The sequence below is a fragment of the Pseudomonas sp. FW306-02-D09B genome, from assembly GCF_058782685.1.
The window spans coordinates 168,264-209,456 of the sequence record NZ_JBYSXY010000012.1 but is presented as its reverse complement, the minus strand read 5'-3'; the positions used below and the strand labels follow the sequence as shown (position 1 = coordinate 209,456).

Below are 41,193 nucleotides of genomic sequence, written 5' to 3'. Positions count from 1 at the left end.
CGCAGTCCAGCGGGAGCAAGCTCCCTCGCCACAGATACTTCTCAGGCCTCCAGACTTCCTTAAGTGAACAGCATTGCGCCAGTGTGCGGGCTTTATCGTTTCTGGCAAAAGCAGGCCTTGCACAGGCCAAGTCACTCACTGAGCACCGCGTTTGAGCTGTGCAATCACCACCGCAGGGCACTCACCACTGCAGGGTGATCTCGCTTTCAAAACTTCGTTCCAGCCCGGTCACCGGATCGATAAAGCGCAACCCTTTGGCCAGCAACTTCAACGGATTGGCGTAATCATCCTCAACGTCTTTCAATGCGTCGGGATAAAACGGGTCATTGCAGATACTCGCCCCCAACGCCGTCATGTGGACCCTTAACTGGTGCTTTTTGCCAGTCACCGGATACAACGCATAACGCCAGAGATCGGCATTTTTTTCTACGACTTCAATCGCTGTCTCGGTATTGCTCGCCCCCGGACCTTCTTGCATGCGAAAGAAGGGTTCGCCATCAACCAAACGGCTTTTGTGCACCCGTGGAAACGACAACTCAGGCAAGGCGCGGGCAATTGCCTCGTAGCGCTTTTCGATCTGTCGAGTCGGAAACAATGACTGATAAGTCGAGCGACTCTGGGGGTTGGCCGAAAACAGCACCAGCCCAGCCGTGTGTCGGTCTATGCGGTGCAATGGCACCAGGTGCGGGTTATCCAGGCGACGGATCAAACGCCGCAGCAACGTCTGCTCGACGTACTCGCCTGCCGGGGTAACCGGCAGAAAGTGTGGTTTGTCCGCGACCACCAGATGCTCGTCGGCATACAGAATCGTCTCGAGCACCGGGATTGTCTTTTCGTCGGGGACTTCCCGAAAATAGTGAATCCGCAGCCCTTCCTTGTAAGGCAGATCGACGGCAATCGCATGTCCGTGGCCATCCAGGACACGGCCACGGGCAATCCTGTCCAGCCATTGTTCACGACCTATGGCGCTGAAGTGCTCGCACAGACAATCGAGAACGGTCAACCAGGCGCCAGGCGGCAGGTACAGCGTGCTGGCCTGGTTCTGTGCGGCGGAAAAAGATGAGGTGGACATACGAAAGCTCTGGCCCTAATGCAGGTGGGCATTATCCAACAAGGACCCGAGCGATCCTAGGACAGATTCCGTGCGGGTCTCCCTCATGACTATCACGCGGTCAGCGACACTCGCTGCGCCGCCGCTTCGGTAAACTCCTTCAGCCAGCGCAATACATCGACAGCCTCCCAACGGCCGGGATCATAAAGCGCATACAACAACCCCTGATAACCCACGACATCCAGTTGACGGTGGTAACCCGCACGCTGAAACAAGGCTTCGATTTCAGCGAAGCACGTATTGAAGTGCAATTTGTTGAATGGCGTTTTCCCTTCCGTAACCAGGCCATCCAGGCGCAACTCCAGCACTGCCTCTTGGACCACATCAGCCGACATGCGATTCACGCTGGCTTTCAATTGTTCGACATTGACCATGCACTTCCCTCTGACGCAAATAACTGTATGCACATACAGTAAACGAATACTCGGGGTTACGCCAACGTATTACCTGAGGAGCGCGACAGGCGGAACGGCCGTCGCTGAAAACAAGAAGGGGTTTAGCGCAGGAATGCCACGACCTGTTCGGCGTCGAAGGGCCAGCCAAGCTCAGCCCCTGTATCAACACGGCGCAGCACCGGAATGCGTAAACCGTAGGCTTCAAACAACGCTTCACTGTCGGCAATGTCGACCAGTTCCACTAGCAGCCCATGCTCGACCAGCGGCATCAGCTCTGCTTCTGCGAGTTCACAGAGATGGCAACCAAGGGTGCTGAACAACTGGCATTCAGGAGTCATGACAAACAGACCAACGAGGATTGGGTGACTATTCTAGGCCCGGGATGAAAAGTCGTCGAGCAACGCCCTCCGTGACGACAGCCAATTTTAGCTATCTGGTATAACCCTGATGCAAATCATTCGACGTCGGCTCCAACTGCGCAATGCTCGCGGCTTTTTTTGCCTCTACGCTGGGTACGTCCCGGCACCGAAACGGAGAGTGTTGTGTTTGCCAATTTGTTGATCATCCTCGCCTCGTCATTGGTGGTGATTGCGCTGTTTCGGCGTCTTCAGCTGCCTCCCGTGCTGGGCTACCTGTGCGTGGGACTGCTGGTTGGGCCCGGCGCATTCGGCTGGGTGAATGACAACCAGGATCTACCAGACCTTGCCGAGTTGGGCGTGGTGTTTCTGCTGTTCTCCCTGGGACTGGAGTTTTCCCTGTCGAAAATGCTTGCGCTGCGGCGCGTGGTATTTGGTCTCGGCAGCCTGCAAGTGCTGTGCTCGGGGGTGCTGCTGGGCGGCTTGCTGATGTTACTCGGCATGCCCGCCCCTCCGGCCATGTTGCTTGGCGCCGGTCTGGGGCTTTCGTCCACGGCAATTGTCAGCAAAGAGCTGAGCAGCCTCGGCGAGATCTTCAGTCGTCACGGCCAGAATGCGATAGGCGTGCTGTTGTTTCAGGATGTAGTTGCGGTGTTGTTACTGACGCTGGTCCCGGTGTTCGCCGGTAGCAGTGATCAAAGCTGGTACTGGGCGCTGCCGATAACACTGGGCAAAACCGTGCTGTTGTTTGTCGGCCTGTTGCTGACCAGTCGCTGGTTACTGCCACGACTGTTCCACGAAGTCGCCACCTCGCGCTCCGCCGAGCTGTTCGTCCTGCTGGCCCTGGTCATCGTCTTGCTGACTGCCTGGCTGACACATCTGCTCGGACTCTCCCCCGCCCTCGGTGCCTTCCTTGCCGGCATGTTGCTGGGCGAAAGCCATTACCGGCATCAGATCGAAGCCGATATTCGCCCATTCCGCGACATTCTGCTCGGGCTGTTTTTCGTCAGTATCGGCATGCTGATCGATCTGCAGCTGTTCGCCAGCCATGGCCTGTTGATTCTCGGCCTGACATTGGGGTTGCTGCTGATCAAGGGCGCCGTGGTCGCGGCACTGGTCAAATGGCGCGGCAGCGACGGCGAAACCGCCTGGCGCAGCGGCCTGGCATTGGCGCAAGGCGGTGAATTCTGCTTTGCGCTGATGGCACAGATGCAACAGAACAAACTGATACCGGCCGAACTCAGCGGTCTGTTACTGGCCGCGACGTTTTGCTCGATGCTGCTGACACCACTGTTGCTGCGCGCAGCACCGGGCATTGCCGCACGCTTGCATCGCAAACCCGATAAGGAAGCGCAACTCGATCAGGTCGCGGCATTGAACGCCGAGCTGCACGGGCATGTAGTGATTTGCGGCTACGGTCGGGTGGGTCAGTCGATAGGGCGTTTTCTGCGTCGCGAAGGTCAGCCTTTCGTTGCGCTGGACGATGACCCGGTTCGCGTTCATCAAGCCGCAGCGGGTGAAAGCTGCGTGCACTATGGCGATTCCCGTCGCGTGGAACTACTGGGTGCCGTAGGTCTTGAACGCGCACGACTGTTGGTGATCGCAGTGGACAAAACCGATATAGCCATGACCGTACTCAAGGCAGCACGGCAGCTAAACGCTCAGGTCCCGATACTGGTTCGAACCCGTGACGACAGTCAGTTGGCCGAACTGAAGGCGGCCGGAGCCAATGAGGTTGTCCCGGAACTGCTGGAATCGAGTCTGATGCTCGCTTCCCACGCGTTGCTCATGCTGGGTTTGCCCCATCCGCAGGTCCAGGAGCGCGTCGACGAAGTGCGACATGGGCGCTATCGCCTGCTGCACGGTTTCTATCACGGAGCGCAAAGCAACCTGTTGGACAGTCGTGGGCAGCCGAAAGTATTGATGTATGCCGTCAACCTGACAATGGATGCCCATGCATGCGGCCGGCCCTTGAATGAGCTGGCACTTGAAGCATTGGGGGTGGACGTTCAAGCCATTCAGCGCAATGGCGCTGATTTGGCAGTTGAGGGCGTCACCCGATTGCTGGCAGGCGATCGGGTGTTGATGTCAGGCACCTTGTCTGCCATCGAGGCCTGTGAAGCACGGCTGTTGGCGGGGTAATGAGGCGTGGCCGCGTTGCTCGCGCAGAACTGGAAAATATCCTGCGCGAGCCCGGCCAATTAGCTGAAGACAATCAATCCTGGCTGACTGCACCGATCTTGTGGATCGACAGATCCGCCCCGTAATACTCCTCTTCCTGGCTCAGGCGCAGCCCGTGCAACAGCTTGATCGTGCCATACACCGCAAAGCCTCCGATCAGTGCCACGGTCACCCCGAGTGCAGTGCCTATCAACTGGCTGATCAGGCTGACGCCACCGAGCCCGCCCAAGGCACTCTGACCAAAAATCCCGCAGGCAATCCCGCCCCAAACACCACAAAGACCATGCAACGGCCAAACGCCGAGCACATCGTCGATCTTCCATTGGCTTTGCGCCGCAATGAAACACCAGACAAACAAGGCGCCGGCAATGGCTCCGGTCACCAGTGCGCCAACCGGATGCATCAGGTCGGAGCCGGCGCAAATTGCCACCAGCCCGGCCAATGGACCGTTGTGCAGGAACCCTGGATCGTTACGACCGACAATCAACGCGGCTACCGTGCCGCCGACCATCGCCATCAACGAGTTGACGGCCACCAGACCGCTGACGCCTTGCAGGGTTTGCGCGCTCATCACGTTAAAGCCAAACCAGCCGACGATGAGAATCCACGAACCCAATGCCAGAAACGGAATACTCGACGGCGCAAACGCCACCAGGCGCCCGTCGCGATACCGACCATTGCGCGGACCGAGCAGCAATACCGCCGCCAACGCCAGCCAACCCCCCATGGCATGCACTACCACGGAACCGGCAAAATCATGGAAGCTGGCACCAAAGCGAGCTAACAGCCAGGCTTGCAGGCCGAAGTTTCCGTTCCAGACCACACCTTCAAAAAACGGATAAATGAACGCCACGATCAACGCCGTCGCACACAACTGCGGAACAAATCGGGCGCGCTCGGCAATCCCCCCGGAAATGATGGCCGGAATGGCCGCAGCAAAGGTCAGCAGGAAGAAAAACTTCACCAGCCCATAGCCGTGATCAGCACTGATTACCGCGGCCGGTTGCATGAAAGTGACACCGTAGGAAATCCAGTAGCCTATAAAGAAGTAAGCCAGCGTTGAAATGGCAAAGTCACTGAGGATCTTCGATAACGCGTTGACCTGGTTTTTTTGCCGAACCGTGCCGACTTCCAGAAAAGCGAAACCGGCGTGCATGGCCAGAACCATGACAGCACCGATCAGAATGAACAGCGTATTGGAGCTATGGACCAGGCTGTCCACAGCACTTTGCAAATTTTCCATGGAGTTGGCAGACCTTAAAGTCGCAAAAGCACCAAAGCGGTTCACTGAGACAATTTGCGCACCAAGTTGACACCAGGCTTGGTATCCACCCTTATTCCGGCGAACCGTTTTGGCGCAAAAAACTCATTGAGGTCGATCGTTGCTCGGGTGTTTGCGCGAGTTTCTATTATTTAGGTTAAGGTTTTCGCGAAGCACGCCCAGTTTCAGTACAACAGCACTGGCTGACGCACCACGACATAGCAAAAGCTGTACCAGGCATTAGGGGGGTCTCAACGCGGTGGGGGAATCTATTTGAGAACAGCCCCTGGCACTGAACCTTCGAACAAGGCTCATACTCGAACATTTCACACACCAATAATGGAGATCATCATGGCCAGAAAAACGGAAAAGACTGCTCAAGAAATCCTCAGGGAAGATTTTCAAACATTGGTCAGCGACACCGAACGGTTGCTGGAACACACTGCGACACTGGCCGGTGATCAAGCCGATGAGTTGCGTAGCCAGATTCACGAAAGCCTGCAGCGGGCTCGCGAAACCCTGAAACTGACCGAAGATTCCTTGCGCCAACGCGGCCAGGAAGCTGTCACCGCCACCGAAGACTATGTTCAGGCCAACCCTTGGCAAGCGGTTGGCATCGCGGCCGGCGTAGGCTTTTTGATTGGCCTGCTGACGACGCGGCGCTGATATGGCTATCGATGAATCCGGCTCGTCCGAAACAGGTACGGGGTCTTCATCGCGACGCTTGGGTGCCGCTTTTCTCGGGTTGCTGCACAGCCATGTAGAGTTGTTCGGCATCGAATTGCAGGAGCAAAAAGCCCGCACCGTAAGCCTGTTGCTGTTCGCAGGGCTGGCACTGGTTTTCGCCTTATTGCTGTTGATCGGGCTTTCGGCGCTGGTGTTGATTCTGCTGTGGGACACTTATCGCCTGGCAGGGATCATCGGCCTGTGCGTTTTCTATGCGCTCGCGGCACTCTTTTGTGGCATGCGCTTGAAAGCGGCGATCTTCGATGAAACATCACCTTTCAATGCCACCCTTCAAGAGCTGGCGAACGACAGGGAGCGCTTGCTGCCATGAACCTGCCTGAAATCCCCAAAAACAGTTCCCGACAAGAGATGCGCAAGGCATTGATACGCTTGCGCATGGAAATGCATCGCCAGGAAATGCGCCACGAGTCCCGGCAGATGCTGGAGCCCTTGCAACGCGTACGGGGAATGACGCACAGTTTTCAGGAGGGTCTGGGCATCAAGCACGCGCCACTCTGGGGCATCGCCGCCGTAACCTTGCTGGGCTTTCTCACCGCCAAGGGTGCCAAGGGCGGTGCCATCAGCAGCGTCACTCGGTTAGTCCAGCTCGGCACCAGCCTGTTGCCGCTGATCAAGCTGGTGCTGCAAGGCTCCTCGCGCAAAGACCCGTAGACCCACAGCCCCCAATCAGTCACCTGACGGAGAACCTGCCTTGGATTGGCATACCCTGCTTAATCGTGAACGCCTCGGAAAACCGCTACACAGCCCGGAAGAGCTCGGTCGCAGCCCTTTCCATAAAGACCACGACCGGGTCATTTTCTCCGGTGCCTTCCGCCGTCTTGGGCGCAAGACCCAGGTTCACCCGGTGTCCAGCAATGACCATATCCACACGCGCCTGACCCATTCACTGGAAGTCAGTTGCGTGGGGCGCTCATTGGGCATGCGCGTCGGTGAAACCATCCGCAGCGCCCTGCCCGACTGGTGCGAGCCTAGCGATCTGGGCATGGTGGTGCAGTCAGCGTGCCTGGCCCACGACATTGGCAACCCACCTTTTGGCCACTCGGGTGAAGACGCCATCCGCTACTGGTTCCAGCAAGCCGCGGGCAAAGGCTGGCTGGACGCCATGAGCGAAGTCGAACGCAACGATTTCCTCAACTTCGAAGGCAATGCCCAAGGCTTCCGGGTTCTGACCCAACTGGAATACCACCAGTTTGACGGCGGTACACGGCTGACTTACGCAACGCTGGGCACTTATCTGAAATACCCGTGGACCGCGCGCCATGCCGATTCGCTGGGTTACAAAAAACACAAGTTCGGTTGCTATCAGAGCGAACTGTACTTAGGCCTTGCAGCCAAAAATGACATTTTTTGAAAAGCAACAGCCAGAAAGTTATAAGTGCAACTATTTGGCAATATTAAGAAGACTTAGATTTCAAAAAAAGAATAAAGAGGCTTTTGCTAGACCGTCACTTTACCACCGACCCAGCGAGGCAAGCCACCTAGATTCGCTCCCCGCCCATACCACTAAACTGTCAAGCCAAGTGCATGGCATAGCTATCTGTCATACCGCTCACGTAATCCAGAACCAGCATGATGGTCCCGTACTCCTTGGAAACACTAACATCTACGTGATTAGACGTCAGGCCTAGGTAGGTAGCTGACTAGCATGAGGGGATCTATCGTTTTCTTGAATGAACGATGGATAGATTATTGGATGCTGGATAATTATCAATCTTACGATCTTTTGATGTAGAGCTTCATCCAATGCTTTCTGGAAATTGGCCGATGAATATAACGGCGTTTCATCCACTAGCAAAGAACGCCAGTGAATACTATCTTGAGCTGACGGGCCTCGAAATTTCAGCAAAGAAGCTAGCGATTTGTGTGCGTAATAACCCATCCCGGAACGCACCAAGAAAGTTTGCTTGATAGATTCATCATCTACTATGCAAGAGTCCTCTAGCTCGCAGCAACCGATGATTGCTAAGGTTGAGGAAGTCATGTGGTAAATCTTCTCACCCAAGTAATTCTGAAAGTAGATTTCCTTAATGCGGGTATTCCATGTTTGGGTATCCCCGTCTTCACGATGAAGCTTTTCCTTACTCAAGGTCAGATGTAAGCCCACACCATCACCAAGCTGAAACCCTACGTCACCGGCTAGAATACTCATCAAACTATTGGAAAGAGCCTCAAACCAGAAAACGCGGTAATTCTTATTTAAGAGCTTAAACAGTGAAATATCAAAAAGCATCCACACCTCATGATATTTCCAAGCAAATAATACAGGCATCCCAAGCAGCTCACCATACTTTATAAGTTTATCCCTATCCTTAGCACGTATAGTGAGATATCTTTCATTTTTAGTTTTGACTTCTATCAAGACCTTGTACTGATTATGTCCCGTATCGAAAACCGCAAGTAAATCAGGGACTTGATAATTTTCACGTGACGACTTTGGAGTTTGTTGCTGGTCAAGCTTGTGAATCAGCGAGCACTTTCCAAGCCAGCTACAAATAACAGCAAATTCATCTTCCGCTGGCAACCCAATATCAAGACGTTGTACACGCTGAACCACCGCATCAGCATCGGACCAACCAATTTGTTCGAGAGCCTCATGAAGAACTCTACTCCTGTCCATAAGACTTTGGACGCTCACAATGCAACTCCTTAACAAACCAACGTTCGAAGTGGCTAAATTATCGACTCTAATTGCTCCTGCCAGCCTTTTCAGCGGGCTCGACGTAATCACCAATATCGACGCCTGACCTAACAAAGTCAGCCAGCTTACTAGCATAGAGTTGGCTATGAGGGTTACTGATGATTACCTTGTTAGCAAGGAGAATCTGATCAACATCGTAAACGTCACGAACTGTCAAAACATTTGTGTTCCCTTTCACTTTTGGAAAATGGATATGAGCCATAACCCTAGGCGAGAGAGGAATAGCACCGTAGGCCAATAAATCAAGTTCTGGCGGAGGGTTCATATGCATGAGAGAAGGGGAATCAGATGTCAGATAACCCAAGTCCGTATGGTTTCTTGTGATTGTCAATGTGCAACCGGATTTCTCAAGCGAAGCTGAAAATTCTAGTGCATGGAAGAAAGCCATAACCTTCAACACAGAGTCTTTTTGCTCTTCGGTTAAAGTTTTCTTGAGGCCATTGCGATCAATATGAATTTTCGGGATAAGGCTCCGAAGCTCATTCATCTTCTCTTTTGTTCTAAATAACTGCGTCCCAAATAGCACAAAGATAAACGTGGCGGTTTTGCGAGTCGGTTTATACCAAGACTCATCAAAATCTGAATTAGCAAATTTTTGAATTTCGGCCGCTATTGCAGTCTCAATTCTTTCATAATTATCTTCAAGATGATGAAGAGTCATATGCTTGAAGGCAGATTTTACGTTTTCAAGTAAAGCCTCATCGCGATTAACGATGCCAATTTCTTTATTTATCACATCATCCATTAGCTTCAGCAGAGTCAAATTCTGTAAGTGCTTCTCAAGAACCTCACTACTTAGAGACTGCTCACCGAACATATATTTAAGCGTGTCAAGGACATCATCATCAATCTCAATGCCATAGAAGTATCTTTCTGTACCCACCTCCTTCGCCGTTTGTTTGTCAAAGACTTTAAAGCTATCGAACTCCGATCTTTTCACAAAAAAACGTTTATTGACTAGCCACTGTTCCAAATAAAATCTAGACACGTAATGTTGATTCTTTTTGTAGTTCAACTTTGTGAGGTCAATCATTTCACAGTTTTCAGCGTTGTTTTCCATAACCCCATTCCTTAGCATACCGGTTGCGTCACAACCATTATGTCGTTCTGCATAATCTCGATGAAGCGAATCGCCTCTCAGCTCTATCGCTCTATACCCATTCCATTGAATTGACGTGCCAAATGCATCGCATAGTTGTCGGTCATGCCACTAACATAATCGAGCACCTGCATAATTGCCCCATACTCTCTGGAAACCCCGTTAGATCCCTTCAAGGCGGTTAAATCTAAACTCAAAAGGTCAACCACCCGCCTTGTCTTAGAGTCGGCTACTCCGCCGCTTCTGACGTAATTCAAGGCGGCAGTACAGCTTACATTCAACAAGGTAGAAATGGTGCTGTAGGCTCCAATCTCTAGCTCAACCTTACGGGGATGCTGAAAGATTTCATCCCGAGCAAGAGCTTTAGCAGCAGCAACACATTCCCTGACGTTCCTGTCGCAACGGTCTAGGATACCTAATGCCTTCCCACTCATGATTTCGTCATGGTTAGCCATAAACGCAGCAGCACCAGCATCTACAAAAGCTGAAATGACCTTCCCGCGTACCAAAGAGAGCCGACGACCTACCTTCATGCCTTGCATGTCTTTCATGAGCTGTTTTTTCTGCTTATCATCAAGGACAAGACACAGGATCTCAAAAACCTTATCCCACTCCAAAATGCCCATTTCTACACCATCCTCAAGATCCAGAATGGCATAACAAAAGTCATCAGAGATTTCCATCAGGTTCGCAAGGGGATGACGGCAACGCCAGCCATCACCAAGTTCAAGTAGGCCGGTAGCATCTGCCACCTCGTTAAAGAGGTCTAGCTCAGAACAGTAGACCCCATATTTGTTCTTTACAGGCCGCAGGTCATTCATCGCGTCTGCGGCCAACCACGGATATTTGATGAATGCACCCAATGAAGCGTATGTCAGACGCATCCCCCCTTCATAGGGATGATACTCTGAGGTAGTTAAAACCCTAAACCCTTGGGCATTACCTTCAAACCTACGCAAGTCAGCAGCTTCATTGAATGGAAGCTGCTCAATTATCTTTGCCCCGACATCATTGGAGAACCAGTGTCGTATAGCCTCTTCACCTGTGTGTCCAAAGGGAGGGTTGCCAATGTCATGAGCAAGACAAGCAGTTTGGACAATATCACCAATATCAGAAGCCGAATGTTGTACAGGGATAAGCCTTTCATTCAGAAGCTCTTGACCTACTCTCACACCTAGTGTGCGTCCAACACAAGCAACTTCTAAGCTATGCGTGAGACGATTATGAACATGGTCATTAGTGGCGAGCGGATGTACCTGAGTCTTTCTTGCAAGGCGTCTGAAAGCACCAGAAAAAATCACCTTGTCATGGTCTGAGTGAAAAGGCGAACGGCCTAACTCAGATTTAGGAGGCCGACCTCCAAGACGAGTGTTATTCAGCAGTTTGTCCCAACTCATGCTTTCCATGCATGCCTCCCAAATAATCTAGTTAATATACAAGATAGCTGATCTACACAATAACTTCAAAACAGATCCGAAAATACATGACTTCAAGCCAGAAACTAATATCATTTCTTTACCCTTCCAACCTATTTACGACTATATTCATAAGGTACTTTACGGACACGCAAAGAAACACTTAAAGCCTGAGCCACATCGACAAACTTTAGATTCCGAAGTGGTTAGTAAAACTTCGATAAGACCTTCTTAACTCATCCATATCGTTAGGTGTAGGTGAAAAAGTCGCGAAAAGAGCTGAATAGATTTTTTTATCTTTCCTCAGGTCACCAGTCCAGATTCCTTTCGGAATCGAACGCGTAACAATACAATCAAATATCTGATCATTGAATTCGAGAACTAAATTCTGGCAGATATTAAATACGTTATTTACTGAATCGAGCGTTGGCGATATGGGCTTCTCTAAATAAATAGAAAACTTATCAAGCCCTAACTCGATGGCGTTTTTTGAACCTAAAAGTCCTGAGCGATGAGCTATGCAGTGCCTGAGATGACAAACTTTTTCAAACTCATCAAGAGCAGTATCCAGAGCAGGAACCTGCTGAGGATTAATTGGTAGTCCTAGAAAGTTTTTTACATTTTTTAATATTGTTTCTTTACTCACGAATGTGCTGTCTTCAAGTAACGCCTCTGGCAACAAATGAGAGAGATGGAAAAGAACAGCCCCGTAAGAGACCTTATTTCTGTAGCTGTGTGCTCTAGAGTCCTCATCAGATATGAGAACTCGTCTAATTATCGCTCGGAAATATGATTCAACGCCTGATACAATTCCAATAATCGCAAGGTTTGCTTTGATTCTCCATTCTTCAGAGTCATCTTCTTTGCCAAGAATTTTTGTTAAAATTTCACGTTGACTAATAAAGCGTTCAATCGGCGATGAGTCTATTAGCTCGACGTCTCTAAAATAAATCGTTGAGTCAAATTTGGATGAGGTCCTTGGACCAGACACGAGGCTCTTGTATGGCGTTTGCTTGGCTTTCATACTAGAAACTCATTAACCCATTGATTAATTCTTCTATATATATCTTCCGCCCTAGCAGCTTTGACCCTGTGTGCTTTTTGAAGCTCATTAGCGGGATCTTGACTCCGAATAACATCCTCGACGGTTTTGAAGCTAGTAAATGTGTCAATCGCTTTAATTTGAAATTTCGTCAACGGAAGTTCATTAAGTGGTTTTGCCATGCATTCTTTAAATGTCGAGTGATCGATTAAAGGCTTACCGCACTCATGGCAGAACTTCTGCTTTTCAGTCATGCGTTCCGCTTGACAGTTATGACAAGGTGGGAGATTGAGGTTTAGCATAGATAATTTGTCTTTAGCTATGATTGCCTCAAACGACGGCCTCGACGGATGCTTTGCGGATTTCCTTTTCAGTATCTCTAGCAGCTCAGACGATTTAAACCCTCTGCTTTTAGTGAGCACTCTGCCTTCAAGTAAAAGAACAATATGTGGGATGAAACGCCTTAATTTTCTTCCTGGACCATGTGAAATATCGTCAGTTTCGTAGAGCAAACCGGCTTCAATTAGAAACCTAATCATCCTCTCCGCTTTCGGTGGGATACCGGTTACGCCGACGGCGATAACCTTTTCGAAAGTGTTTTCATCCCTATCGATTCGCTCATGATTGAATTTCTTTAAGTTGGCAACCGTGTTATTTAAAAACTCACTCCCCAACCCGATCATGCCCTGATATTGTTTGAGCTTATCGCCAATAGACAAATACTCTGCCAACATGTATTTTTTTCTGTCAGAAATTACTTTATTAAACTTCGACTGCGTACTAGTTGTTTTTAATTGTTGATACTCCCTCACCATCATAATATAGGCTCTTGGAATGCCAAATGCCGCATACTTAAATAGCGTAAGGATTTCTTGAGGAATAGTTATATCGGATTCAAATCTGTTTTCAGTTAACGAACTCATGAACTCAATATATTTGGGATTCTCAACATTGAGCCAAACGTGTATAGGCTCAGCGTCATGACCTAGGTGAAAGCGTGGGCCGTACTGAGTCGTTCCCGGATAAACAGAAGCCTTCGGCGAAATATGGGCTGTTTTTAAACTTCTGAAAATTTCAAAAAACTCAACCATGTATTCCGGCGTCAGCGTAAGTGCCGCATCATCTAGCAATAAAACTGCACGCTTTCTTCCGGCTACTTGAATGGCATCTTCTATATAGCCTTGAGTTTTTTCTACTGAGATGATTTGTACAATAGCGTCATGAGTTGAGTTATATTGCTGTTTTTCAACCGCCTCGATAAAATCCTGAAGGTTTTTAGGTTCTAGCTCGGTCTGCTCTGGAGTTATGTTATAGGTTTTTAGACAATCCAGAAGTATTTTGCTAAGCACCCAAGCGTGAAATACACCAATCGCGTTGGATGTTTCATTAAGATAAGTTTCTAAGCGAAGATAATGATTGAAAGAGACATATATGGGCAAAGGCTTAGCTTTGTCTTCTTTGCAACTAATGTAGGCAAGTCTCATGTGGTGAGTTTTACCTGTGCCCCGTGGGCCAATAAGCAGCTTCGCACCTACTTGGAATAATTTTTTTTGTATTTCATCAAAATACTGCCCCTTGGCTGTCTTGTCCTTAATATAGCTATCAGGGAGATAGTCTGCTCTTTCTTCGAACTCATGAGACTCAAGCTCTTTAAAGTCCAACTCTTCTTGCGTACTTTTCATTACCTGTTTCCTTTACAGGGCCGCTATTTTTTGGTATTTTGTAGCGTCAATTTATGAGGTTTTTTTGGTGTCATTGGAGCAATATTACACTGAAGAGGGGATTGGGGAAAGATTGGCCTCAATGTTACCTCCTATGACGCCACGGCAATGTATAGAGCTTAGTGCAGGCGAAGGGGCTCTTTTGCTTCCTATAATCCGGAAGTGGCCAAAAATAAAAATAACCACATGCGAACTTGATCCGCTAAACGTGTCAAAATTGAAATCAAGCTTTAAAGGAAAGCATTATAATATTGATGTCCTTTCCGAGTCCTTCGAAAGTATATTTCTGGGCAAGTTTTCTAGTTTCGATTTTGCTGTTAGCAATCCTCCTTTTTCATGGAGGAAAGTTTCTGATTATGATATTTCCATCCTAGAAGCGTTTGGGCTGCGTGATGTGTTCAGCGGTTTACGCATCAGAAGCGAAGTACTCTTCGTTTTGCAGTATTTGAGATTGATGGCTGACTCAGCCTGTGTGGCTTTCATTCTTCCAGAGTTGATTGTTTGTTCGGCTGCTTTTACAAAATTTCGTTCTAGATTATTAAAGTTTTGTAGTGTGGTTGCTGTAGCCGAAATTGGCAGCGGTGCATTCAAAGGAACCGAGGCTAAAACTTACATAGTTATACTGAAAAAGGGTGAGTCAGATAAAAGCTTCACTTTTATAGATACTTCTGGAGCATCGGTAGCAAAACAGCAGTCCGACTTTAACCTTGGTTTGAAACAGTTAAATTCTGGATGCCAACCCTATTCGGACTCAGATGGCTTCTCGATAAAAAGAGGACAACTTTCGGGCAAGGAATGTAGATCACTAGGTTTGCCTTTCTATCATACAAGCGGCTTTTCTAACAGTGCGATTGGCGTTGCCCCTATTCCTTTAAAGTCGACTATGATTATAGGCAAGAAACTTTTGATAGCTACCAAGGGTGATATTTTAATTAGCCGCGTAGGTAGTAGGGTTGTTGGGCGAGCCGTTACTGTCGAAGAGGGTGAGTACTTAGTATCTGATTGTGTTTTTAGAGTGCGTCTACCGCCGTCTATAAGCTCCAACATTTTTTTGAAATATTGGATTGAGAGCTGTTTGCCTAGGGTTGTGTCGCAGGCCAGAGGAACTTGTGCTAAGTATATTACTGTTCAAGACTTAACCGTATATCTGAGAGAGTTTTTGCGAATTTCCGAAGAAAATTTTGCATCAGCTATCCGATAATTTTTTATTATTTTTTCCCCAATACTGTTAACTCTCTTCATTGGAGTTTCAGTCGCCTAACATTTGATAACTACGGTTGCGAGCGTTTGCTCCCTAATCGGGAGCATGCTATCAACACATAGATAATAATATTCAATCACACTGTAACGCCAAGAGACTCCATTGCACACCAATTGGTATTCTCAATTCTTTGCAATATAGCCATACGGTCAGGCTCTGAAGCGTATATTTTTTTTGCCGAATTCAGTTCGTAAAGAATTATGTCTGTGAGTCTATCCGCGTAGTCATGGTCATTTAACTTCGCCATCTCGTCGTGACTTGAAAACAACTCTACTAACGCTATATAGCTTTCTTCTAGCAGCCTCTCCGTTACGACGAAATGAATTTGACTATCCTCATATAATTGATGAAGAAACGGAAGAGCTTCAATCGTATACCTAATTTCAATACCACCTTTTGCTCTATGGTAGTTGGTAATTGTGTCATACAGGGCATCACGTATAAGTGAGCTTTGTCCTTTGTGATGGATTTGTGGTAGTGCTTCATTTCCAGTGTAGAAAAGTATTGAATTAAGTACGTTTTCTATACGAATAAGTGTTTTCTCAATCGTGTAAATATTTAAACCTGCGTTCACACCAACGAAATAGATATCGCCTTCCCGATGTTGTCCAGAATAGCTTATACCGAGACACCCTTGTATATGCACAATTTTTTGAATCAAGGTTAAGTGCTTTTCCTTGTCGCTATAATTCTCCAACAGTAATCCGATTGATCGGTAAATTGCTACGCAGTCGGTCAGATCGTAAGCTTTTGCATCTTTGGGATCGAGGAGATCAACCCGGTACTCACAATGGCTTGGGCTATTTTTGGGGAACACTGCATTATAGACACGCTCAGGATTAGGGAATCCAATCTCCCCTCGAAAATATGTTGCTTGCTCGTTTAGCCGTTCTATAAATAGTTTTCGGTGATTCAAATATTGCTCAAAAGCCAACGCTTTCAGTTGTTTTTCTACGACCTCATCGTGTTTTTTTTCTTTAAGCAGGTTTTGCAAGTCGGTTTTTTCCTGTTTTTCGTCGTTCTTCACTTGTTGAAGATAAAGGAAAAGTAAAGTCCCGATAGTCGCGAACGAACTGAGTAACGTGAATGCCCCCGCCATCACGGATCCGAAGCTTCCCCAGTCTGTTGCTTGTCTTGATACTGGTCCAAGGTAATACCCATAAGCCCAGAGGACACCAATGGCAACCAGAACGCCGGTCCCTACCGCAATACCGATTCCCGCCAAAATCCAATTTGCTTTCATGACGACTCCTTTGGTGTTCCTCATTGTCGTTTAACGCAATGGGAACGCCAAGGGCGTGACTGATGGGGACGCATGCCCGCAAAGCCTCTCCACCACCAAGAAGCTCGCTACCTGACGGCAATTTTCTACGATTCCTTAAAAACGTTCCCTACCGCTAACGTTGGCATCACGATCTCTGGGCTTTTCAGAACAAGGCTTAAAACTACGCTTTATTCATATAAATCAACTAGATAGCAACTTTACAGTTTGGTTGCTGAATTGCCCGTAGTGGGCTGCCCCTGCTGGAGCAGATCGCCCAGAAACTCGGCCTGCCTCAACTCGAGGAGCAGCGCTGGGCTCGACATCCTCTGGTCTACCTGATGGAAGCCGCCGACGACATCTGCTACGCCTTGATCGACCTTGAAGATGGCCTGGAGATGGAGCTTCTGGAGTACGCCGAGGTGGAGTCCCTGTTGCTCGGCCTGGTTGGTGATGATCTGCCGGAAACCTACCGCCTACTCGGCCCCGATGACTCGCGTCGCCGCAAACTGGCGATTCTTCGCGGTAAAGCCATCGAGCACCTGACCAACGCTGCGGCACGGGCATTCGTCGAGCAACAGGACGCGCTATTGGCCGGCACCCTTCACGGCGATCTGGTGGAACACATGCACGGGCCCGCCAAGCGTTGCGTACTGAATGCCAAAGACATGGCGCGTAAAAAAATCTTCCAGGACAAGCGCAAAACCCTGCATGAAATCGGCGCTTACACCACGCTGGAAATTCTGTTGAATGGCTTTTGTGGGGCGGCACTGGAACAGCACGGCGGTCGTACGGCTTCATTCAAGAATCGTCGCATACTCGATCTGCTGGGTAATAATGCACCCGACCCGCACGGTCCTTTGCATAACTCGTTTTTACGCATGATCGACTTCATCGCCGGAATGACCGACAGCTATGCCAGCGAAATGGCACTGGAAATGACCGGACGCTCCAGTCACCACTAAAAATCCATTGATCGGTCGCCCCGAAATATTCCGTGACGGCTAATCTCCCCACACTTTGTAGTACCGGGAGAATCTCCCTACATCGTATACAGAGCAAACTGATCGTTTGCTCTGTATACACACGAAATAATCACTCTATCCTGAACAATAGAATTGGCGGCCTTACAGCCGATAGAGCTCCAGCAACGGCAAACAAGACAGTACTGATTAAACCGACAACGCTGTTTCCGACACCCACCGCAGTTCGACCCTCCACATGGAAAGCTATATGTTCAACTACGATCTGCGCATCATGCTGGTGGAGGACCATCCTTTTCAGCTGAAAGCAACCCAATACCTGCTTGAAAGTTACGGTTTTACTCAAGTCACCGCTGTAGATAATGCCGAAAATGCATTACAAACGTTGAGACATGTGCAGCCCCCCTTCGAAATACTGCTGTGCGATCAATGCCTGCCAGACCTCTGCGGCCTCGACTTGATCGGTATTGCCAGCCACCAGGGCCTGATACGACAGGCAATCATCCTGAGCAGCCTTGACTCAACCGAACTGGACACCTTGAAAAAAAATGCACATGAACAACGACTGCCATTACTTGGTTATTTGGCAAAGCCACTGAAACAATCTGAATTTATAAACTTGTTGACCCTTTCGGACCTTTATAAATAAACACAATTAACCCCCTCGGATACCTCACGACAAATAAAAAAACCTCAGCGCCATTACGCATCAGAAAACAGCGATGCGGCATATATTGTAAAAACACATATCGACCCTGAATAAATGCGCCTACATGCCCGGTTAATATACTTATTCCTCCTCACAAACCTAGTTCACTCGTAGTCCTCTGCCTCTTTTAATGTAGGACATGTCCTATATTGCACCTATAGCCTCGTCAGTTCATGCGTCAACGCACTTATCTGAGCTAAGGTGCTCGCTTTATTTGCGCACGTATGGGACATGATTATGAACTCGGTTTTTATTGTTGACGATCACCCCGTCATTCGCCTTGCGGTTCGTATGTTGCTGGAACATGAAGGTTACAAAGTAGTCGGTGAAGCCGACAACGGCGTCGATGCGATGCAGATGGTTCGCGAATGCATGCCCGACCTGATCATTCTTGACATCAGCATTCCCAAACTCGACGGACTGGAAGTTCTCTCCCGCTTCAATGCAATGAGCACCCCGCTGAAAACACTGGTGTTGACGGCCCAGAGCCCAACGCTGTTCGCCATCCGCTGCATGCAGTCCGGGGCCTCCGGTTATGTCTGCAAGCAGGAAGATCTCAGCGAGCTGCTCAGTGCCATCAAAGCCGTGCTGTCCGGTTACAACTACTTCCCCAGCCAGGCCTTGAACCCGGTTCGCGGGGATGAAGCGCTCTGCGCTGAACTGGACTTGTTCAAGTCCGTCAACGATCGCGAACTGATGGTCCTGCAACTGTTCGCCCAGGGTCGTACCAACAAGGAAATCGCCAAGGGCATGTTCCTCAGCAACAAGACCGTCAGCACCTACAAAAAAAGACTCATGCAAAAACTCAAGGCCAAATCCCTGGTAGAACTTATCGAGATGGCAAAACGTAACGCGCTAGTGTGAGAGACAGGATGCCCAGGTGTTTAAAGGACTATTTATTGTATTTGAGTGCAGGTTTATGTCTGAGCACCTCTGTGTCAGGAGCAGGCAGCGGAGTCGGAAATTACGCGCTGCTCAGCCGCTCAACGGCAGGTTACATGGACGTCCAACTGGATAAATCACAACGGTTGTGGCTGCAAAACAAGCGCGAACTGATCCTGGGGACCTCCGCACCCGACTACCCTCCTTTCGATTTAACGATCAGCGGCCACGACTACGAGGGTTTCACGGCTGATTACGCAGGCGTTCTTGCACAATCCCTGGGCCTGCCGATCAAGGTCCGTCGTTACCTCTCCCGAGAGGCCGCCATCGAAGCACTCGAAAACGGCGATGTCGACCTGCTCGGAACGGCCAATAGCTTTGAAGAACGACGTTCCAGCATCGTACTGTCTACCCCCTACGCCATAGATCAACCGGTTCTGGTCACCCGGAACGCCGAAAACCGATCATTGACCGAAGGTCTCGCCGACATGCGATTGAGCATGGTCTATCACTATCTGCCGCTGGAGGAGGTAAAGGCGCAATATCCCAAGGCCATCATCACCTCTTACCCGTCCTACCAGAACGCGATCAATGCCGTCGCCTTCGACCAGGCAGACGTATTCCTTGGCGATACCATTTCCACTCATTTCATGATCAACAAGGGCTATCTGAAAAATGTACGGATGGCCAACTTCGGCAAACATGAGGCCTATGGCTTCAGCTTCGCAGTCAGCAAGGACAATCCAGACCTGCTGGCAATCATCAACGCGGTACTCAAGGAAGTGCCTGCGAGCGAGCGGGAAAACATTGCCAAACGCTGGAGCGCGGGCAGCGACATCCTTCTGACCGACCACAAACTGCAACTGACCAACCGCGAGGAACGCTGGCTTGCGCAGCACCCCGTTGTTCGCGTAGTCGTCAACGATGCCTTCGCCCCGCTGACATTCTTTGACGCCGACGAGAGCTTTCGGGGAATCACCGCCGACTTGCTCGAACTGATCAGGCTTCGAACCGGTTTACGCTTCGAGATTCACCGCAGCCAAAGTGACAGCGAGATGATCAGCCAGGTCAAAGGGAACCAGGCCGACCTGATCGCCGCGATGATTCCCAGCGCCGAGCGCGAGGCGCAACTGAGTTTCACCCGTCCCTACCTGGAAAATTCATTTGTACTACTGACCCGAAAGAGCACCTCCAGCCCAATCAGTCTTGAGCAATTGAATGGAAAGAGCCTTGCCATCACTCAAGGCAATCCGCTCCTCGACTATCTGCACCGTGCCTACCCGACGATCCAGCTGGTTGAAACACCTGACAGTTTCAGCGCGGTGGAGTTACTCGCCAAAGGTCAGGTCGAGGGTGCAGTCAACTCATTGGTGATTGCCAACTACTTCATTTCATCGCAAGTGTTCGAGGACGCATTGCAAATCAGCGCGACTGTCGGGACGCAGCAAGCCGCGTTTTCACTGGCCACCGCGCGCGACGCTACGGAACTGCACTCCATCCTCGACAAAGCCCTGCTCAGCATCGCGCCGGACGAACTGGGAATAATCAACAGCCGCTGGCGCGGCTACACGGGCACCGCCAATAGCGCCTGGCGCAACTACCATCGCCTGTTTTATCAACTGGTCATTGGCAGCGGTCTTTTGTTGCTGATTTCGCTGACCTGGAATGCCCACATGCGCAGGCAGATCAAGCAACGCCAGAAAGCGGAGCGCGCACTCAACGACCAGTTCGAATTCATGCGCACGCTGGTCAATGGTACGCCCCACCCCATCTACGTACGGGACCGCGAAGGACTGCTGCAAAGTTGTAACGACAGCTATCTGGAAGCCTTTTGTGCCAAACGCGAGGACGTGATTGGCAAAAGCCTCATGCAGGGTGCCATGAGCAACGAGTTCGAGGCCCGGGAATACCTGGCCGACTACCAGCGAGTGGTGGCTGAAGGTGTCCCGTTGATTCTCGACCGCCCCCTGCACATTGGCCAAAAAAGGCTGACGATCTATCACTGGATTCTTCCCTATCGAGACTCGACGGGTGAGGTCCAGGGGATCATCGGAGGCTGGATCGACATCAGCGAACGACGGCAGCTTTTTGATGAGCTCAGGTCAGCCAAGGAACAGGCGGACAAGGCCAATCGTGCCAAGAGCACCTTCCTGGCCACCATGAGTCATGAAATTCGCACACCGATGAATGCAGTGATCGGCATGCTCGAACTGACATTGAAACGGGCCGATCAGGGCCAGCTGGATCGACCGGCCATCGAAGTGGCCCATAGCTCGGCCAATGACATGCTGGCGTTGATTGGCGACATACTCGATATCGCCCGAATCGAGTCTGGCCATTTAAGCCTGGCCCCTGAGCGGGTGAACCTTGGCGAGACGATTGAATCGGTCGTGCGGGTCTTCGATGGACTGGCCCGGCAAAAAAATCTCGGCCTGGTGCTGGAGTTCCCCACCAGCGCTGAACAGCCAGATGTATTGATCGACCCCCTGCGCTTCAAACAGATACTGTCCAACCTGATCAGCAATGCCATCAAGTTTACCGAGCACGGCCAGGTGAGGATCAAGGTCAATCTGCAACCGGCGTCGGAGCCCGACCGGCTCCAGATGGAGTTGTGGGTCAATGACAGCGGAATTGGCATCAGCGAAGACGATCAGCGACGCTTGTTCGAGCCTTTCACCCAGGCCGATAACACCGGGCATTTGGCCAGAAGCGGCGCTGGATTGGGATTGGTGATCAGCCGCAACCTGTGCGAAATGATGGGCGGTTGCGTGCAACTGACCAGTTCGCCCGGGGTCGGCACTCAGGTAAGGATTTCATTGCCGATGACCGCGCTGCCGGACGCCGTGGTGCTGGACACCCCGCAACCGGTCATCGCGAACGCCTCGGCCACCCTGAACGTGCTGGTGGTCGACGACCACCCCGCGAATCGATTGCTCATGTGCCAGCAACTCGGCTTTCTGGGGCATCGATCCGTCACGGCCAACAACGGTGAGACAGGTTTCCAGGCATGGAAAGAGGGGCATTTCGATCTGGTGATTGCAGACTGCAATATGCCACTGATGAATGGCTACGAACTCACTCGTGCCATCCGCCAGACCGAGCACGATGAGCAGCGCCCGCCCTGCACGGTGCTTGGCTTCACCGCCAATGCTCAGCCGGAGGAAAAACACCGATGCCGCCAGGCTGGCATGAACGATTGCCTGTTCAAACCCATCAGCCTGACGACGCTGGGCCAACGACTGGAAGCACTCAAGCCGATTATCGAAGATCAAGCCTTTCACCTGGATGGCTTGCGGTTACTCACCGGCGGCGATCCACAACTGGTTCAGCGCTTGCTCGCCGAACTGTTCAACAGCAATCGCCTCGACCGCCAGGAACTCCTCGCACTGCCGCCTGCAAGCGGGCCGCAAGCCTTCATCGATATGGCGCACAAAATCAAAGGGGCGGCCCGTATTGTTCAGGCCTCAAGGCTTATCGACGGTTGCGAAGCGCTTGAGCGCGTATGTCATGAGAACTTCTGTCTGGACCTGCTCGAGGCCCGCTGCAAAGGCATAGAGCACGCCATGCTTGAGTTGGAGCAGGCGCTACAACGACAGATCCATCATCACGCCAACGTGTAAAAGCGCCCCTGAAGCAACCCGTAACAGCCGCCTTCGGTAGCGGCTGCGGGTTTGATCAGCACTCGGTCAAACGCAGGAAAATCGCCGCCAACTGCTCAATGCCGACCTGATCATCAACGGTGAAACGCGCCAGCAAAGGACTGTCCAGATCCAGCACGCCAATCAATCGACCGTCCTTGACCAGCGGCACCACCAGTTCACTGTTCGAGGCACTGTCGCAGGCAATATGCCCGGCGAACGCATGCACATCTTCAACCCGTTGAGTGCGAAGGGTTGCAGCCGCTGCGCCGCAAACGCCACGACCGAACGGAATGCGCACACAGGCGATCTGCCCCTGGAACGGTCCGAGCACCAGTTCCTCGTTGCGATTGAGGTAAAACCCGGCCCAATTCAGATCATCGAGCTGATTGAACAAGAACGCCGAAAACTGCGCGGCGTTGGCGATAAAGTCGCGCTCATCCGCCAGCAGCGACTCCAACTGCGCGCAGAGCAGGCCGTAGCCCTCAAGTCCAGCGCCGCTCTTTTGCAAATCGATCATGCCTTGTGCTCCAACAACTTCAGGCCGACCCAATACCGGGCAAATTGATACGCGCAACGGCCGTTGCGATTACCGCGTCCGGTAGCCCAGCGAACCGCAAGAATCTCGAGTTCTTCATCACGCTTCCACTCAAGGCCGGCTTTGCCCGCCAACGCTCCCACCCAATGCTCGACCACATTGAGGAAGTGCTCCTGGGTAAAAGGATAAAACGACAGCCACAGGCCAAATCGGTCCGACAGCGCGATCTTGTCTTCGACCGCCTCGTTGGGATGAAGCTCGCCGTCGACCCTTTTCCAGTTTTCGTTATCGCTTTCTTTTTCCGGAACCAGGTGGCGACGGTTGGAGGTGGCATACAGCAGTACGTTATCCGGTGCCTGTTCCAGCGAGCCATCGAGCACGCTTTTGAGCACCCGGTAATCGCCCTCGCCGGCCTCGAACGACAGATCATCGCAAAACAGCACAAAGCGCTGTGGCAGCTTGGCGATTTGCTCGACGACGCGTGGCAGGTCCGCCAGGTGATCGCGCTCGATCTCGATCAGACGCAAACCGCCCTTGGCGTGCTCGGCCAGCAAGGCCCGCACCAGCGACGATTTACCGGTACCGCGCGAACCCCAGAGCAGCGCGTGGTTGGCAGGCATGCCGTCGAGAAACTGCCGGGTGTTTCGCCCCAACTGTTCCAACTGCTTGTCGACCCCGATCAAGTCGGACAGACGCATGTCCAGGCTGACCTCAAGCGGCAACAGAAATCCGCTGCGACCCTCGCGCTGCCAGCGTGCCGCCAGGCACTGCGTCCAGTCGATGGCCGTGCGTTGCGCGGGCAGTAGCGGCTCAATACGAGCCAGAACCGCATCGGCGCGTTCAAGAAATGCATTCAATCGGGAATCCACGACTTCTCCTCAGGCACGTTCACAGTAATGATGGGCGACAGAAAACCAAGCGCAGCACGTAATGCCGGGATTATCGCGATAATGGCTTACCCGCCAGTCATGCCGAAATACACTGATGATCGGCTATGCTTCGCCCAGAAGGGAAACGAAAGTGGTTCAGCACACCATGGATATCAAGTTCACCAACCGCCTGTCTTACAAGCAAGCCAGGCTTACGGTGCTGGTCGGTTTCATTCTGGGAACCTTGCTCAGTCTGGTGCAAATAGGCATCGATTATGCCAGCGAAGACGCCTCCATCAACCGGGAAATACACTCGCTGCTGGAAATCAGCCATAACCCGGCTTCGCGGATCGCCTACAACATCGATGCCGAACTGGCCCAGGAACTGACCCTCGGCCTGCTGCGCTCGCCTGCGGTCATCAGTGCGCAACTGAGCGATAACAACAATACGATCCTCGCCAGCGTAAAACGCCCGGACCCGCAAAACGGCGGCTATCGGGTGATCAGCGACTTTCTGTTCGGCGCCAATCGACAGTTCAAGGACCGCCTGTTCCTCGACCATCTGCCCGACGAGTCCCTCGGTACCTTGCAACTGGACATTGACACCTACACGTTTGGCAGCCGCTTTCTGCGTCGGGCCGAAGTCACTCTGATCAACGGTTTTGTCCGCAGCCTGATACTGACCGGGATTTTGCTGGCGCTGTTCTACGTGATGCTCACCAAACCGCTGGTGCGGGTGATCCGCGAACTGAGTGCACGTGACCCGAGCAGTTCGGAACAACCACCGCTGGAGTGTCCGGTAGCGCACGAAAACGATGAGATCGGCGTTCTGGTCACCGTGGCCAACCAGCAATTCGAAAGCATGACCACTGAAATCCAGCAACGCCGCAATGCCGAAAACCGCCTGACCGACTACCTGGGGCAACTGGAAAATATTGTCTCAGCGCGTACCGGTGAACTGAAAGCGATCAATAGCCGATTGACGGTATCGAACGAAGAACTGGAAATCGCGCGCCAGACCGCCCTGGACATGGCCCAGGCGCGCTCTGTGTTTCTGGCCAACATGAGCCATGAAATCCGTACGCCACTCAATGGTTTGCTGGGGATGATCGCCCTCTCGCTGGACAGCCCGCTGAATGCCGAACAACGCCAGCAACTGTCGATTGCCCACGACTCCGGCAAAGTACTGGTGGAGCTGCTCAACGATATTCTCGACCTGTCGAAGTTCGACGCTGGCCAGCTTGAGCTGGAGCGCATTCCGTTCGACCTCGGCTCACTGATCGAAGACACCGCCAACCTGCTGTCACAGAACGCCGCGCCCAGCGTCGAACTGACGTGCCTGATTGATCCGCAGTTCCCGTCGCAGGTACTCGGCGACCCGATGCGGGTTCGGCAGATTGTCAGCAACCTGCTCTCCAACGCCCTTAAATTTACCCGTTTTGGACGGGTGGACGTGCGCCTGAGCACCCACGAAGACGGTGTCAGAATCGAAGTCTGCGACACCGGTATCGGCATCGCGCAGGATGATCAGGTCAAAATCTTCCAGCCGTTTACCCAAGCAGGTGCCGGCATCTCTCGTCAATTCGGCGGTACCGGGCTGGGGCTGGCCCTGACCTTCAACCTGTGCGAAGCCATGCAGGGTCGACTCGGTATCAGCTCGGAGCCTGGTTTCGGCAGCCAGTTCTGCGCTGATCTGCCGTTGCCCACCCACACGCCGGCAATCGTTCCCGCGTCCCTGCAAGGCAAGGTATTGGCGATTACCGCCGCCAGCAGCGGTCTGGCCGAACTGTTAGGCAATCTGTTACCCGGTTGGGGGCTGGAGTACCAGCAGCGCACCATCGACGACTCAATGATCGGCTTATCGCCCGATGTGCTGATCACCGACTGCCCGGAATGTCTGTTCGGATTACGTCCGGGCATGACCGCACCGATTTTGCTGGTGACCGCCTATGGCAGTTTCATGCCCAGCGAAGAAGCGGCTGCCCTCGCCCCTCTGCAACAACAAGCCCGCCCACTGGCCCGCAACGCACTCTACCAGACACTACGACGCACTTTGCAGGCCGACGAAGTCGCTCTCGTGTCCGATACTCAAGAGCCAAGCCTCATGCCCCAGCGGCGGGCGAGAATCCTGCTGGTGGAAGACAACCCGGTCAATCAGCTCGTAGCCAAAGGCATGCTCAGCAAGTTGGGTTGCAAGGTGGTTGTCGCCTCCCACGGCGCCGAAGCGCTCGACCAGCTGGAACTCAAGCAGTTTGATATGGTGCTGATGGACTGCAACATGCCGGTGATGGACGGCTACGAGGCCAGCCGGCAGATCCGTCAGAGTGGGCGCTGGCCGGATCTACCGATCGTTGCCCTGACCGCCAACGCCATGCCCGAGGAGCGCGAACGCTGCCGCGCGGCAGGCATGAGCGATTATCTGGCGAAACCGTTCCGTCGCGAGGAACTGGCCGCCCTGCTTGAACAGTGGGTGCCGGCTACGGTAGCGCCCTGATTTGCCCCAGCAGTTGATCAAGGCCGTCACGCAATTTGCCCAAGCGCTCAAGGTCGACACCGCTGTCGCACAACAGGCGTGCCTTGAGCGGCCCGACCTGTTCGCGCAAGGCACCCCCTGCCGGCGACAGGCTCAAGTGCACTTCTCGCTCATCGCGCGCCGAGCGTTGACGCTGGACCAGGTGTAACTGCTCAAGACGCTTGAGCAGCGGCGTGAGCGTCCCGGAATCCAGCGACAATCGCTCGCCAAGGGCTTTGACGGTTGGTTGCTCGGGCGCACTGTGCTGCCACTCCCAAAGCACCAGCATCACCAGATATTGCGGATACGTCAGGCCCAGTTGATCGAGCATCGGCTTATAACCGCGGATCACCGCTCGGGACGCGGCGTACAGCTTGAAGCAGAGCTGACTGTCGAGCAGCAGCGAATCGGCTGACACATCGTTCATTTGAGCAGGGCTTCAATCTCGCGGGTCAGGTCCTGCGGCTTGGTCGCCGGTGCAAAACGCTTGACCAACTTGCCATCCTGGCCAATCAGGAACTTGGTGAAATTCCACTTGATGCCCTGGGAGCCCAGTACACCCGGCGCACGTTTTTTCAACTGAACAAACAGCGGGTGGGCGTCGCTACCATTGACGTCGATTTTCTTGAACAGTGGAAAACTCACACCGAAGTTCAATTCACAGAACTCGGAAATCGCCCCTTCATTGCCCGGCTCCTGTTTTCCGAACTGGTTGCACGGAAAACCAAGCACCACCAGGCCTCGATCCTTGTAGGTCCGCCACAGTTCTTCCAGTCCTTTGTACTGCGGGGTAAAGCCACACTTACTGGCGGTGTTGACCACCAATACCGCTTTGCCGGCGTAATCGGCCAGGGTCTTTTGCTCACCGTTGATGGTGGTGCAGGGAATACTCAGCAGGGTGTCAGTCATCGCGCATGCTCCGGTGGAAGATGGGGAAGGACTAAAAATAGCGAGCAATTAGATTGTATGCAATTTAATAAATCAATAACCTGCCGACAAGCAGCTGCCGCAGGTCAGGACTCACATTATTCGCGCGGCACCAGGTCCAGGCACACCGAATTGATGCAATAACGCAAGCCAGTCGGTGGCGGGCCATCCGGGAATACATGCCCCAGGTGCGCGTCGCACTTGGCGCAGACCACTTCGGTACGAATCATGCCGTGGCTGATATCGCGAATCTCGACCATGGCGCTCTCGCCGATCGGCTCATAGAAGCTCGGCCAGCCACAGCCTGAATCAAACTTGGCTTTTGAGTCGAACAGCGGTTCGTTGCAGCAGATACAGTGGTAGACACCATCGGTTTTGGTGCCGTTGTACTTGCCCGAGAACGGCCGTTCGGTGCCCTTCAGACGACAAACGTTGTACTGCTCCGGGTCGAGCATCGCGCGCCATTCTTCCAGGGTTTTTTCCAACTTTTCCATTGTCATACCTCTGCATCTGAAAAAGCCTGATCTGTATCTTTTCCACGGATCAGGCGGCACGTATGATTGCGCCTCGTTAATCGCCAGTCTGGCAGCCGCGTTACCCGCATTCAAACGGATTTTGGTGCGGTGACCCCAGGCACCAGGCGCGTGTGAAAACGCAGGATTCCCAGTACGGTAGTTCATACAGCGTCTGGATCGTTCATTTTCGGGAACACATCGCCATGCAGGTCAGCAAATCGAACAAGCTCGCCAACGTCTGCTACGACATTCGCGGCCCAGTGCTCAAGCACGCCAAACGCCTGGAAGAGGAAGGCCATCGCATCCTCAAGCTGAACATTGGCAACCCGGCGCCTTTTGGTTTCGAAGCGCCCGATGAAATCCTCCAGGACGTGATCCGTAATCTGCCGACCGCCCAGGGCTACAGCGACTCCAAAGGCCTGTTCAGTGCGCGCAAGGCTGTCATGCAGTATTACCAGCAGAAACAGGTAGAAGGTGTCGGCATCGAAGATATCTACCTGGGCAACGGCGTTTCCGAGTTGATCGTGATGTCGATGCAGGCCCTGCTCAATAACGGCGACGAAGTGCTGGTCCCAGCCCCCGACTACCCGCTGTGGACTGCAGCAGTCAGCCTGGCTGGCGGCAATCCGGTGCATTACCTGTGCGATGAACAAGCCAACTGGTGGCCGGACCTGGCCGACATCAAGGCCAAGATCACCCCGAACACCAAGGCATTGGTCATCATCAACCCGAACAACCCGACCGGTGCGGTGTACTCCAAGGAAGTTCTGCTGGGCATGCTGGAACTGGCTCGCCAGCACAATCTGGTGGTGTTCTCCGACGAGATCTACGACAAGATTCTGTACGACGATGCCGTGCACATCTGCACCGCGTCCCTGGCGCCGGACCTGCTGTGCCTGACCTTCAACGGTCTGTCCAAGTCCTATCGGGTTGCCGGTTTCCGCTCCGGCTGGATCGCCATTTCCGGTCCCAAGCATCACGCCCAAAGCTACATCGAAGGTATCGACATGCTGGCCAACATGCGCCTGTGCGCCAACGTGCCAAGCCAGCATGCAATCCAGACCGCATTGGGTGGTTATCAGAGCATCAATGATCTGGTGCTGCCGCAAGGTCGCCTGCTGGAACAGCGCAACCGCACCTGGGAACTGCTCAACGACATCCCGGGCGTCAGTTGCGTCAAACCGATGGGCGCGCTCTACGCGTTCCCGCGGATCGACCCAAAAGTCTGCCCGATCCACAACGATGAAAAATTCGTTCTCGACTTGCTGCTTTCGGAAAAACTGCTGGTGGTCCAGGGCACAGCCTTCAACTGGCCATGGCCGGACCACTTCCGCGTCGTGACCCTGCCACGGGTGGACGACCTGGACATGGCTATCGGTCGGATCGGCAACTTCCTCAAGTCCTATCGCCAGTAAGCGCGATAACGCCGAGGGCCTCAAAAAGGCCCTCAGCGATTAATTCAGCAACATATCTCCATTCTTCGACTGCGACAGCGCCTTGAGTGCAGGCGGATTTACGCGGCTGCCGGTTACGCCCAACAGAGGCGGGACTTGTGAAAGCAAAATCCAGCCAAATATCTATTCAGGTGACGTCAGAAATGCCCTGCAAGCATCTAGAATCCAGCTGTAGGACACAGTTTGAAATAGTCACCCGGTTGAATAGCCTGGTGCGGCACCTTATATACCCCGCAGTACGCTACATATTTAGCACGAGGAGATTTCTACAACCATGATGCGCATCCTGCTGTTTTTGGCCACTAACCTGGCGGTCGTGCTGATTGCCAGCATCACCCTGAGCCTTTTCGGCTTCAACGGGTTCATGGCGGCCAACGGGGTTGATCTCAACCTCAATCAGCTGCTGATTTTCTGTGCGGTCTTTGGTTTCGCCGGCTCGTTGTTCTCGCTGTTCATCTCCAAGTGGATGGCGAAGATGAGCACCAGCACCCAAATCATCAGCCAGCCGCGCACTCGCCATGAACAATGGCTGCTGCAAACCGTCGAGCAGCTGTCTCGTGAAGCCGGAATCAAAATGCCTGAAGTCGGGATTTTCCCGGCCTACGAGGCCAACGCCTTCGCCACCGGCTGGAACAAGAACGACGCGCTGGTCGCGGTCAGCCAGGGCTTGCTCGAGCGTTTCTCGCCCGATGAAGTGAAAGCCGTTCTGGCCCATGAAATTGGTCACGTGGCCAATGGCGACATGGTAACGCTGGCGCTGATTCAGGGCGTGGTGAACACCTTCGTGATGTTCTTCGCACGGATCATCGGTAATTTCGTCGACAAGGTGATCTTCAAAAACGAAGAAGGCCAAGGCATCGCCTACTATGTCGCGACCATCTTCGCCGAACTGGTACTGGGTATCCTGGCCAGCGCAATCGTCATGTGGTTCTCGCGCAAACGCGAATTCCGTGCAGACGCAGCCGGCGCCCAATTGGCCGGCACCAGCGCCATGATCGGCGCCCTGCAGCGCCTGCGCTCGGAACAAGGCCTGCCGGTGCACATGCCGGACACCTTGAATGCCTTCGGCATCAACGGTGGCATCAAGCAAGGGTTCGCTCGCATGTTCATGAGCCACCCGCCACTGGAAGAGCGGATCGACGCCTTGCGTCGTCGGGGCTGAGAGGTTCTGCGGTGATACGAAAGGGGCGATTTGATCGCCCCTTTTTTTATGCCGATCTTTTGCTGTTTAGCGAGCCATCAATTTATATACCCGCTCTTCAAGGCGCGTAACGCCCGCCTGGAGGAACTTCCAGCTCTCTCCCAGAATGTCCCGCACCTCACAGAAATCAAGCTGCCAGCGACCACCCAGCAATGTCTGCGCGTTTTCATCCGTCACGGCAAAGGGCGGCCCGTCCATCTGCGCCTGATCGTAGTCCATCGTAATCAACAAGCCTTCACAAGCTGACGGTAAAATCCGGCTCAGGTGCGCGGCGTATTGCTCGCGCATGAGCGGTGGCAAGGCAATCAGCGCCGCCCGATCATAGACAGCCGCACAATCGGCCACATCGTCTGCGGTCAGGCCGAAAAAATCCCCGCACCACAATGCCAGGGGACCCGCCTGGTAGACCTTGAACGCACCTTGCTCGGTGATCTGCGGTGTCAGTTGCTGCTCACGAAAAAACTCCTCAACGGCTTTTTCCGATAACTCGACACCCAGCACCCGATGTCCTTGCCCTGCCAGCCACACGAGATCGAGACTTTTCCCACAGAGCGGCACCAACACCTGCGAGCCCTTTGCCAGATTCAATTGCGGCCAGTATTGCTGCAAATAAGGATTAACCTCTGACTGATGGAAACCGATCTGATTGAGCTCCCAACGCTTTTGCCAAAACTCCGGCTGCATAAATCCCCCTGATATTTCGATCTATATGCCCTAAAACTTATATTAGATTTAGATCAATGATCTGACTGAAGATGCTCCCATCTTAACGCTCAGGACCTTATTCATGTTCCCCAGCCTGTTTATCTCTCACGGTTCACCCATGCTTGCACTGGAGCCCGGCGCCAGTGGTCCGGCACTGGCCCGTCTGGCCAGCGAACTGCCAAAACCCAAAGCAATCGTGATCGTTTCCGCACACTGGGAAAGCCAGGACCTGCGCGTCGGCAGCGCTGTGCAACCGGAAACCTGGCACGACTTCGGCGGATTTCCTGCTGCGCTGTTCGCGGTGCAATACCCCGCACCCGGCCAGCCGGAACTCGCGGCGCAGGTCGCCGAATTACTCAAGGCTGATGGCTTGCCGGCACAGCTCGATAACCAGCGTCCGTTCGATCATGGTGTTTGGGTGCCACTGTCTCTGATGTATCCGCGAGCCGACATTCCGGTGGTACAGGTGTCGCTGCCGAGTCGTCTTGGCCCAGCCCTGCAAACTCGCGTCGGTCGCGCATTGTCCAGTCTGCGCGAGCAAGGCGTGCTGTTGATTGGTTCCGGCAGCATCACCCACAACCTGCGCGAACTGGACTGGCATGCCGGCCCGGAAAGCATCGAGCCCTGGGCCAAGGCCTTTCGCGACTGGATGATTGAAAAGCTCGCCGCAAACGATGAAGCCGCCCTGCACGACTATCGTCGGCAAGCCCCGAATGCCGTGCGCAGCCATCCCAGCGACGAACACTTGCTGCCGCTGTACTTCGCCCGCGGCGCCGGTGGCGATTTCAGCATCGCCCACCAGGGGTTCACCATGGGTGCGCTGGGGATGGACATCTATCGTTTCGGCTGAATCCTGCCGCTCGTTCCCGCGCAGCGTGGGAACGATCAACAAAGGCCAGACACAAAACTGCAGGCAAAAAAAATCCCCGAACCAGTCGGGGATTTTTTATCTGCGATCAATCAGCCCGAAAGCGGATCAATCTTCGCGATAGCGACGCAGTTTCAGCTGCTTACCGGCAACGCGAGTGTCCTTCAGTTTGGTCAGCAGACGCTCCAGACCATCTTCCGGCAACTCGACCAGGCTGAAGCTGTCACGCACCTGGATACGACCGATTGCTTCACGAGCCAGACCACCTTCGTTGAGGATGGCGCCCAGCAGGTTCTTGGCAGCGATACCATCACGCGCACCCAGCGCGGTACGGCAACGAGCACGGCCTTCGGCCAATGGGATCGGAGCACGACGCTCGCGGTCACCACGGTCCGGACGATCACCGGTACGCTCTGGACGATCGCCACGCGGTGCATTGTTCGGCACCAGTGGACGTTCTTTCTCGATGGCAGCCAGGGTCAGCGCCTGAGCGTTGGTAGCCTTGCGCAGCAGCGCAGCAGCCAGTGCACGCGGGGTGCAACCGATATCGGCAGTCAGGCGATCCAGCAGATCACCGTGAGTCGATTCGGCATCGGCCACCAGCGGCGACAGGCTGTTGGTCAGTTTCTTGATGCGTGCATCGAGAACGGCTTGAGCGTCTGGCAGGCGAACTTCAGCTACCTTTTGACCGGTTACACGCTCGATCACTTGCAGCATGCGGCGCTCACGCGGAGTCACCAGCAGCAATGCACGACCTTCGCGACCGGCACGGCCAGTACGGCCGATACGGTGAACGTAGGACTCTGGATCGTACGGCATATCAACGTTGAAAACGTGAGTGATACGTGGAACGTCCAGACCACGAGCAGCAACGTCGGTCGCCACAACGATGTCCAGACGGCCATCCTTGAGGGACTCGATCACGCGCTCACGCTGGTTCTGAGCAATGTCACCGTTCAGCGCAGCGGCTTTGTAGCCTTTGGCTTCCAGGGCACTGGCCAGGTCCAGGGTCGCTTGCTTGGTACGCACGAACATGATCAGCGCGTCGAAGTCTTCCACTTCCAGCAGGCTCAATACAGCCGAGGTCTTCTGGTCAGCGTGAACCAACAGGTGAGCCTGTTCGATCGCGGTAACGGTCTGAGTCTTGGTCTGGATCTTCACGTGCTGCGGATCACGCAGATGACGCTCGGCGATGGCACGGATCGACTGCGGCAGGGTAGCCGAGAACAATACGGTCTGACGGGTTGCCGGCAAGGCCTTGAAGATAACTTCCAGGTCGTCCATGAAGCCCAGCTTGAGCATTTCGTCAGCTTCGTCGAGAACCAGGTGGTTCACGGTCGCCAATACTTTTTCGTCACGACGCAGGTGGTCGCACAGACGGCCCGGAGTGGCGACAACGATCTGTGCGCCATTACGGATTGCTTTCAGTTGCGGGCCCATAGGCGCGCCGCCGTAAACGGCCACAACGGTAACGCCCGGCATTTGCTTGGCGTAGGTTTCGAAAGCGGTTGCTACTTGCAGCGCCAACTCACGGGTTGGCGCCAGGATCAGGGCTTGCGGTTCGCGCTTAGCAGGATCGATGCGGTGCAGGATCGGCAGGGCGAACGCAGCGGTTTTACCCGTACCGGTTTGCGCCTGACCAATCATGTCGTGACCGGCCATGATGATCGGGATCGATTGCTGCTGAATAGCCGAAGGCTCTTCGTAGCCAGTCGCGATGACGGCTGCAAGAATATTCGGATTAAGGTTAAAAGCGGCGAAGCCGCCGGTTTCCTGGGTCATGGGTCTGCCTCTAAGTGCATCCGCAAAGACCCATGCTCCAAAGCTGCGCATGCCGTGTAAGACTCAAGAGTCGCCCTGGCTGCTTTGTCGGCGGGGATTTGCGAAAACGAATGAATGAAAAAGATTCGTCAAGGAAGAGTCCGCTGTGCGGACGTGCAGCCGAAGCTGACTTCGGGGAATTGCGCTACCTAAACGCGGCCTGGCTAAAGACCGGCGCGCACTATACCGGAATTCGCCAAAAAAGGGAGCTTTATTTGTCGGAAAAACCCGGCATACACCGTTGTGTCACAGGCTTTGCGGATAATCGTGCAACGGTCTATTTTTCAAAGGCCCGGCCCTGTTGGTCGTGACACTTAAACGGTTCATCTTTCAGGCTATGACCTTTGGTCCGCGCCCCCCCTTCCCCGCCCGAGGATAGACCCCATGAATCAAGCAGATTGCAGTCGTGTCAGCCGTGAACGACGCGGTCATGTCCTGTTGATCGGGCTGGACCGGGTGGCCAAGCGCAATGCATTTGACCTCGATCTGCTCAACGCACTGAGCCTGGCCTATGGCGAGTTCGAAGCCGACAGCGAGGCCCGCGTTGCGGTGGTGTTCGGTCATGGCGAGCACTTTACCGCCGGGCTGGACCTGGCGAGTGTCAGCGCGGCACTGGCCGAAGGCTGGCAAGTCCCGGCCGGCGGTTGCGATCCGTGGGGGGTGTTCGTTGGCCCCAGGGTCAGCAAACCGGTGATTGTTGCGGCCCAGGGTTATTGCCTGACCATTGGCATCGAACTGATGCTGGCCGCCGATATCAACCTCTGCGCCAGCAACACCCGTTTTGCACAAATGGAAGTGCAACGCGGCATCTTCCCCTTTGGCGGGGCAACCTTGCGCCTGCATCAGGTAGCCGGCTGGGGCAACGCCATGCGCTGGCTGCTGACCGGCGATGAGTTCGATGCCCACGAAGCGCTGCGTCTGGGACTGGTGCAGGAGGTGATGGCCAGCGAAGACCTGTTACCGCGTGCGATCGAGCTGGCAGAACGCATTGCCAGGCAGGCGCCGCTGGGGGTTCAGGCGACCTTGCAGTCCGCGCGCCAGGCCCATCTGGAGGGAGAAACAGCGGCGGCATTGGCTTTGCCAGCGCTGGTCAAGAAGTTGCTCAACAGTGAAGACGCCAAGGAAGGCGTGCGATCGTTGATCGAGAAACGCCCAGGCGTATTCAAAGGCTGCTGACATTGCCTTTGTGGCGAGGGAGCTTGCTCCCGTTCGGCTGCGCAGCAGTCGTGAAGCAGCAATCGCGGTGCATCAGAAAGACGGCGCTTGCCGGTTCTGGGGTCGCTTCGCGCCCCAACGGGAGCAAGCTCCCTCGCCACAGTGGCTCGCCAGAATTCAGGTCGCCGGGCGAATCGCCTTGATCAGCGATTGCAGCGAATACCCCAACCGCGGCGCCAGCGCTTCGGCGCGGGCGGTCAATCCTTGCATGTCCAGTTCCTGGTCAAGGTCGGCTGGCACGATAAGGATCACGTTGCCCTCCTTCACCGGCAACTCCCAATAATGCCGGTGATAGAGCCCACGCAGTAATGCTGCACCCAACGGTTTTCCGTCATCGGTTGCCCATTGATTGATCACCAGCCAGCCGCCCGGATTCAGGCGTTTCTGACAGTTTTCCAGAAAGCCCCAAGCCAAATGGCCGACACCCGGCCCGACATCGGTATAAAGGTCGACGAAAATCAGATCCGCCGACTCAGCGGTCTCAAGCAACTCGAGGGCATCGCCGATGCGGATATACAGACGAGGATCGTCGTCCAGCCCCAGGTACTCGATGGCCAGGCGCGGCACATCCGGGCGCAACTCGATCGCTTCGACGTCTTCCAGCGGCAGGAACTTCAGGCACGCCTGAGTCAGGGTGCCCGCCCCCAGGCCGAGAAACAGCGCGCTTTCCGGCTGCTCATGGCACAGCGCACCAATCAGCATCGCGCGGGTGTAGTCGTACTCGAGCCAGCTCGGATCGGCAGTGAAAACGCAGCTCTGCTCGATGGCATCGCCAAATTCGAGAAAACGGTAATCCGCCACTTCCAGCACCCGGATCATGCCGAATTCATCGTGCACCTCGGCGAGCAGATGCTCGACGCGCTCCTCAGTCATTTCGTCTCCTGGTCGTTGTCGGGTTGATCCCCGGCAACGCAATCATTCGTTCCGCTTGGTGCGGCAAAGGCGCGATTGTCCGCCAAGCTTCGGGAACAGGTCACGCACTAATTGCTGATAACATAAACGTCCGATCGTAAAACATTAGAGTCCACGATGAGCCAACCCTGGAGTCCTGACAGCTGGCGCGCCCTGCCGATCCAGCAACAACCCCACTACCCTGACGCTGCGCATTTGCAACAGGTCGAGCAAAGCCTGGCCAGTTATCCGCCATTGGTGTTTGCCGGTGAGGCCCGGGAGTTGCGCCGTCAGTTTGCCGAGGTGACCCAGGGCCGGGCGTTTCTGCTGCAAGGTGGCGATTGCGCGGAAAGCTTCGCCGAGTTTTCGGCGGCGAAAATCCGCGACACCTTCAAAGTCCTGCTGCAAATGGCGATCGTCATGACCTTCGCTGCCGGTTGTCCGGTGGTAAAAGTCGGGCGTATGGCCGGGCAGTTCGCCAAACCGCGCTCGTCCAATGACGAAACCATCAACGGCGTGACCCTGCCGGCCTACCGCGGCGACATCGTCAACGGTATCGGTTTCGATGAAAAAAGCCGCGTCCCCGACCCGGATCGCCTGTTGCAGTCCTATCACCAGTCCACCGCGACCCTGAACCTGCTGCGGGCCTTTGCCCAGGGCGGTTTTGCCGACTTGCATCAAGTGCATAAATGGAACCTGGACTTCATCGCCAACTCGGCGCTGGCCGAAAAGTACAGCCACCTGGCCGACCGTATCGATGAAACCCTGGCGTTCATGCGCGCCTGCGGCATGGACAGCTCGCCGCAATTGCGCGAAACCAGTTTCTTCACCGCCCACGAAGCGCTGCTGTTGAACTACGAAGAAGCCTTCGTACGCCGCGACAGCCTGACCAACGATTACTACGATTGCTCGGCGCACATGCTGTGGATCGGCGATCGCACGCGTCAGCTCGACGGCGCTCATGTCGAGTTCCTGCGCGGGGTGAACAACCCGATCGGGGTCAAAGTCGGCCCGTCCATGAACACCGAAGAACTGATTCGCCTGATCGATGTGCTCAACCCCGACAACGATCCAGGCCGCCTGAACCTGATCGCGCGGATGGGCGCAAACAAGGTCGGCGACCATCTGCCGCAGCTGATTCGTGCGGTCGAACGCGAAGGCAAGAAAGTGCTCTGGAGCAGCGACCCGATGCACGGCAACACCATCAAGGCCAGCAGCGGCTACAAGACCCGGGATTTCGCGCAGATCCTCGGCGAGGTGAAGCAGTTCTTCCAGGTTCACGAAGCGGAAGGCACCTATGCCGGCGGCATTCATATCGAGATGACCGGGCAGAATGTCACCGAATGCATCGGCGGTGCACGGCCGATCACCGAAGATGGTTTGTCGGACCGTTACCACACCCATTGCGACCCGCGGATGAATGCCGATCAGTCGCTGGAGCTGGCGTTCTTGATTGCCGAGACCCTGAAGCAGGTTCGGCGCTGAATCTGTAAGCCTTGTGTTGCCTGACACACCGCCATCGCGAGCAAGCTTGGCTCCTACAGAGAATGAGGTTGGCCGTAACAACCCTAACCCGTAGGAGCCAGGCTTGCTCGCGAAGGCGTCAGCTCAGGCACCGCCAATCTGCGTCAACGCCACCCGCAACCGCGCCGCACTGGCCCGCGGGCAATTGAGCTGAATCTGCTCCAACCCCAACCAACCGGCCATCTGCCGAAGATTCGCCGCCAATGCCTGCATCCCCTGCTCATCCAGGCCTTGCTCTTCTTCGTGCACCGCATGCACCGCCAACCGCCCCAGCGCCCGTTCCGCTCGAAGGTCAACCCGCGCGGCAATCCGCTCGTTGTGCAAAAACGGCAGCACGTAATAGCCGTAAACCCGCTTGTCTGGCGGCGTGTAGATTTCCAGTCGATAACGAAAATCGAACAACCGCTCGGTTCGACTGCGTTCCCAGATCAACGAATCAAACGGTGAAAGCAACGCACTGGCTTCAACCTTGCGCGGCACTTTTGGCTCCGGCAGGCAGTATGCCGGTTGCTTCCAGCCCTGCACCCCGCACACCAGCAACTGACCATTTTCAACCAGCTCGGCCAGGCCGTTGCGGCACTCGGTCAGACTCAAACGAAAATAGTCGCGCAGATCCTTTTCCGTGCCGACACCCAGCGCATTGGCTGCATGCAACAGCAATCCGCGTTGTGCCTCGGTTTCGCCGAGCAGCGGTTGCTTGAGAAGCGATTCGGGAATCACCCGCTCCGGCAAGTCGTAAAGACGCTCAAAGCCGCGACGCCCCGCCACCGTCACTTCGCCGGCAGCGAACAACCATTCCAGTGCATGCTTTTCAGCGCTCCAATCCCACCACGGACCGGCCCGCTCCTGGCGCGTCGACAAACTGCCAGCGCCGAGTGCACCCAGCTCCTGGACTGAAGCCAGGACGCGGCGAATGGTCTCTTGCTGTTCGCGACCGAATCGCGCCAGTTGCTGATAGATCCCCTCACCTTGCGCCGCGCGCTGCATGCGCCAACGCATCAAGGGATACATCGACAGCGGCAACAACGACGCTTCATGCCCCCAATACTCGAACAACGTACGCCGTCGGCCCTGGCTCCAGGCGGCCTGGTCGAGCAAGTCGGCGGAGTAGTTGCCAAGACGCGAGAACAGCGGAAGATAGTGCGAGCGCACCAGTGCGTTGACCGAATCGATTTGCAGAATACCCAAGCGTTCGATCAGGCGGTTGAGCTGAGCGGGCTTGACCGCCGCTGGCGGCTGGCGCCCGGTGAAACCCTGGGCGGCCAGTGCCAGACGCCGAGCCTGTTTGAGGGATAAGGACAGTTCTGCGGGCATGTGCATCTCCTTGTCTGCTCGCAAACTACCTCAGTGTGAAGCTGCTTGTGTAGCGGTTCGGTACTCATTTGTGCATCGGGTCATCCCAGAATGGCCGGACGACTTCATGCTCGACATCGGCGCGGCTGATACCGATATCCTTGAGCGCCTCATCACTCATGCTCGCCAGCAAAGCGCGCTCACGATGAAGTTCATGCCAGCGGACGATTTTTTCCAGCCAATGGCCCAGGGAAAATCCGTGAAACTTTCCAACCAGCACATAACCTTTTTGACCTTTCATCATCTTGCCCTCCGTTGTAGATGACTGAAGTCTCGCGCCGGAGCTAAGATCAATCCAACGAATGTTTCTTATGCAATACATCTCGGAGATTGATGAATTGAGCCACTACCCGAGTATCGATACGGAAGTCCTGCGCACCTTCGTTGCCATTGCCGACCAGGGTGGTTTCACCCGCGCTGGCGAGCTGGTCAATCGCACGCAATCGGCGGTGAGCATGCAGATGAAACGGCTGGAAGAGGATGTGCTGCAACGCCAGTTGTTTCAGCGCGACGGCCGTCAGGTGAAGCTGACCGCCGAGGGTCAGGTGTTGCTCGGTTATGCCCGGCGGATCCTGAAACTCCACAGCGAAGTGTTCAACACCCTGCGTGAGCCACACATGGTCGGCACGGTGCGCATCGGCACCCCGGATGACTATGTCATGCGTTTCTTGCCGGGCATCCTCTCGCGCTTTGCCCAGGCCTATCCGCTGATCCAGATCGAGGTCCATTGCGAGTCATCCAAGCAGTTACTGCTGCGTCAGGACCTGGACCTGTCGATCGTCACCCGTGAACCCGGCAGCGAGATCGGCCAACTGCTGCGCAAGGAACGATTTGTCTGGGCGCAGGCGCAGTGCTTCAGCCCCAACGAGCAGACGCCGCTGCCTCTGGCGATGTTCAACAGTGATTGTTTTTGCAGGCTTTGGGCCTGCAATGCGCTGGACGCTTCCGGGCGCGAGTACCGGATCGCCTACAACAGTTCGAGCCTGTCGGCGATCATGGCGGTGGTCAGCGCCGGGCTGGCGGTCACCGCGCAACTGGAAAGCCTGATCACCCAGGACATGCGCATCCTCGGCGAGGCTGAAGGCCTGCCCTTGTTGCCCGAAGCCAGCATCATGCTGGTGCGCAACCTGAACACCCCTTCACCCATCACCGAATGCCTGGCGGAGCACATTGTCGAAGGCTTCAAACTTTAAAGGCGAGCATCACCGCGCAGAGCACCAGAAAGGCGCAGAACAACCCGCGCAGCAAACGCTCCGGCATGGCGTGGGCGATCTTCACGCCCCAACTGATGCTGAGCAAACCGCCGACGGCCATCGGCAGTGCGATGCTCCAGTTCACTTGATGATGGACCGCGTAAGTCACCAGTGTGACACCGGTGCTGGGCAAGGCCAGCGCCAATGACAACCCTTGAGCCACCACTTGCGTGGTGCCGAACAGGCTGGTGAGCACCGGCGTCGCCACCACCGCACCGCCCACGCCGAACAACCCGCCCATGGTCCCCGACGCTGCGCCCAACACACCCAGCCAAGGCCACGAGTAACGCATCTGCGAGGCAGCCGGCGCAGTGGCCATGAACATGCGCAACAAGTTGTAGGCCGACAAGGCGATCAGGAACGCTACAAAACCGATGCGCATCAGCTGTGCATCAATGCCCACCGCCCGGATCGAGCCGATCCAGGCAAAGCAGAAGCCCATCGAGGCCAGCGGCAATGCGTGGCGCAGTTCGATGCGATTGCGCTGATGATAGCGCCACAGCGCCAGCATCACGTTAGGCACCACCATGACCAGCGCCGTGCCCTGGGCAATTTGCTGATCCAGACCGAACAACACGCCCAACGCGGGAATCGCGATCAAACCACCGCCAATCCCGAACACACCGCCGACAGTGCCCAGCGCAGCGCCGAGCACCAGATACATCACTAACTCAATCACTGACGACTCCCCCTCACATCAGGCCTTGCATCCTACGCAGTCGGCCCACGCAGGGAAACGCGCAGTCACGTCGAAACCCTGCCGCGTGCGTCCTCGCCGGCAATAACC

The 41,193-nt window shown here is 54.3% G+C and carries 37 protein-coding genes and 2 pseudogenes; 17 read left to right on the top strand and 22 right to left on the bottom strand.

Annotation, left to right across the window (positions count from 1 at the left end; genetic code table 11):
• Positions 1-181: 181 nt before the first annotated feature.
• The 3 genes from AC3WK5_RS20435 to AC3WK5_RS20425 form a co-directional block, all read right to left on the bottom strand.
• Positions 182-1,072: a pseudouridine synthase gene (locus tag AC3WK5_RS20435; RefSeq protein ID WP_103315680.1), complete on the bottom strand. Its 891-nt coding sequence runs from the start codon at positions 1,070-1,072 to the stop codon at positions 182-184.
• Positions 1,073-1,164: 92 nt separating this feature from the next.
• Positions 1,165-1,485: a hypothetical protein gene (locus tag AC3WK5_RS20430; protein ID WP_054596377.1), complete on the bottom strand. Its 321-nt coding sequence runs from the start codon at positions 1,483-1,485 to the stop codon at positions 1,165-1,167.
• A gap of 122 nt (positions 1,486-1,607) precedes the next feature.
• Complete coding sequence (locus tag AC3WK5_RS20425) at positions 1,608-1,844, bottom strand: glutaredoxin family protein (RefSeq protein ID WP_054596376.1); 237 nt, start codon at positions 1,842-1,844, stop codon at positions 1,608-1,610.
• Between the two features lie 204 nt (positions 1,845-2,048).
• Here AC3WK5_RS20425 and AC3WK5_RS20420 point away from each other — a divergent pair, with 204 nt between their 5' ends.
• Positions 2,049-4,004: a monovalent cation:proton antiporter family protein gene (locus AC3WK5_RS20420; RefSeq protein WP_103315679.1), complete on the top strand. Its 1,956-nt coding sequence runs from the start codon at positions 2,049-2,051 to the stop codon at positions 4,002-4,004.
• Positions 4,005-4,077: 73 nt separating this feature from the next.
• Here the strand turns inward: AC3WK5_RS20420 and AC3WK5_RS20415 are convergent, their stop codons facing one another.
• Positions 4,078-5,286, bottom strand: coding sequence for an ammonium transporter (locus AC3WK5_RS20415; protein ID WP_103315678.1), 1,209 nt, complete (start codon positions 5,284-5,286; stop codon positions 4,078-4,080).
• 369 nt (positions 5,287-5,655) lie between these two features.
• On the opposite strand from AC3WK5_RS20415, the gene AC3WK5_RS20410 reads away from it, so the two are divergent.
• From AC3WK5_RS20410 to dgt, 4 genes and pseudogenes are all read left to right on the top strand, one after another.
• Positions 5,656-5,970 (top strand): ElaB/YgaM/YqjD family protein, encoded by a 315-nt coding sequence (locus AC3WK5_RS20410; RefSeq protein WP_054596373.1) that lies wholly within the window; start codon positions 5,656-5,658, stop codon positions 5,968-5,970.
• 1 nt (position 5,971) lies between these two features.
• Positions 5,972-6,361: a phage holin family protein gene (locus AC3WK5_RS20405; RefSeq protein WP_054596372.1), complete on the top strand. Its 390-nt coding sequence runs from the start codon at positions 5,972-5,974 to the stop codon at positions 6,359-6,361.
• Entirely contained in the window at positions 6,358-6,702 is a 345-nt protein-coding gene (locus tag AC3WK5_RS20400) for a hypothetical protein (protein ID WP_054596371.1), read from the top strand. Before AC3WK5_RS20405 ends, AC3WK5_RS20400 begins: the two co-directional genes overlap by 4 nt.
• Positions 6,703-6,742: 40 nt before the next feature.
• Positions 6,743-7,372: pseudogene (dgt, locus tag AC3WK5_RS20395) on the top strand (dGTP triphosphohydrolase); the annotation flags it as partial.
• Between the two features lie 190 nt (positions 7,373-7,562).
• On the opposite strand, the gene AC3WK5_RS20390 reads toward dgt, so the two are convergent.
• From AC3WK5_RS20390 to AC3WK5_RS20365, 6 genes are all read right to left on the bottom strand, one after another.
• A complete protein-coding gene (locus AC3WK5_RS20390; RefSeq protein WP_119537607.1) occupies positions 7,563-7,622 on the bottom strand; it encodes a hypothetical protein in 60 nt (19 codons plus the stop codon).
• A 53-nt stretch (positions 7,623-7,675) separates the two neighbouring features.
• Entirely contained in the window at positions 7,676-8,686 is a 1,011-nt protein-coding gene (locus AC3WK5_RS20385) for a hypothetical protein (protein ID WP_256585149.1), read from the bottom strand.
• Positions 8,687-8,735: 49 nt separating this feature from the next.
• A complete protein-coding gene (locus tag AC3WK5_RS20380; RefSeq protein WP_158248912.1) occupies positions 8,736-9,809 on the bottom strand; it encodes a DUF4238 domain-containing protein in 1,074 nt (357 codons plus the stop codon).
• Between the two features lie 83 nt (positions 9,810-9,892).
• Positions 9,893-11,254, bottom strand: coding sequence for a deoxyguanosinetriphosphate triphosphohydrolase (locus AC3WK5_RS20375; protein ID WP_256585148.1), 1,362 nt, complete (start codon positions 11,252-11,254; stop codon positions 9,893-9,895).
• Between the two features lie 199 nt (positions 11,255-11,453).
• The gene (locus AC3WK5_RS20370) at positions 11,454-12,287 is read right to left on the bottom strand and encodes a hypothetical protein (RefSeq protein ID WP_103315675.1); all 834 of its coding nucleotides are present in this window, start codon (positions 12,285-12,287) and stop codon (positions 11,454-11,456) included.
• Complete coding sequence (locus AC3WK5_RS20365) at positions 12,284-13,987, bottom strand: zinc ribbon domain-containing protein (RefSeq protein ID WP_103315674.1); 1,704 nt, start codon at positions 13,985-13,987, stop codon at positions 12,284-12,286. The genes AC3WK5_RS20370 and AC3WK5_RS20365 overlap by 4 nt, the downstream gene beginning before the upstream one ends.
• Before the next feature lie 67 nt (positions 13,988-14,054).
• Between AC3WK5_RS20365 and AC3WK5_RS20360 the strand changes: the two genes are divergently transcribed.
• Positions 14,055-15,227 carry an N-6 DNA methylase gene (locus AC3WK5_RS20360; protein ID WP_146039805.1) on the top strand — a complete coding sequence of 391 codons (1,173 nt, stop codon included), beginning with the start codon at positions 14,055-14,057 and terminating at the stop codon, positions 15,225-15,227.
• Between the two features lie 136 nt (positions 15,228-15,363).
• On the opposite strand, the gene AC3WK5_RS20355 is transcribed toward AC3WK5_RS20360, so the two are convergent.
• Positions 15,364-16,530 carry a hypothetical protein gene (locus tag AC3WK5_RS20355; protein ID WP_103315672.1) on the bottom strand — a complete coding sequence of 389 codons (1,167 nt, stop codon included), beginning with the start codon at positions 16,528-16,530 and terminating at the stop codon, positions 15,364-15,366.
• Between the two features lie 263 nt (positions 16,531-16,793).
• On the opposite strand from AC3WK5_RS20355, the pseudogene AC3WK5_RS20350 reads away from it, so the two are divergent.
• From AC3WK5_RS20350 to AC3WK5_RS20335, 4 genes and pseudogenes are all read left to right on the top strand, one after another.
• Positions 16,794-17,513, top strand: a pseudogene (locus tag AC3WK5_RS20350) (deoxyguanosinetriphosphate triphosphohydrolase family protein); the annotation flags it as partial.
• A 268-nt stretch (positions 17,514-17,781) separates the two neighbouring features.
• Positions 17,782-18,180 carry a response regulator gene (locus AC3WK5_RS20345; RefSeq protein WP_054596369.1) on the top strand — a complete coding sequence of 133 codons (399 nt, stop codon included), beginning with the start codon at positions 17,782-17,784 and terminating at the stop codon, positions 18,178-18,180.
• A 297-nt stretch (positions 18,181-18,477) separates the two neighbouring features.
• Complete coding sequence (locus tag AC3WK5_RS20340) at positions 18,478-19,104, top strand: response regulator transcription factor (RefSeq protein ID WP_019692902.1); 627 nt, start codon at positions 18,478-18,480, stop codon at positions 19,102-19,104.
• A gap of 8 nt (positions 19,105-19,112) precedes the next feature.
• Complete coding sequence (locus tag AC3WK5_RS20335; RefSeq protein WP_103315671.1) at positions 19,113-22,742, top strand: transporter substrate-binding domain-containing protein; 3,630 nt, start codon at positions 19,113-19,115, stop codon at positions 22,740-22,742.
• Between the two features lie 55 nt (positions 22,743-22,797).
• On the opposite strand, the gene AC3WK5_RS20330 is transcribed toward AC3WK5_RS20335, so the two are convergent.
• Positions 22,798-23,280, bottom strand: a complete 483-nt coding sequence (locus AC3WK5_RS20330; RefSeq protein WP_103315670.1) for a GAF domain-containing protein — start codon at positions 23,278-23,280, stop codon at positions 22,798-22,800.
• A complete protein-coding gene (locus AC3WK5_RS20325; protein WP_054596366.1) occupies positions 23,277-24,167 on the bottom strand; it encodes an ATP-binding protein in 891 nt (296 codons plus the stop codon). The genes AC3WK5_RS20330 and AC3WK5_RS20325 overlap by 4 nt, the downstream gene beginning before the upstream one ends.
• 166 nt (positions 24,168-24,333) lie before the next feature.
• On the opposite strand from AC3WK5_RS20325, the gene AC3WK5_RS20320 reads away from it, so the two are divergent.
• Positions 24,334-26,661 carry a hybrid sensor histidine kinase/response regulator gene (locus AC3WK5_RS20320; RefSeq protein ID WP_103315686.1) on the top strand — a complete coding sequence of 776 codons (2,328 nt, stop codon included), beginning with the start codon at positions 24,334-24,336 and terminating at the stop codon, positions 26,659-26,661.
• Here AC3WK5_RS20320 and AC3WK5_RS20315 read toward each other — a convergent pair.
• From AC3WK5_RS20315 to msrB, 3 genes are all read right to left on the bottom strand, one after another.
• Positions 26,645-27,106 (bottom strand): MarR family winged helix-turn-helix transcriptional regulator, encoded by a 462-nt coding sequence (locus AC3WK5_RS20315; protein WP_103315669.1) that lies wholly within the window; start codon positions 27,104-27,106, stop codon positions 26,645-26,647. The two genes, AC3WK5_RS20320 and AC3WK5_RS20315, sit on opposite strands and share 17 nt — an antisense overlap.
• Complete coding sequence (locus tag AC3WK5_RS20310) at positions 27,103-27,588, bottom strand: glutathione peroxidase (RefSeq protein ID WP_103315668.1); 486 nt, start codon at positions 27,586-27,588, stop codon at positions 27,103-27,105. Before AC3WK5_RS20310 ends, AC3WK5_RS20315 begins: the two co-directional genes overlap by 4 nt.
• Before the next feature lie 116 nt (positions 27,589-27,704).
• The gene (gene msrB, locus AC3WK5_RS20305; RefSeq protein WP_054596363.1) at positions 27,705-28,100 is read right to left on the bottom strand and encodes a peptide-methionine (R)-S-oxide reductase MsrB; all 396 of its coding nucleotides are present in this window, start codon (positions 28,098-28,100) and stop codon (positions 27,705-27,707) included.
• A gap of 224 nt (positions 28,101-28,324) precedes the next feature.
• On the opposite strand from msrB, the gene AC3WK5_RS20300 reads away from it, so the two are divergent.
• Complete coding sequence (locus AC3WK5_RS20300) at positions 28,325-29,536, top strand: pyridoxal phosphate-dependent aminotransferase (protein WP_054596362.1); 1,212 nt, start codon at positions 28,325-28,327, stop codon at positions 29,534-29,536.
• Positions 29,537-29,849: 313 nt separating this feature from the next.
• Entirely contained in the window at positions 29,850-30,737 is an 888-nt protein-coding gene (htpX, locus tag AC3WK5_RS20295) for a protease HtpX (protein WP_054596361.1), read from the top strand.
• A 66-nt stretch (positions 30,738-30,803) separates the two neighbouring features.
• Here the strand turns inward: htpX and AC3WK5_RS20290 are convergent, their stop codons facing one another.
• A complete protein-coding gene (locus AC3WK5_RS20290; RefSeq protein WP_054596360.1) occupies positions 30,804-31,460 on the bottom strand; it encodes a thiopurine S-methyltransferase in 657 nt (218 codons plus the stop codon).
• Positions 31,461-31,563: 103 nt separating this feature from the next.
• Between AC3WK5_RS20290 and AC3WK5_RS20285 the strand changes: the two genes are divergently transcribed.
• Positions 31,564-32,331, top strand: coding sequence for a DODA-type extradiol aromatic ring-opening family dioxygenase (locus AC3WK5_RS20285; RefSeq protein WP_103315667.1), 768 nt, complete (start codon positions 31,564-31,566; stop codon positions 32,329-32,331).
• A gap of 126 nt (positions 32,332-32,457) precedes the next feature.
• On the opposite strand, the gene AC3WK5_RS20280 is transcribed toward AC3WK5_RS20285, so the two are convergent.
• Positions 32,458-34,131 (bottom strand): DEAD/DEAH box helicase, encoded by a 1,674-nt coding sequence (locus tag AC3WK5_RS20280; protein WP_054596358.1) that lies wholly within the window; start codon positions 34,129-34,131, stop codon positions 32,458-32,460.
• Between the two features lie 423 nt (positions 34,132-34,554).
• On the opposite strand from AC3WK5_RS20280, the gene AC3WK5_RS20275 reads away from it, so the two are divergent.
• The gene (locus AC3WK5_RS20275; protein ID WP_103315666.1) at positions 34,555-35,346 is read left to right on the top strand and encodes a crotonase/enoyl-CoA hydratase family protein; all 792 of its coding nucleotides are present in this window, start codon (positions 34,555-34,557) and stop codon (positions 35,344-35,346) included.
• A 156-nt stretch (positions 35,347-35,502) separates the two neighbouring features.
• Here the strand turns inward: AC3WK5_RS20275 and AC3WK5_RS20270 are convergent, their stop codons facing one another.
• Entirely contained in the window at positions 35,503-36,258 is a 756-nt protein-coding gene (locus AC3WK5_RS20270; protein ID WP_054596356.1) for a spermidine synthase, read from the bottom strand.
• A 156-nt stretch (positions 36,259-36,414) separates the two neighbouring features.
• Here AC3WK5_RS20270 and AC3WK5_RS20265 point away from each other — a divergent pair, with 156 nt between their 5' ends.
• The gene (locus tag AC3WK5_RS20265) at positions 36,415-37,761 is read left to right on the top strand and encodes a class II 3-deoxy-7-phosphoheptulonate synthase (protein ID WP_103315665.1); all 1,347 of its coding nucleotides are present in this window, start codon (positions 36,415-36,417) and stop codon (positions 37,759-37,761) included.
• 123 nt (positions 37,762-37,884) lie between these two features.
• On the opposite strand, the gene AC3WK5_RS20260 is transcribed toward AC3WK5_RS20265, so the two are convergent.
• Both AC3WK5_RS20260 and AC3WK5_RS20255 read right to left on the bottom strand, forming a co-directional pair.
• Positions 37,885-39,114 (bottom strand): winged helix-turn-helix domain-containing protein, encoded by a 1,230-nt coding sequence (locus AC3WK5_RS20260; RefSeq protein WP_103315664.1) that lies wholly within the window; start codon positions 39,112-39,114, stop codon positions 37,885-37,887.
• Between the two features lie 64 nt (positions 39,115-39,178).
• The gene (locus AC3WK5_RS20255) at positions 39,179-39,394 is read right to left on the bottom strand and encodes a DUF1127 domain-containing protein (RefSeq protein ID WP_054598273.1); all 216 of its coding nucleotides are present in this window, start codon (positions 39,392-39,394) and stop codon (positions 39,179-39,181) included.
• A 97-nt stretch (positions 39,395-39,491) separates the two neighbouring features.
• Between AC3WK5_RS20255 and AC3WK5_RS20250 the strand changes: the two genes are divergently transcribed.
• Complete coding sequence (locus AC3WK5_RS20250) at positions 39,492-40,346, top strand: LysR substrate-binding domain-containing protein (RefSeq protein ID WP_177474815.1); 855 nt, start codon at positions 39,492-39,494, stop codon at positions 40,344-40,346.
• On the opposite strand, the gene AC3WK5_RS20245 is transcribed toward AC3WK5_RS20250, so the two are convergent.
• Positions 40,336-41,085: a sulfite exporter TauE/SafE family protein gene (locus AC3WK5_RS20245; RefSeq protein WP_103315662.1), complete on the bottom strand. Its 750-nt coding sequence runs from the start codon at positions 41,083-41,085 to the stop codon at positions 40,336-40,338. The genes AC3WK5_RS20250 and AC3WK5_RS20245 overlap by 11 nt on opposite strands.
• Positions 41,086-41,193 lie beyond the last annotated feature (108 nt).

What these genes read in the sequence shown, in the direction of transcription:
- AC3WK5_RS20435 (WP_103315680.1), bottom strand. Translation starts at nt 1,072, where the DNA reads ATGTCCACCTCATCTTTTTCCGCCGCACAGAACCAGGCCAGCACGCTG.
- AC3WK5_RS20430 (WP_054596377.1), bottom strand. Translation starts at nt 1,485, where the DNA reads ATGGTCAATGTCGAACAATTGAAAGCCAGCGTGAATCGCATGTCGGCT.
- AC3WK5_RS20425 (WP_054596376.1), bottom strand. Translation starts at nt 1,844, where the DNA reads ATGACTCCTGAATGCCAGTTGTTCAGCACCCTTGGTTGCCATCTCTGT.
- AC3WK5_RS20415 (WP_103315678.1), bottom strand. Translation starts at nt 5,286, where the DNA reads ATGGAAAATTTGCAAAGTGCTGTGGACAGCCTGGTCCATAGCTCCAAT.
- AC3WK5_RS20410 (WP_054596373.1), top strand. Translation starts at nt 5,656, where the DNA reads ATGGCCAGAAAAACGGAAAAGACTGCTCAAGAAATCCTCAGGGAAGAT.
- AC3WK5_RS20405 (WP_054596372.1), top strand. Translation starts at nt 5,972, where the DNA reads ATGGCTATCGATGAATCCGGCTCGTCCGAAACAGGTACGGGGTCTTCA.
- AC3WK5_RS20400 (WP_054596371.1), top strand. Translation starts at nt 6,358, where the DNA reads ATGAACCTGCCTGAAATCCCCAAAAACAGTTCCCGACAAGAGATGCGC.
- AC3WK5_RS20380 (WP_158248912.1), bottom strand. Translation starts at nt 9,809, where the DNA reads ATGGAAAACAACGCTGAAAACTGTGAAATGATTGACCTCACAAAGTTG.
- AC3WK5_RS20375 (WP_256585148.1), bottom strand. Translation starts at nt 11,254, where the DNA reads ATGGAAAGCATGAGTTGGGACAAACTGCTGAATAACACTCGTCTTGGA.
- AC3WK5_RS20370 (WP_103315675.1), bottom strand. Translation starts at nt 12,287, where the DNA reads ATGAAAGCCAAGCAAACGCCATACAAGAGCCTCGTGTCTGGTCCAAGG.
- AC3WK5_RS20365 (WP_103315674.1), bottom strand. Translation starts at nt 13,987, where the DNA reads ATGAAAAGTACGCAAGAAGAGTTGGACTTTAAAGAGCTTGAGTCTCAT.
- AC3WK5_RS20355 (WP_103315672.1), bottom strand. Translation starts at nt 16,530, where the DNA reads ATGAAAGCAAATTGGATTTTGGCGGGAATCGGTATTGCGGTAGGGACC.
- AC3WK5_RS20345 (WP_054596369.1), top strand. Translation starts at nt 17,782, where the DNA reads ATGTTCAACTACGATCTGCGCATCATGCTGGTGGAGGACCATCCTTTT.
- AC3WK5_RS20340 (WP_019692902.1), top strand. Translation starts at nt 18,478, where the DNA reads ATGAACTCGGTTTTTATTGTTGACGATCACCCCGTCATTCGCCTTGCG.
- AC3WK5_RS20335 (WP_103315671.1), top strand. Translation starts at nt 19,113, where the DNA reads ATGCCCAGGTGTTTAAAGGACTATTTATTGTATTTGAGTGCAGGTTTA.
- AC3WK5_RS20330 (WP_103315670.1), bottom strand. Translation starts at nt 23,280, where the DNA reads ATGATCGATTTGCAAAAGAGCGGCGCTGGACTTGAGGGCTACGGCCTG.
- AC3WK5_RS20320 (WP_103315686.1), top strand. Translation starts at nt 24,334, where the DNA reads ATGGATATCAAGTTCACCAACCGCCTGTCTTACAAGCAAGCCAGGCTT.
- AC3WK5_RS20315 (WP_103315669.1), bottom strand. Translation starts at nt 27,106, where the DNA reads ATGAACGATGTGTCAGCCGATTCGCTGCTGCTCGACAGTCAGCTCTGC.
- AC3WK5_RS20310 (WP_103315668.1), bottom strand. Translation starts at nt 27,588, where the DNA reads ATGACTGACACCCTGCTGAGTATTCCCTGCACCACCATCAACGGTGAG.
- msrB (WP_054596363.1), bottom strand. Translation starts at nt 28,100, where the DNA reads ATGGAAAAGTTGGAAAAAACCCTGGAAGAATGGCGCGCGATGCTCGAC.
- AC3WK5_RS20300 (WP_054596362.1), top strand. Translation starts at nt 28,325, where the DNA reads ATGCAGGTCAGCAAATCGAACAAGCTCGCCAACGTCTGCTACGACATT.
- htpX (WP_054596361.1), top strand. Translation starts at nt 29,850, where the DNA reads ATGATGCGCATCCTGCTGTTTTTGGCCACTAACCTGGCGGTCGTGCTG.
- AC3WK5_RS20290 (WP_054596360.1), bottom strand. Translation starts at nt 31,460, where the DNA reads ATGCAGCCGGAGTTTTGGCAAAAGCGTTGGGAGCTCAATCAGATCGGT.
- AC3WK5_RS20285 (WP_103315667.1), top strand. Translation starts at nt 31,564, where the DNA reads ATGTTCCCCAGCCTGTTTATCTCTCACGGTTCACCCATGCTTGCACTG.
- AC3WK5_RS20280 (WP_054596358.1), bottom strand. Translation starts at nt 34,131, where the DNA reads ATGACCCAGGAAACCGGCGGCTTCGCCGCTTTTAACCTTAATCCGAAT.
- AC3WK5_RS20275 (WP_103315666.1), top strand. Translation starts at nt 34,555, where the DNA reads ATGAATCAAGCAGATTGCAGTCGTGTCAGCCGTGAACGACGCGGTCAT.
- AC3WK5_RS20270 (WP_054596356.1), bottom strand. Translation starts at nt 36,258, where the DNA reads ATGACTGAGGAGCGCGTCGAGCATCTGCTCGCCGAGGTGCACGATGAA.
- AC3WK5_RS20265 (WP_103315665.1), top strand. Translation starts at nt 36,415, where the DNA reads ATGAGCCAACCCTGGAGTCCTGACAGCTGGCGCGCCCTGCCGATCCAG.
- AC3WK5_RS20260 (WP_103315664.1), bottom strand. Translation starts at nt 39,114, where the DNA reads ATGCCCGCAGAACTGTCCTTATCCCTCAAACAGGCTCGGCGTCTGGCA.
- AC3WK5_RS20255 (WP_054598273.1), bottom strand. Translation starts at nt 39,394, where the DNA reads ATGAAAGGTCAAAAAGGTTATGTGCTGGTTGGAAAGTTTCACGGATTT.